The 56,934-nt window shown below is 64.4% G+C and carries 52 protein-coding genes and 2 tRNA genes (2 of these 54 only partly in view); 37 read left to right on the forward strand and 17 right to left on the reverse strand.

What is annotated here, in order from left to right; genetic code table 11:
- From ZAL01S_RS03165 to secA, 4 genes are all read left to right on the forward strand, one after another.
- Positions 1–949 carry the 3' portion of an LpqB family beta-propeller domain-containing protein gene (locus ZAL01S_RS03165; protein ID WP_066079627.1) on the forward strand. 752 nt of this gene lie to the left of the window's left edge, so 949 of the gene's 1,701 nt are visible here — the last part of the coding sequence; the start codon falls outside the window, past its left edge; its stop codon occupies positions 947–949.
- A gap of 98 nt (positions 950–1,047) precedes the next feature.
- On the forward strand, positions 1,048–1,797 hold the full coding sequence (locus ZAL01S_RS03170; protein WP_066079629.1) for a ComF family protein: 750 nt from the start codon (positions 1,048–1,050) through the stop codon (positions 1,795–1,797).
- Positions 1,798–1,975: 178 nt separating this feature from the next.
- Positions 1,976–2,632, forward strand: coding sequence for a ribosome hibernation-promoting factor, HPF/YfiA family (gene hpf, locus ZAL01S_RS03175; protein WP_066079631.1), 657 nt, complete (start codon positions 1,976–1,978; stop codon positions 2,630–2,632).
- A gap of 241 nt (positions 2,633–2,873) precedes the next feature.
- Positions 2,874–5,825, forward strand: a complete 2,952-nt coding sequence (gene secA, locus ZAL01S_RS03180) for a preprotein translocase subunit SecA (RefSeq protein WP_066079634.1) — start codon at positions 2,874–2,876, stop codon at positions 5,823–5,825.
- 77 nt (positions 5,826–5,902) lie between these two features.
- Here the strand turns inward: secA and ZAL01S_RS03185 are convergent, their stop codons facing one another.
- Positions 5,903–6,313: an Rv3235 family protein gene (locus ZAL01S_RS03185; protein ID WP_066079635.1), complete on the reverse strand. Its 411-nt coding sequence runs from the start codon at positions 6,311–6,313 to the stop codon at positions 5,903–5,905.
- A gap of 145 nt (positions 6,314–6,458) precedes the next feature.
- Between ZAL01S_RS03185 and ZAL01S_RS03190 the strand changes: the two genes are divergently transcribed.
- The gene (locus ZAL01S_RS03190; protein ID WP_159421559.1) at positions 6,459–7,061 is read left to right on the forward strand and encodes a hypothetical protein; all 603 of its coding nucleotides are present in this window, start codon (positions 6,459–6,461) and stop codon (positions 7,059–7,061) included.
- Between the two features lie 23 nt (positions 7,062–7,084).
- On the opposite strand, the gene ZAL01S_RS03195 is transcribed toward ZAL01S_RS03190, so the two are convergent.
- Complete coding sequence (locus ZAL01S_RS03195; RefSeq protein ID WP_244875313.1) at positions 7,085–7,375, reverse strand: helix-turn-helix domain-containing protein; 291 nt, start codon at positions 7,373–7,375, stop codon at positions 7,085–7,087.
- 115 nt (positions 7,376–7,490) lie between these two features.
- Here ZAL01S_RS03195 and ZAL01S_RS03200 point away from each other — a divergent pair, with 115 nt between their 5' ends.
- Genes ZAL01S_RS03200 through ZAL01S_RS03210 form a run of 3 tightly spaced genes read left to right on the forward strand, consistent with a single transcriptional unit; the run spans position 7,491 to position 11,071 of the window.
- Positions 7,491–8,129 (forward strand): SAF domain-containing protein, encoded by a 639-nt coding sequence (locus tag ZAL01S_RS03200; protein ID WP_066079640.1) that lies wholly within the window; start codon positions 7,491–7,493, stop codon positions 8,127–8,129.
- Entirely contained in the window at positions 8,129–9,535 is a 1,407-nt protein-coding gene (locus ZAL01S_RS03205) for a P-loop NTPase family protein (protein ID WP_066079643.1), read from the forward strand. The genes ZAL01S_RS03200 and ZAL01S_RS03205 overlap by 1 nt, the downstream gene beginning before the upstream one ends.
- Before the next feature lie 9 nt (positions 9,536–9,544).
- Positions 9,545–11,071 (forward strand): sensor histidine kinase, encoded by a 1,527-nt coding sequence (locus tag ZAL01S_RS03210; RefSeq protein WP_066079646.1) that lies wholly within the window; start codon positions 9,545–9,547, stop codon positions 11,069–11,071.
- Between the two features lie 105 nt (positions 11,072–11,176).
- On the opposite strand, the gene ZAL01S_RS03215 is transcribed toward ZAL01S_RS03210, so the two are convergent.
- Positions 11,177–11,425: a WhiB family transcriptional regulator gene (locus ZAL01S_RS03215; protein WP_066079649.1), complete on the reverse strand. Its 249-nt coding sequence runs from the start codon at positions 11,423–11,425 to the stop codon at positions 11,177–11,179.
- 197 nt (positions 11,426–11,622) lie between these two features.
- Between ZAL01S_RS03215 and ZAL01S_RS03220 the strand changes: the two genes are divergently transcribed.
- Positions 11,623–12,066 (forward strand): hypothetical protein, encoded by a 444-nt coding sequence (locus ZAL01S_RS03220; protein WP_066079652.1) that lies wholly within the window; start codon positions 11,623–11,625, stop codon positions 12,064–12,066.
- Positions 12,067–12,072: 6 nt separating this feature from the next.
- Here ZAL01S_RS03220 and ZAL01S_RS03225 read toward each other — a convergent pair whose 3' ends face one another.
- Both ZAL01S_RS03225 and bcp read right to left on the reverse strand, forming a co-directional pair.
- On the reverse strand, positions 12,073–13,392 hold the full coding sequence (locus ZAL01S_RS03225; protein ID WP_159421560.1) for an acyltransferase family protein: 1,320 nt from the start codon (positions 13,390–13,392) through the stop codon (positions 12,073–12,075).
- Positions 13,393–13,403: 11 nt separating this feature from the next.
- Positions 13,404–13,880 carry a thioredoxin-dependent thiol peroxidase gene (gene bcp, locus ZAL01S_RS03230; protein ID WP_066079658.1) on the reverse strand — a complete coding sequence of 159 codons (477 nt, stop codon included), beginning with the start codon at positions 13,878–13,880 and terminating at the stop codon, positions 13,404–13,406.
- 136 nt (positions 13,881–14,016) lie between these two features.
- Here bcp and ZAL01S_RS03235 point away from each other — a divergent pair.
- From ZAL01S_RS03235 to ZAL01S_RS03255, 5 genes are all read left to right on the forward strand, one after another.
- Positions 14,017–14,089: transfer RNA gene (locus tag ZAL01S_RS03235), tRNA-Lys, on the forward strand.
- Between the two features lie 166 nt (positions 14,090–14,255).
- Complete coding sequence (locus ZAL01S_RS03240; protein WP_066079662.1) at positions 14,256–15,671, forward strand: alanine/glycine:cation symporter family protein; 1,416 nt, start codon at positions 14,256–14,258, stop codon at positions 15,669–15,671.
- A gap of 61 nt (positions 15,672–15,732) precedes the next feature.
- Positions 15,733–16,056 carry a hypothetical protein gene (locus tag ZAL01S_RS03245; RefSeq protein WP_066079665.1) on the forward strand — a complete coding sequence of 108 codons (324 nt, stop codon included), beginning with the start codon at positions 15,733–15,735 and terminating at the stop codon, positions 16,054–16,056.
- Positions 16,057–16,160: 104 nt separating this feature from the next.
- Positions 16,161–16,451 carry a TetR/AcrR family transcriptional regulator gene (locus ZAL01S_RS03250; RefSeq protein ID WP_066079669.1) on the forward strand — a complete coding sequence of 97 codons (291 nt, stop codon included), beginning with the start codon at positions 16,161–16,163 and terminating at the stop codon, positions 16,449–16,451.
- 30 nt (positions 16,452–16,481) lie between these two features.
- Entirely contained in the window at positions 16,482–17,783 is a 1,302-nt protein-coding gene (locus ZAL01S_RS03255; protein WP_066079672.1) for a D-arabinono-1,4-lactone oxidase, read from the forward strand.
- 45 nt (positions 17,784–17,828) lie between these two features.
- Here the strand turns inward: ZAL01S_RS03255 and ZAL01S_RS03260 are convergent, their stop codons facing one another.
- Entirely contained in the window at positions 17,829–19,133 is a 1,305-nt protein-coding gene (locus ZAL01S_RS03260; RefSeq protein ID WP_244875314.1) for an MFS transporter, read from the reverse strand.
- A 210-nt stretch (positions 19,134–19,343) separates the two neighbouring features.
- On the opposite strand from ZAL01S_RS03260, the gene ZAL01S_RS03265 reads away from it, so the two are divergent.
- Both ZAL01S_RS03265 and ZAL01S_RS03270 read left to right on the forward strand, forming a co-directional pair.
- Complete coding sequence (locus ZAL01S_RS03265; protein ID WP_066079675.1) at positions 19,344–20,177, forward strand: DsbA family protein; 834 nt, start codon at positions 19,344–19,346, stop codon at positions 20,175–20,177.
- 21 nt (positions 20,178–20,198) lie between these two features.
- A complete protein-coding gene (locus ZAL01S_RS03270; protein WP_066079678.1) occupies positions 20,199–20,933 on the forward strand; it encodes a vitamin K epoxide reductase family protein in 735 nt (244 codons plus the stop codon).
- A gap of 57 nt (positions 20,934–20,990) precedes the next feature.
- Here the strand turns inward: ZAL01S_RS03270 and ZAL01S_RS03275 are convergent, their stop codons facing one another.
- Complete coding sequence (locus ZAL01S_RS03275; RefSeq protein WP_066079680.1) at positions 20,991–21,677, reverse strand: hypothetical protein; 687 nt, start codon at positions 21,675–21,677, stop codon at positions 20,991–20,993.
- A gap of 157 nt (positions 21,678–21,834) precedes the next feature.
- The gene (locus ZAL01S_RS10235) at positions 21,835–22,071 is read right to left on the reverse strand and encodes a hypothetical protein (RefSeq protein ID WP_159421561.1); all 237 of its coding nucleotides are present in this window, start codon (positions 22,069–22,071) and stop codon (positions 21,835–21,837) included.
- Between the two features lie 121 nt (positions 22,072–22,192).
- Here ZAL01S_RS10235 and ZAL01S_RS03280 point away from each other — a divergent pair, with 121 nt between their 5' ends.
- The 3 genes from ZAL01S_RS03280 to ZAL01S_RS03290 are packed head-to-tail and all read left to right on the forward strand — an operon-like array spanning position 22,193 to position 27,962.
- Positions 22,193–22,771: a TetR/AcrR family transcriptional regulator gene (locus tag ZAL01S_RS03280; RefSeq protein ID WP_066079683.1), complete on the forward strand. Its 579-nt coding sequence runs from the start codon at positions 22,193–22,195 to the stop codon at positions 22,769–22,771.
- A gap of 2 nt (positions 22,772–22,773) precedes the next feature.
- Positions 22,774–25,677, forward strand: coding sequence for an MMPL family transporter (locus tag ZAL01S_RS03285; RefSeq protein WP_066079686.1), 2,904 nt, complete (start codon positions 22,774–22,776; stop codon positions 25,675–25,677).
- Positions 25,674–27,962 (forward strand): YhgE/Pip domain-containing protein, encoded by a 2,289-nt coding sequence (locus ZAL01S_RS03290; RefSeq protein WP_066079689.1) that lies wholly within the window; start codon positions 25,674–25,676, stop codon positions 27,960–27,962. The genes ZAL01S_RS03285 and ZAL01S_RS03290 overlap by 4 nt, the downstream gene beginning before the upstream one ends.
- On the opposite strand, the gene ZAL01S_RS03295 is transcribed toward ZAL01S_RS03290, so the two are convergent.
- Both ZAL01S_RS03295 and ZAL01S_RS03300 read right to left on the reverse strand, forming a co-directional pair.
- Entirely contained in the window at positions 27,963–28,763 is an 801-nt protein-coding gene (locus ZAL01S_RS03295) for a sugar phosphate isomerase/epimerase family protein (RefSeq protein ID WP_066079692.1), read from the reverse strand.
- 107 nt (positions 28,764–28,870) lie between these two features.
- Positions 28,871–29,845, reverse strand: a complete 975-nt coding sequence (locus ZAL01S_RS03300) for a magnesium transporter CorA family protein (protein ID WP_159421562.1) — start codon at positions 29,843–29,845, stop codon at positions 28,871–28,873.
- A gap of 111 nt (positions 29,846–29,956) precedes the next feature.
- On the opposite strand from ZAL01S_RS03300, the gene ilvD reads away from it, so the two are divergent.
- The 4 genes from ilvD to ilvC all read left to right on the forward strand — a co-directional run bounded on the left by ilvD (position 29,957) and on the right by ilvC (position 35,115).
- Entirely contained in the window at positions 29,957–31,687 is a 1,731-nt protein-coding gene (ilvD, locus tag ZAL01S_RS03305) for a dihydroxy-acid dehydratase (RefSeq protein WP_066079698.1), read from the forward strand.
- 78 nt (positions 31,688–31,765) lie between these two features.
- Complete coding sequence (locus ZAL01S_RS03310; protein WP_066079701.1) at positions 31,766–33,535, forward strand: acetolactate synthase large subunit; 1,770 nt, start codon at positions 31,766–31,768, stop codon at positions 33,533–33,535.
- A 2-nt stretch (positions 33,536–33,537) separates the two neighbouring features.
- A complete protein-coding gene (gene ilvN / locus ZAL01S_RS03315; protein ID WP_066079704.1) occupies positions 33,538–34,044 on the forward strand; it encodes an acetolactate synthase small subunit in 507 nt (168 codons plus the stop codon).
- Positions 34,045–34,089: 45 nt separating this feature from the next.
- Positions 34,090–35,115, forward strand: a complete 1,026-nt coding sequence (ilvC, locus tag ZAL01S_RS03320) for a ketol-acid reductoisomerase (protein ID WP_066079707.1) — start codon at positions 34,090–34,092, stop codon at positions 35,113–35,115.
- Between the two features lie 58 nt (positions 35,116–35,173).
- Here ilvC and ZAL01S_RS03325 read toward each other — a convergent pair whose 3' ends face one another.
- The 4 genes from ZAL01S_RS03325 to ZAL01S_RS03340 all read right to left on the reverse strand — a co-directional run bounded on the left by ZAL01S_RS03325 (position 35,174) and on the right by ZAL01S_RS03340 (position 38,734).
- Entirely contained in the window at positions 35,174–35,917 is a 744-nt protein-coding gene (locus ZAL01S_RS03325; RefSeq protein ID WP_066079709.1) for an amino acid ABC transporter ATP-binding protein, read from the reverse strand.
- A complete protein-coding gene (locus tag ZAL01S_RS03330) occupies positions 35,914–37,032 on the reverse strand; it encodes an amino acid ABC transporter permease (RefSeq protein WP_066079712.1) in 1,119 nt (372 codons plus the stop codon). Before ZAL01S_RS03330 ends, ZAL01S_RS03325 begins: the two co-directional genes overlap by 4 nt.
- Positions 37,032–37,895: an ABC transporter substrate-binding protein gene (locus ZAL01S_RS03335; protein WP_066079715.1), complete on the reverse strand. Its 864-nt coding sequence runs from the start codon at positions 37,893–37,895 to the stop codon at positions 37,032–37,034. The genes ZAL01S_RS03330 and ZAL01S_RS03335 overlap by 1 nt, the downstream gene beginning before the upstream one ends.
- 62 nt (positions 37,896–37,957) lie before the next feature.
- On the reverse strand, positions 37,958–38,734 hold the full coding sequence (locus ZAL01S_RS03340) for a gamma-glutamyl-gamma-aminobutyrate hydrolase family protein (protein WP_083523016.1): 777 nt from the start codon (positions 38,732–38,734) through the stop codon (positions 37,958–37,960).
- Positions 38,735–38,818: 84 nt separating this feature from the next.
- Between ZAL01S_RS03340 and ZAL01S_RS03345 the strand changes: the two genes are divergently transcribed.
- The 8 genes from ZAL01S_RS03345 (at position 38,819) to ZAL01S_RS10250 (ending at position 47,374) form a co-directional block, all read left to right on the forward strand.
- On the forward strand, positions 38,819–39,535 hold the full coding sequence (locus ZAL01S_RS03345) for a FadR/GntR family transcriptional regulator (protein WP_066079721.1): 717 nt from the start codon (positions 38,819–38,821) through the stop codon (positions 39,533–39,535).
- A 144-nt stretch (positions 39,536–39,679) separates the two neighbouring features.
- Entirely contained in the window at positions 39,680–41,512 is a 1,833-nt protein-coding gene (locus ZAL01S_RS03350; RefSeq protein WP_066079724.1) for an ABC transporter ATP-binding protein, read from the forward strand.
- 18 nt (positions 41,513–41,530) lie between these two features.
- Positions 41,531–42,100 (forward strand): peptidase dimerization domain-containing protein, encoded by a 570-nt coding sequence (locus tag ZAL01S_RS10750; RefSeq protein ID WP_083523018.1) that lies wholly within the window; start codon positions 41,531–41,533, stop codon positions 42,098–42,100.
- 92 nt (positions 42,101–42,192) lie between these two features.
- On the forward strand, positions 42,193–43,263 hold the full coding sequence (locus tag ZAL01S_RS03355; RefSeq protein WP_066079727.1) for a 3-isopropylmalate dehydrogenase: 1,071 nt from the start codon (positions 42,193–42,195) through the stop codon (positions 43,261–43,263).
- Between the two features lie 43 nt (positions 43,264–43,306).
- A complete protein-coding gene (locus ZAL01S_RS03360; protein ID WP_066079730.1) occupies positions 43,307–44,395 on the forward strand; it encodes a branched-chain amino acid aminotransferase in 1,089 nt (362 codons plus the stop codon).
- A 262-nt stretch (positions 44,396–44,657) separates the two neighbouring features.
- Positions 44,658–45,182, forward strand: coding sequence for a hypothetical protein (locus tag ZAL01S_RS10240; protein WP_159421563.1), 525 nt, complete (start codon positions 44,658–44,660; stop codon positions 45,180–45,182).
- Positions 45,175–46,107, forward strand: a complete 933-nt coding sequence (locus tag ZAL01S_RS10245; RefSeq protein ID WP_159421564.1) for a hypothetical protein — start codon at positions 45,175–45,177, stop codon at positions 46,105–46,107. The genes ZAL01S_RS10240 and ZAL01S_RS10245 overlap by 8 nt, the downstream gene beginning before the upstream one ends.
- A gap of 52 nt (positions 46,108–46,159) precedes the next feature.
- Positions 46,160–47,374, forward strand: coding sequence for a hypothetical protein (locus tag ZAL01S_RS10250; protein WP_159421565.1), 1,215 nt, complete (start codon positions 46,160–46,162; stop codon positions 47,372–47,374).
- 175 nt (positions 47,375–47,549) lie between these two features.
- Here the strand turns inward: ZAL01S_RS10250 and ZAL01S_RS03375 are convergent, their stop codons facing one another.
- On the reverse strand, positions 47,550–49,010 hold the full coding sequence (locus ZAL01S_RS03375) for a PucR family transcriptional regulator (RefSeq protein WP_066079738.1): 1,461 nt from the start codon (positions 49,008–49,010) through the stop codon (positions 47,550–47,552).
- Between the two features lie 49 nt (positions 49,011–49,059).
- Positions 49,060–49,773 (reverse strand): TetR/AcrR family transcriptional regulator, encoded by a 714-nt coding sequence (locus ZAL01S_RS03380; RefSeq protein WP_066079742.1) that lies wholly within the window; start codon positions 49,771–49,773, stop codon positions 49,060–49,062.
- A 364-nt stretch (positions 49,774–50,137) separates the two neighbouring features.
- Between ZAL01S_RS03380 and ZAL01S_RS03385 the strand changes: the two genes are divergently transcribed.
- Together ZAL01S_RS03385 and ZAL01S_RS03390 are read left to right on the forward strand one after the other, a co-directional pair.
- Positions 50,138–51,829 carry an APC family permease gene (locus ZAL01S_RS03385; protein WP_083523019.1) on the forward strand — a complete coding sequence of 564 codons (1,692 nt, stop codon included), beginning with the start codon at positions 50,138–50,140 and terminating at the stop codon, positions 51,827–51,829.
- Positions 51,830–51,898: 69 nt separating this feature from the next.
- Positions 51,899–52,675: a fumarylacetoacetate hydrolase family protein gene (locus ZAL01S_RS03390; RefSeq protein ID WP_066079895.1), complete on the forward strand. Its 777-nt coding sequence runs from the start codon at positions 51,899–51,901 to the stop codon at positions 52,673–52,675.
- 29 nt (positions 52,676–52,704) lie between these two features.
- Here the strand turns inward: ZAL01S_RS03390 and ZAL01S_RS10755 are convergent, their stop codons facing one another.
- Positions 52,705–53,469, reverse strand: coding sequence for an endonuclease domain-containing protein (locus tag ZAL01S_RS10755; RefSeq protein ID WP_083523020.1), 765 nt, complete (start codon positions 53,467–53,469; stop codon positions 52,705–52,707).
- A gap of 379 nt (positions 53,470–53,848) precedes the next feature.
- Here ZAL01S_RS10755 and gltX point away from each other — a divergent pair, with 379 nt between their 5' ends.
- The 4 genes from gltX to ZAL01S_RS03420 form a co-directional block, all read left to right on the forward strand.
- Positions 53,849–55,384 carry a glutamate--tRNA ligase gene (gltX, locus tag ZAL01S_RS03405; protein ID WP_066079752.1) on the forward strand — a complete coding sequence of 512 codons (1,536 nt, stop codon included), beginning with the start codon at positions 53,849–53,851 and terminating at the stop codon, positions 55,382–55,384.
- A 3-nt stretch (positions 55,385–55,387) separates the two neighbouring features.
- On the forward strand, positions 55,388–56,479 hold the full coding sequence (locus ZAL01S_RS03410) for an NAD(P)/FAD-dependent oxidoreductase (protein ID WP_066079755.1): 1,092 nt from the start codon (positions 55,388–55,390) through the stop codon (positions 56,477–56,479).
- Positions 56,480–56,504: 25 nt separating this feature from the next.
- Positions 56,505–56,576 (forward strand) — tRNA-Gln (locus ZAL01S_RS03415).
- Between the two features lie 95 nt (positions 56,577–56,671).
- Positions 56,672–56,934: the 5' portion of a DMT family transporter gene (locus ZAL01S_RS03420; protein ID WP_306301588.1), read on the forward strand. The gene runs 223 nt beyond the window's last position; 263 of the gene's 486 nt are visible here — the first part of the coding sequence; its start codon is at positions 56,672–56,674; its stop codon lies beyond the right edge, outside the window.

A 56,934-nucleotide genomic window follows, 5' to 3' on the forward strand; every position in this document is an offset into this window, starting at 1 on the left:
TATTTCCGGTGCGAGCGGTGACGAGTTCTCGCTCATGCAATTGCAGCTCGAGGAATCCCTCGCCGATTTCTCGAACATTGAGACGGTGTCGATGCTCGTGAACGGCGCGCGTATTGACGTGAGCCTGCCCGCTGAAGGCACGGTCGTGGCGCACTCGCAGGTGAGCACGCAGCCGCTCGTCATGCGTGGCGGCTCCCTCGGCTACCTTGCCGGCGACACGGTCACCCCGATTGTTGGTACGGAGGGGTTGCAAAGGACGCTGCCCAATCTCCACGCGACGGCTGGTTCGGTGAGTGGCCGTGTGGCGGTGGCCGCGTTCCTCACACAAGATCAGGGTGTCGTTGCGGTGCCCTTCGCTGGCGGCGCACCGGTCCCGATCGACGACCGAGAGGACCTCTTGCCGCCGACAGTGAGCCAATGGGGCTTCGTCTGGACGATGGCACCCGAAGACCACGTCGTCCGCGTCGCTGACCCGGTCTACGGCTTCGGCACGGACGTCCCGCTACCACCTGAACTCCAAGGCAAGGTGAAGTCGCTCAGTCTTTCCCGCTCCGGCGCCATGATGGCGTTCGCAGTCGAGATCAACGGCAAGGCGGCGATCGCGACGATGGCGGTGAAGCGAGACCCGTCCACCGGTCGCCCGCTCTCGCTCGGAACGCCGCAGATTGATGTCGTGGACGCCTCCCGCGCCATCGACCTCACCTGGGTGGACCAGACGACGATCGGACTGCTGGCTTCGGCTGAGAAGGGCGGCACGCAGGTGTTCGTACGCCAGCTCGGCGGGACGACGACCGAATACGGTGGCGTCGACGGTGGCGTCGCGATCGAGGGCTCGAATACGCGACAGGGCCTTCGCATTTGTAATGGCAAGGGCGACGTCTTCGTGCCCCGCGCCTCACAGTGGCAGGCTTCGGGAGCGCGGGTCGACTTCCTCGTTGCCCAGAATTAGGCGACCACGTCTCGACGTACGGCCTGTGGACAGAGTGTCGTTCACAGGATCCGTCACCCCAACGTGCAGGGGAGTGGGCCGCCGGGCACACTTGGCGCATGACCACTCGGGCTCGCCGTGATGCTCGCTTCGCCGCCGCGTCCCGTGCTCTCCGCGAGAGTGCTGCGCTGGTGGCGCCAGTGTGGTGCGCCGGATGTGGCGCCTTCGGCGGCAGCTTGTGCGGACCGTGCCGCGGCCTCCTGCGCGACGCGATCCGCCCTCGCACTGAGTTGCTGACCCTGGCAGACGGTCGGCTGCTGCCGCTCGTCACCGCGTGCGCCTACGAGGGCATCGTCCCGGTCCTCGTGAACGCGTTCAAGGAGGAAGGGCGTCTCGACGTCGCGCGCTGGTTGGCTGGGTTGGCACGCGTTGCTGCTGGGGAGCTGTCACTGCCAGCGTCGGCACCGGACGGTGTTGCGCGGCGTGCGTTGGAACTTGTGCCCTTGCCCTCCCGTGCCCAAGCGGTTCGGCGGCGCGGCTACCGGCATGGGGACCTCCTGTGCCGGGAGGCATTCGGGGTGCGTGTGGATCCGCATGCGCTGCGCGTCACGCGGGCGCTCGAGGACCAAGCGGGGCTGTCACGGGCGGCGCGCGCGGCAAACGTGCATGGTGCGATGCGGGCGAGCCCGCGTCTCGCCGATCGCGGTCTGATCCTCGTGGACGACGTCGTGACCACAGGTGCAAGCCTCCGGGAGGCGATTCGTGCCGTGTGTGAAGTGGATGCCATCCCGCTCGCGGCCATCGCGATTGCCCGCTCTGAACGCTCGGCAACGAGCCGTGAAGAATGCCGTTTCGAGGGAGCGAGATGACCGTTTCTGAACGCGTGAAGGAGACGACTGAGGCATACCACCAGCCCAATGCCGCTCACGGCGAACAACCCTGTACATACGGGCAACGGCCAGGTAAACGCAGCGTTATGAGCGGTAGAATGAAGTCAAGATTTCCGGAACAGTGAAGTATCCGGAAGGACCTAGCGAGGAGGGTGTCATGGACATCACGATCACCGGCCGCAACACCGATATCCCCGAGCGTTTCCGGGAATACGCGGGAGAAAAAACCGAAGCTAAGGTCACCCAGCTTGCCGATCGTGCACAGGCAGTTGAAATCAAGCTCAAGCGTCGCACGGACCGCCAGGGAAATCTGCTCGATCAGGGCAAGGTGGAGATCACCCTCATCGGCCCCGGCCCCGTGATTCGCGCCGAGGCAGAAGCGGGCGACAAGTACGCCGCGTTCGACCTCGCCATCGACAAGCTCGTTGAGCGCCTGCGCCGCGCAAAGGACAAGCGCAAGGTCCACCGCGGAATGCACCGCCCGACGGCCCTCCACGAGGCTGCCGCTGAAGGATTCGCACACGCAGCCGTTGAGCCGGTTGCTCCCGAAGTGCTCACCGGCAGCATCCCCGTGGTGCAGCAGGATGAGTTCGACGAGCACGACGGCGGCGCAGCTGACTACAACCCCGTCGTCATCCGCGAAAAGGTCTTCGCCCCGAAGCGCCTCACCGCAAGTGAAGCGGTCGACCACATGGAGCTCCTCGGCCACGACTTCTTCCTCTTCCTCGAGACGGAAAGCGGCCGCCCGTCGGTCGTCTACCGCCGCAAGGGCTGGGACTACGGTGTCATCGCGCTCGATGAGAAGGCCGAGTAGTCCGCTGAACGCAGCATCCAATGCTTGGTCGGGTGCCTGAACCGGCCAACGCCTGAGCCCCGCACTTCGGTGCGGGGCTCTCGCTGTTCGCTGACGGCTTGAGGTTAGCGGCGTCAGCGGCCCGATTTTCATGCAGCACTCAACGCAGCCACCCCGCAGCCGCGTACGATGAGGAGCGCTGCGCCTTCGACCAGGCGCCCCGACGCGTCACGCTCGGGTCCACAATCAACAGGAGCGCACCGTGCCCAACATTCTCGAGAAGATTCTCCGCATGGGAGAGGGACGAACCCTGAAGAAGCTGGAAAAGCTCGCGGCGGATATCGAGAAGCTCTCTGACGCGTACGCCGAGTTCTCGGACGAAGAGCTCAAGAACCTCACGGCCGAGTTCCGTGAGCGCTACGACAACGGCAAGGGCGAGTCGCTTGACGCGCTCCTTCCGGAAGCCTTCGGTGCTGTGCGCGAGGCCGCGAGTCGTACGCTCGGCCTTCGCCACTACCCGGTGCAGCTTATGGGTGGTGCCGCGCTCCACCTCGGCAACATTGCCGAAATGAAGACCGGTGAAGGTAAGACCCTCGTCGCGACCCTCCCGGCCTACCTCAACGCGATCGCCAGCAAGGGCGTTCACGTTGTCACCGTGAACGACTTCCTTGCGACCTACCAGTCCGATCTCATGGGCCGCGTGTTCCGCGCCCTCGGCATGACCACCGGTTGCATCCAGGCTGGCATGACCCCGGCCCAGCGCCGCGAGCAGTACGCCGCCGACATCACCTACGGCACGAACAACGAGTTCGGCTTCGACTACCTCCGCGACAATATGGCCCTCAACAAGGAGGACTGCGTGCAGCGCGGTCACTTCTTCGCCATCGTCGACGAGGTCGACTCTATCCTCATCGATGAGGCACGCACCCCGCTCATCATTTCGGGTCCGGCCTCGGGCGATGTCAACCGCTGGTATCAGGAGTTCGCGCAGCTCGCGAAGCGTCTCAAGGAAGGCGTGGACTACGAGGTCGACGAGCAGAAGCGCACCGTCGGCGTGCTCGAGCCGGGTATTGACAAGGTTGAGGACGCCCTCGGCATCGACAATCTCTACGAGTCGGCGAACACCCCGCTCATCTCATTCCTCAACAACGCCATCAAGGCGAAGGCCCTCTTCAAGCGCGACAAGGAATACGTCGTGCAGCAGGGCGAGGTAAACATCGTTGACGAGCACACGGGCCGCATCCTTAAGGGCCGCCGCTACAACGAGGGTCTTCACCAGGCCATCGAGGCGAAGGAAGGGGTGGAGATCAAGGCCGAGAACCAGACGATGGCGACGGTCACGCTCCAGAACTACTTCCTCCTCTACGACAAGCTCTCGGGTATGACCGGTACGGCCGACACCGAGGCGAACGAGTTCATGTCGACGTACAAGCTCGGCGTCGTCGTCATCCCGCCGAACAAGACGATGCAGCGCATCGACCAGCCGGACCTCGTGTACAAGAACGAGCGCGTGAAGTTCGACCAGGTCGTCGAAGACATCGTCGAGCGTCACGAAGAGGGGCAGCCGGTACTCGTGGGTACGACGAGCGTCGAGAAGTCCGAGTACCTCTCGAAGCTGCTCGTCAAGCGCGGCATCCCGCACGAGGTGCTCAACGCGAAGAACCACTCGCGTGAAGCTGCGATCGTCGCGCAGGCCGGTCGCAAGGGCGCCGTCACGGTGGCGACGAACATGGCCGGTCGTGGTACCGACATCATGCTCGGTGGTAACGCCGAGTTCCTCGCCGTTGAAGAGATGGCTGCGATGGGTCTTGATCCGAACGAGCAGCCGGAGGAGTACGAGGCCAAGTGGGATGAGGTCTTCGAGCGCATCACCGAGCAGGTGAAGGCCGAGGCCGAAGAGGTCGTTGAGCTTGGTGGCCTCTACGTGCTCGGTACCGAGCGCCACGAGTCGCGCCGCATCGACAACCAGCTCCGCGGTCGTTCCGGCCGTCAGGGCGACCCGGGAGAGTCACGCTTCTACCTGTCGATGACCGACGACCTCATGCGCCTGTTCAACACGGGAGCGATGCGTGCGTTCACGGGCGATGGCACCCCGGATGACCTCGCGCTCGAGTCGCGTCTCGTGTCGAAGGCGATCGCCTCGGCGCAGGCTCAGGTCGAAGGCCGCAACCAGGACATCCGCAAGAACGTCCTCAAGTACGACAACGTGCTCAACGAGCAGCGCACCGCCATCTACGGCGACCGCCGCCGCATCCTCGAGGGCGACGACATCGCCGAGAAGGTGCGCAACTTCGTCACCGACACGGTCGGTGACATCATCGACACGCACACCGCTGCTGGCACGGGCGACGACTGGGACTACGAGGCACTCTTCGCCGACCTTGGCCGCCTCTACCCGATGTCGATCACGGCCGAGGAACTCATCGAAGAGGCTGGCGGCAAGTCGAAGGTGACGCGCTCCTTCCTCGAAGAGGAGGTCCTCTCGGATGCGCGCCTCGCCTACGAGCAGCGCGAGTCGACGATCGGTGAAGAGGCCATGCGCGAGCTCGAGCGTCGCGTCGTCCTCTCGGTCATCGACCGCAAGTGGCGTGATCACCTCTACGAGATGGACAACCTCAAGGACGGTATTTCGCTGCGCGCGATGGCACAGCGTGACCCGCTCGTCGAGTACCAGCGCGAAGGCTTCGCGATGTTCCAGCAGATGGTTGGCGGCATCCGTGAAGAGGCCGTCGGCTACCTCTACAACCTCGAGGTCAAGGTTGAGAAGGAAGCCACCGACGAGGGCGAAGAGCACGTGCACGTCGTGGCGAAGGGCCTCGAAGCACAACAGCCCGCGAAGGGTCTCAGCTACTCGGCTGCGAGCGATCAGGGTGAGGTCGAGGTGCGTGACGAGTCGGGCCGCGTGAACGCCCAGGCCACGGCCAAGGCCAAGCACAAGGAGCAGGAGCTCGGTACGGCGAGCGCCCTCGAAGAGGCGAAGCTTGCCTCCGGTAAGGCGGCCGAGAGCGAGGTCGTGCAGGCGTCTGCGTCGAAGCCTTCGGCACGCGCCAAGAAGAAGTCGAAGCCGGCGTCGCGCTCGGGCAACCCGGCGAAGGTCGCGGCTGCTGAAGCTGCCGCCGAGCGCGCGCAGGACGGCGCTGCTGACGCTGAACCGCAGCAGGGTGCCGCTTTCGGTCTTGGCGGCAACCGTGCCGCTCGCCGTAAGAAGCGCTAACGATCACCTCCTGACACACGTGTGGGGCCCGAAGCAACTGCTTCGGGCCCCACACGTGTGTGCTGGCGTGGTGAGCGCTAGAGCACGTGGAAGCTTGTCGCGCGCCAGCGATCCGACTGCCATTCGAGTCGCAGCGCGACCGCGCGGACGCGCGTTCCCATGTCCAAGAGCACGACGCACTCGGCGATGCCGGGCGTGAGTTGCTGCACACGCGTGCCGAGGTGACGCACGTTCGGGCGACGGATGACGAGGCGACGAGCACGACGCGCACGCGACTCGTACTGGGTACGGGCGAGCAGGTGCCGGTAGACCTCGTCGCTGAGCCAGCGGGCAAGGTTGTCAATGTCGCGGACACCGGCAAGCACTTCAATGATGCTGCGGCCAAGATTGCCCGCGAGTGGTTCTGGATTCGGCAGCGTTGCGGCGCGCTCGGTGGCAGCAATCGACGCTGCAGCATGGCGCGATGCCATCGCGGCGATGCGAGTCATGTTCTCGTTCCCCCAAGGTTTGTGCAGACACCCCCGCGTCTGCTCACGAGCAATTTATGGGGCATCCAGGTAAACCACTGGAAACACGGCGGGGAGCTTGTGGATAACTCGATGTGGCACCTTGGCGCGGGTTAGCGTGGTGCCCGTGGGATGGGATGAGCTCTTCGACGATCTTGGTGCGCAGCTTGAGCGCGGCCTCGAAGACGAGGCTGAGCTGCAGCGCATCGAAGAAGAGCGCCTGCGCCTGAGCCGGCTCACGGTAAAAGACCGGATCCGAGCACTCGCTGAAGATCCCGAGGCGCGCGTTGGCCTCGTCATCGAACTCGACGGCAATCACGCGCAGACCATCCGACCCACCGCCTTCGGCCGAGACTGGATTGCGGGGGAGTTCCTCAGCGAGATGGGCCGCGCGAGCGAGGTCATCGTGCCGCTCGCGGGGATCAGCGCGCTCACGCTCACGCGCGGGCAGCTCGAAGCATCCCTTGCCACACTCGAACTGAGCCGAGCAGGGGAACTCGCGGATCGGCTCGGCCTCGCGTTTGTGCTGCGGGATCTTGCCCGCAAGCGCCGCACGGTGCAGCTGTGGACCGCGCTTGGCAGCTACAACGGGACGATTGATCGCGTTGCGAAGGACCACCTTGACCTCGCCGTGCACCTGGCGAGCTCGCCCCGTCGTGAGCGTTCCGTGCAGGGATACCGGATCGTGCCGTTCGAGCAGCTTCGCTTGATCCGGGTGCTGCCGGCGTAACGCAGGCGGCTGTGCATGTTCGGCTAGAAGATGCTCTTGCCAGCCCAGCGCCCTACGCCGATCTCGGGGACGTCCGAGAATTCAGCCTCCTGGAACGCGGCGTGACGGCGCTGCGCCTCGTACTGGTCGTCGATGAACGCCATGAGCACCTCGGTGTCGACCCGCCACGCGCCGTTCGCGCCGATGCGGATGGCATGCAGCTCTCCGGAGTGCACGACGGCCATGACCTCGTCGACCGAACACTTCATGATTTCGGCCACGTCGGCGATCGTGAGGAACTGCGGCATGCCAGCGCCGTGACCGAGTGAAGACATGCCTCGATTATGGGCACCTTTTCCGAGGAATGCGCACGCCTGTGGATAACTTTCTGCACGTGTTCGATTCATAGGCCAGAATCATCGCGTTCACGGGGAGTGGGAAAGAGGAACCATGTTTGAGGACGTGACGAAACCTGCCTCGCGCGGGTTCATGCGGGCGCTGTCGGCACGCACCATGATTGGGCTTGTGCTTGTGGCGCTGTCGGTCGTGGGTGTGCTCGCGGTGCTGCACTTCGGGCATCAGAGCATCCGGGTATATCGGGCGACGGCGCCGCTCACGGCCGGTGAAGCGGTCGATGCGTCCATGCTCGAGGCGGTCGAGGTGCAGCTTGGCCAGGTGAGCGGCAGCTATCTGCGCGAGGGCGAGCTGCCGAGCGAGGGTGCGGTCGCGACGCGCACGATCGGTGCGGGTGAACTCGTCCCGCGCGAGGCGCTCGGTGCGCCCGACACTGATCGGGCGACCGTCATCGTCTCGGTAGAAGGAAGCCTTCCCGCCGCAGCCGTCGCGGGTGCCACGGTCGAACTTTGGGCGAGCCCGAAGGCGACAACGGGCAAGAAGGATGTCTCGCCGCGTGTGCTCGTCGAGGATGCGACCGTGATCCGTGTCACGCAGGACGAGTCGATGATCGCGGGCCTCGGCAAGCAAGAGGTTGAGCTTCGGGTGCCGCGTGCAACGGTCGCGGCAGTGCTCGAAGCACAGGGGCAGGACGCGCGCCTTTCGCTCGTGCCGCTCTACACGGGGGTCAACTAATGGCCGACATTCTCCTGGCGGTCGAGTTCGACATTGAAGCGGGCCTCATCGAGGGGATCATCGCTGAAGGGCACACCGTTGTGGACCGCGTCGCCGGGTCGAGCGGCGTGATTGACGCCTGCGAGCGGCTGCGGCCAGACGTGTGCGTCATGTCCGCGGCGCCTGACACCCTCACCCGCGAGAGCCTCGCCTGCTGCGAACGGGCGGGCGTCCGACCGGTTGGTGTCGTGAGCCACGAGCTTGACCTCAAAAACGCGCGGGCACTCGGACTCCTCGAAACCGTCGATGCGAATGCGACGTGGGCGGAGGCGGAAGCGGCCCTGCGCGGCACGGCATCCAGTCACGCATCCTGGACGCTGCAGGGCGTCGCATCCAGCAACACCCCGGATTCGACGGCTCATCCCAAGCTTGAGGAGCGCCCCGCCGCAGCCGAGCCGCAGCCTGAGGGTCGTCGAGCGCGCCGAGCTCGCGAGCAGGGCCGCGGCCTCCGATTCGGTGCTCGCGGATCGAAGGCCCGAGCGGTTGAGGTCGAGGAGCCTTCGCCCACACCGTCGGCGGGAGGCCGCGTCGTCCCGGTCTGGGGTCCGCACGGTTCGCCGGGGCGCACGACGGTCGCCATCGCGCTCGCGGCGGAGGCGGCGCAGCGGGGTGAACGAGTCATCCTCATTGATGCTGACTCGTATGGGGGAGCGGTCGCCCCCGCGCTCGGCATCGTGGATGAAGCTCCCGGCTTTGCTGCAGCCTGCCGACTCGCTGCCTCGCGCTCGCTCACCCCGGCAGAGCTTGACCGCGTCGCGGCGCACTACGGCACTGGGCCTGGATCGTTCCGCGTCCTCACCGGCATCCCGAACCCCTCGCGCTGGCCCGAACTTTCGCGCGAACGCGTGCTCGCGACCGTGAAGCTCTGCCGAGAACTTGCCGACCTTGTTGTCATCGACCTTGGCTTCTCGCTCGAATCGGATGATGAGATTGCGAGCGACCTCATGGCACCGCGTCGAAACGCGTCCGCCTTTGCGTGCCTCGAGTTGGCGAGCGCTGTCGTTGCGGTGACGGGTGCGGATGCCGTGAGCCTGCAGCGCTTCTTGCGAGCCCGGCTCGATCTGCGCGAGCTCGTTGGTGCCTGCCCCATCGAGGTGGTTGCGAACGGTGTGCGCACCGGGGCGCAGGGCTTTGGTCAGGCGAGTCAGATCGAAGAAGTGCTCACGAGATTTGGTGGGATCGAGCGTGCGCTCCTCGTGCCGTTCGACGCCGCAGCAGCCGACCGAGCGATCGCCGCGCAAGCCCCGGTCACGGTCGCGAGCCCCCGCTCGGGTATGGCGAAGGCGCTTCGACAGCTGCCGGATCGCCTTGGCATCCCAAGCCCGGTAGGGCGAAGCGGTCGCCGAAGTGTGGCGCTTCGCTCCTAGACTGAAGCGGTGAGCACTCCGACGACGCCTGCCGAGATTCGAGACCACCTCGAGCCCGGAGATCGCGCGTGGCTGGATGCACTCAGCCGCGACCTGCAGCTGCTTGCTGACCTCGACTGCGCCGACCTCGTCCTCTGGATGCCCGACCGGGACGGCAAGCTCATGGCGATCGCGCAGACGCGCCCCTCGAGCGCCCCGACGCTCTTCTACCGCGACCTGCTCGGCCAGCACCTGCGCGACCAGTGGCGCGTGGAAGTTGAGACGGCGCTCGAGCGCGGCGAGACCGTGCACTCCCGTCAGCCCGACTGGTTCGACGAGCTGCCGGCGCAGCTCGCCGTCACACCCGTGAACCGGCGCGTGGTCGAGGCGAACGGTGAAAGTGAGCGCGTGGCGGTTGCCGTCATCACGCGGCACACGAACCTCGCCGGAAGCCGCGGCCGCACCCGCCAGGAGGTGACCTTTCGCGAGTGCGCGGAGGACCTCTTCGACATGATCGTGGCCGGCGACTTCCCAGACCTTGAGGCTCCCTCGGTTGAGCGTCGCGGTGCGCCCCGCGCCTCGGACGGCCTCATTCGACTTGACCCGGAAGGCATCGTCACCTTTGCGAGCGCGAACGCGCTGAGCGCCATGAACAAGCTCGGCTTCGGTGGCGAACTCGAGGGGGAGTCGCTCGTCGAAGTCGTCTCGATGCTCGTGCAAGACCGCGTCACTGTGGACGAAGCGACACCGCTCGTCGTGACGGGACGTGCACCCTGGACAACCGACATTGAGGTTGGGGACACCACAGTCACGATGCGCGCCCTGCCACTGAGCGATGAGGGCGTCCGCATCGGTGCCGTGGTCATCTGCCGCGACACCTCGGATGTACGCCACCAGGAGCAGGAACTCCTCACGAAGGATGCGACGATCCGCGAGATCCACCACCGTGTGAAGAACAATCTGCAGACGGTCGCGGCGCTGCTTCGTATCCAGGCCCGCCGTTCGCGCTCTGATGAAGCTCGCGAGTCGCTCACACAGGCGATGCGCCGCGTCGCCTCCATCGCTGTCGTGCACGACACCCTTGCTGGTGGCTTCAGCCAGATGGTCGCTTTCGATGAGGTGTTTAACCGTGTGCTGAGGCTCATCGCTGAAGTCTCGAGCTCGCACAACACGCACGTTCGCCCGCGAGTCGAAGGCGAATTCGGCACGCTGCCGAGCGAATACGCGACCCCGCTTGCACTAGCCCTCACCGAACTTGTTACCAATGCGGTCGAGCACGGCCTCGAAGGTCAGGACGGTGAAGTCGTGGTCGAGGTGAAGCGCGGCAGCGAAGGCCTCGACGTGGAAGTGCGCGACACCGGGTGCGGCTTTGCTCCCGGGCGCATCGGATCAGGCCTTGGCACCCAGATCATCCGCACGCTCGTGGAGGGTGAACTCGGCGGCACGATCGAGTGGCACTCCGAAATCGGCGAGGGCACCCGCGTCGAACTGTCCATTCCTCGCCGTTGGAACGCCGACCTCGAAGCGGCCGAAGTGCAGCACAAGGCCTTCGACTAGCTCTCCGGTGTCCAGCCTTCAGCTGGATGGCGGCAAACGTTGCCTGGATACGATTCGCCCCGGCACGCGGGGTGGCGGGCCGGGGCGAGGGATGCTGCGCGTCGACTATGACGCGCGGCGAGCGCGGGCAGCGCGGCGCTTGAGGGCACGACGCTCGTCTTCCGACAGGCCGCCCCAGACTCCGGAGTCCTGGTTCGTGTCGAGCGCGTACTGAAGGCAGGTTTCGGTGACGCGGCAGGAAGCGCACACTGACTTGGCAGCGTCGATCTGCTCGACGGCCGGACCCGTGTTACCCACGGGGAAGAACAGCTCAGGGTCTGCATTGAGGCAGGCCGCGCTATCGCGCCAATCCATTTCTCGCTCCTTCTCGCGTGGATTCCACGCAGTGGAGCCCCTGGTGAGGCTCAGCTCAACTCGGCGAATTCCCAGCTAATCGCATCGTGACGGCCTACATTTCAATGAGGGTTCGTCTGTCGCGAGTTATCTCTACTTGGAGAAAAATAGTGCCACAGGCACGCTCACATGACAAGAGTTTTCTACGAGAGGATGCGATGGACCCGCGGCGAACGTCCCCTTCAGACGGCAACATCCGCGAGATCATGCGGACGCCGATGATGGTTCCGGCGGGCACGCTCGGCTTGCTTGCCACCGTGCTCCTCGTCGAAACGATCATCATGGGTGCCGTCGTGGGCTTCTACCTCGTCGAGCTGTTCTCGGTGCCGAGCGCAAACCTCATGAGTTCGATCGCGCTGTTCGTCCTGCTCGTCATTGGCCTCGTCCTCCTTGCCATCACGACGCGCGCCGCCTTCCGTCGTTCGTCGTGGGTGCGCGGTGCTGCGATCACCTGGCAGGTGCTCCTGCTTGCTGCCGCCTACCTCTTCGCGACCGGCAATATTGTGAGCTGGCTTGGCTGGGTCGTCGGGGTCCTCTGCATCCTCGGCATCGTGTTTGCCGTGCTGCCGTCCACGGCGCGCACCCTCGACCACGGCGACTAGCCGCGATCACGGCGTGCTGGCGGCATCGCCGCTGGTGCGCGTGAACGGCGACGCGGCGGTGAACGCAAGGCCCCCGCTGAGGAGCCACGTCACGGCTCCTGCGAGCATCCCGAGTCCGATCGCCGCGCGGCCGAGCGGGAGATAGCCGCCGAGGAGCACGACCGCGACACCGGCTGCGCCCATGATGCCAGCGACGACTGCCTCTGCCGGGTGCATGTGCCCGCGCCGGGCGGTCTTCGAGAGATCCACGCCACGCGTAGGGATGCAACAGATGACGACGAGCAGCACGATGAGGCTCGCGAGCCACAGCCAGCGAGTGCTCCACCATTCGCCGCTGCCAGGCTCCGGGAACGGCAGACCGAGCACGAGCTGAGCTGCGATGAGCACGAGCATTGCAAAGGTGTGCCAGAGATAGAGCCGCATACCGCGCATGCCGAGCACTGCGATGACCGCGAGCATCGACGGGCGCTGCATGAGCTTTCGAAGGGCAGGCTGCGCGAGGGCAAAGGTGCTCCACTGCGCGAGCGTGAGGCCCAGGATCATGAGTGTCGGCGGGTTGAGGTTGTCGAGCATGTCGTTCGAGTACCCGCCGAAGTGCCAGAGCGCGAGCATGCCCGTGTAGCTCCCCGCTGCGACGAGCCCGAGCCGCACAGGACCAAGCCGCTGTGTCGTCCCGTCGCCGAGGGTCGCACCGAGTTGCTGCGCCACGAGCCACACGGCGAGCCAATTCAACGGTGCAAGCCAGGGGAGCCCCAGTCGAACCGCCGCATCCACGACGGCGGTGACGCCGACGAGTGTGACGAGCACGCCTGCAGGGGAACGGTCGTAGAGGCGCGTCATGAGCGGGATGCAGAACGAGCAAGCCGCATAGATCGGGATGAACCACAGTGGCTCCGCGAGACGAACCCCGACCGTGCGCAAGAGCTCCGCATCCATGCCGCCTGCCGTGAGGGCTGCCGTGCACGCGAAGATCGCGGCGATCGCGAGTGCGGTTGGCAGGAGCAGCCGGAGTGCGCGGGACCGGATGTAGTCGCCCCATCCCTCTCCCCGCTCGCGCATGCGCCGCCAACTCAGCGTGTTCGCGAAGCCGCCCGCGATGAAGAAGGTGGGCATGATCATGAAGGCCCACGTGCCCCAGGCGAGCACCTCGTTGTCGGCGAGTGCGTTGCTTGCCCGGAGAGGATCACCACCGACACCCATCTGGAGGGCGTGCAGGAGGACGACAAACGGCAGGCACAGGGCCCGCGCGAGGTCGACGGAGAGATCGCGTCCGGCGGGCATTCGCTCGCTGGGCGAGGTGGGCGCAGGCGATGCGGCGGCGCTCACGGCAGCGTGCGCTAGTCGAGCTCGAGCAGCTTGAGGATGCGGGCGACGTGGCCGGTTGCGCGCACGTTGTAGAGAGCGTGCTCGAGGATGCCATCCGCGTTGATGATGAAGGTCGAACGGATCGGGCCGACGGCGATGCGGCCGTACTTGTTGCGCTCACCGTAGGCGCCGTAGGCGGTCTGGACAGTGTGGTCCTCGTCCGAGAGGAGCGTGAACCCGAGGCGCTCGGCGTCGTCGAAGTCGGCGTTCTTGCCCGGTGCATCGCTCGAGAGGCCGACGAGCTCATAGCCCGCCTCCATGAGGCGCTCGCGGGCATCGCGGAAGTCGCAGGATTCGGTGGTGCAACCCGGCGTCATGGCCTGCGGGTAGGTGTAGAGGATGACGGGGCGACCGCGGAAGGATTCGAGGGAGACGGGCGTGCCGTGCTGGTTGGGGAGCGTAAAGCTCGGGGCGGGCGTGCCAGCTTCGAGGCGGATTGGCGTCGTCATGCGGTGCTCCTTCGGATCGAAATGGTGTCTCTATTGTGCCGTGCATCCGCGACACGCCGAGAAGCGCAACCTTGGTGCAGGACTTGCACTTGTTCACGGATTGGCGTTAAGCTTCATCGGTCGCGACAAGCGATATGCACCTCTAGCTCAATTGGCAGAGCAGCTGACTCTTAATCAGCGGGTTCTCGGTTCGAGTCCGAGGGGGTGTACGAGAGAAACCCCGTTTCCTCTTACCGAGGAAACGGGGTTTCGTCGTTGCTGCGCAGCGTTTGCATCGTGAGCATCCCGAGGAGACCGTCGCCTCCACTCTGCCTGACCAGGCCAGTTGGCCCAGGCGTGACAGGGGCTCAGCCTCGCTCGGGCTACCATTTTCCAATGGAGACCATCGCTGCTGCCCTGAAAGCCATTGACGATTTCGTCTGGGGTCCCTGGCTGCTCATCCCGCTCCTGCTGGGAACTGGTCTCCTCCTCTCGATCCGACTTCGCGCCGTTCAGCTGCGCAAGCTCGGCCCAGCGCTTCGCCTTGGACTCCTCCAACGCTCCGATGACACCGATTCCGGTGACATCTCGCAGTACCAGGCCCTGACGACGGCTCTCGCCGCGACCGTCGGCGTTGGCAACATCGTCGGTGTCGCGACCGCCATTGCGGTGGGTGGCCCGGGGGCGCTGTTCTGGATGTGGATGACGGGCCTGGTCGGCATGGCCTCCAAGTACGCCGAAGCCTTCCTCGGTGTGCGTTTCCGCACGCGCGACGCCGCCGGCAAGATGTCGGGCGGCCCCCAGTACTACCTCAAGCGAGGCATCGGCGGACGCTTCGGCACCTTCCTCTCGCTCTGGTTTGCGATCTTCGCCGTGCTTGCGAGCTTCGGCATCGGCAACATGACCCAGGCGAACGCAGTCTCCGCGCAGCTGCACGACACCTTCAACGTCGACCCCATCATCACGGGCATCGTGCTCATGGTGCTCACCGGGCTCGTCCTCCTCGGCGGTATCTCGGCCATCGGCAAGGTGACCGCTGGATTTGTGCCGATCATGATCGGTCTCTACATCGTTGCGGGCACCGTCGTCCTCATGCTCAACGGCCCTGCCCTCCCGGGCGCCATCGCCGCGATCTTCACGCAGGCCTTCACCGGCAGCGCGGCCGCGGGCGGCTTCATCGGCTCGACCTTCCTCATCATGCTGCAAATGGGCGTGGCACGAGGCATCTTCTCGAACGAATCCGGCATGGGGTCCGCCGCGATTGCAGCGGCTGCCGCACAGACGAGCCACCCTGTCCGCCAGGGTCTCGTGTCGATGACGCAGACCTTCATTGACACGCTCATTGTCGTGACCTTCACCGGCCTCATCGTCATTTCTTCGGGCGTGTGGACCGGCGGCAAGGATGCGGCCGACACGATGACCGCCGACGCGTTCCGGGAGGTGCTGCCGGGCGAATTCGGCGGCTGGATTGTTGCCATCTCGATCGTGTTCTTTGCGTTCTCGACCGTACTCGGATGGGCCTACTACGGCGAACGATGTGTGGAGCGCCTTGGCGGCGTGAAGTGGGGCTACGTCTACCGCCTCATCTTCACCCTCGTGGTGTTCGTCGGCGCCACGGTGCCGCTAGAGATCGTGTGGACCTTCGCCGACATCATGAACGGGCTCATGGCGCTCCCGAATCTCATTGGTCTCATCCTGCTTTCAGGGCTGATCACTCGTGAAACCAAGCACTACCTCGACCACGACCCGAAGCTCACCGCATCGAACCGCGAGATCGACGTGTTCATGCAGGGACACGAGCGACACGAGTAGTTCACCGTCGGTGCTGAATCGATGTATACGTGGTGGATGCCGTGGCGCGTACACTCAAACCATGGACCTCGAGATGCGTGATGCCCGCGACGTAGAAACCGCACCCATCGTGGCGCTCGGACTCGTCGGCGGATACCTGGTGGCTCGCGAAACCGGAATCCGTCCGCTCGGTGGTGTGCTGCTCGGCGCCGCCGGACTCTTCGCTGGCCGCAGCTGGCTCGCCAAGCGCGGCCCCGCGACCGCTGCTGGCCTCGGTGCTGGGTACCTCGCCGCCTTCGGTCTCTCGCACCCGCTCGCCAAGAAGATTGGTGCTTGGCCTTCGGTTGCCGCTGTGACGGGTGCTTCGGCGCTCGCGGCCTACCTGCTTGCCGACAAGCCTCACTAGCACTCGCCGCGGTCTCGGCTCGCCGTTCACGCTGACATCCACGCGTGATGGCGCGGATGCCAACCGCCTCCGCCAGCCCAGACGCCCTGCAGGAAAGCACGACGATGACCCGACTCCCCGTCGAAGAGCGGCGAAAAGCGCTCCTTGACGCGAGTATTCGCGTCATCGAGCGGGACGGCTACACGGAGACCACGACGCGAACAATCGCTGCCGAAGCGAACATGCCGCTCGCATCACTCCACTACGTGTTCGCTTCGCGCCAGGAACTCATTGCGGCAACGCTCAAGCTCATGTCGACGCAGATCGTCAACGGGCGGAACTCCACGCGATCCTTGACGACATCGCCCCAAGACATCCTCGAAGGACGAATCACTGATCTTGACCAGCTAATCTGAATCGTCCCGACCCATAAGGAGCGATGCGCGATGAAGTCTCGACGTTCGGCCTGGCGAAACTGGAGCAAGACGGTCGAGGCGGACCCGAGCCGCATCGAGCGCCCCGCTGACGTTAAGGCTACGCAGGCCATCATCCGCGACGCGCTCGCGCACGGAAGCCGTGTGCGCCCCGTCGGCAACGGCTTCTCCGCATCCGGCATCGCGGTCTCGCCCGAGATTGCCGTCGACGTGACCGCGCTTCGCGGTCTCGTCCGTGTTGACGCGGAAGCGGGACTTGCGACCTTCCTCCCGGGCACCACGCTCGGTGAAGCTATGGCGGCGCTCGAAGACGTGGGGCTCGCCTTCGAGAGCTCGACGCGCAATGTTGACGTCACCCTCGGTGGCATTATCGCGACCGGCGGCCACGGATGGGGACACGGCTATGGCCCGATCTCCTCGTTCCTCACCGAGATGAAGCTCGTCACCGGCACCGGCGAACTCATCACCGTGAGCGCACGCAAGAACGCTGAACTCTGGTCAGCAGCCCGCATCAACCTCGGCGCGCTCGGCATCATGACCGAACTCACCTTCCGTGTCGTGCCCGCCTACACGGCGAAGGTCACCGAGCGGCTCGAAAACTTCCTCGCCTTCACCGACAAGCTTGAAGAGCGGATGGCAGGCGCCCACCACGTGCAGGCGTCGTGGCGCCCCCATACCGGACGCATCGCGGTGACCCGAGCCATGCACGTGCCGCACCAGGCGTCTGGTGCGATTCGCCCGGGCAAGGTCACGGCATCCGGTCAGGACTTCCGCTCGCAGCTGCGCATCGGCGTCGGCCGCGTCGTTCCGGCACTTGTGCCCACCCTCAACCGGCTCGCGAACGTCTTCAACACCTCGCGCATGCTCGAGGGTGAGCCGCAGGCAGCGCTCGCATCCCGTCCCGAAGTGCCGGTCAGCACGCTCGAATACTCCGTCCCGATCGCGGCAACGGGCGCTGTGCTCCGCGAACTCGACCGAGCCATTGAGCGTCAGCGCCTTGCTGTGCCGAGCGAAGTGCTCGTGACGACCACAGCCCCGGACGATGCATACCTCGCGCAGAGCTACGGACGAGAAGTCGGCAACATCTCGGTTCGCATGCCGAGCTCGATGAACTCGGGCGCCTACTTTGCCTGTGCCGAAGAGATCTTCATCGACTACGAGGGCCTGCCACACTGGGCGGGTGCGCACACGCTGCGCGCAGAAGAAATCGCCTACGTGTTGCCTCGCTTTGGCGACTTCCTCTCGGTGCGCCACCGCCTTGACCCGAACCTCATGTTCACGAACCCGTACTTGGAGCGGGTCCTCGGCGAGTAGGCAAGCGCGCTGCGTCCACGGCCGCAGCGCGCTTTCGGTCGGGAGCTAGTTTTGCTCTTCGGTACGCGGGTCGGGAATGTCGCTGATCGTGATGATGCCCGTCGCCGGTGCTGAGGGACTCCACATTCGCGCCGCGTCACGCCAGGCAAAAATGCCGGCCTTGCGCAGGATGAGGAAGGCGAGGATCGCGGCAATCACGCCTGAGAGACCGCCGAGTGCAACCGTGGCCCGCGGCCCGAGTGCCGACACAGCGAGGCCGAGGAGCGGAGCACCAAGCGGCGTGCCGCCCAGGAAGATCGCCATGTAGAGCGACATGACGCGTCCGCGCATGGTCGGCTCGACCGATCCCTGCACGAGCGCGTTCGCCGTCGTCATCGCGGTGAGCGCAAAGAATCCGACCGCGACATTAGCGATCGCGTACGTCCAAAAGTCGGGTGCGGCAGCCGACACGAGCATCGCGACGCCAAAGAGCAGGCACGAGATGAGAAGCACCCGCATCCGGGCGCGTTCGCGCCGGGCCGACATGAGCGCACCTGAGAGGGAACCAATGGCGAGGATCGAGTTGAGGAGACCGAAGCCATCGGCGTTGTGATGGAACTCTGTCGTTGCCATCGTCGCGAGGAAGACGGGGAAGTTGAAGCCAAAGGTGCCGAGCAGGAACACCGCCACGAGCACCGCGATGATGTCGGGTCGCTTCGAGACGTAGGCGATGCCCTCTCGAATCTGCCCGCGACCGCGGCCGGCCGGGGGAGCAGGGAGGAGTTCGCTGCGGCGCATCATGAGGAGCGCCACGATCTGCAGAGCAAAGGTTGCCGCGTTGACGAGGATGACCGGACCCGCGCCAATCACGACCGTGAGGACACCGGCAACGGCCGGCCCGACCAGGCGTGCACCGTTGAAGGACGTCGAGTTGAGTGCGATCGCATTGGAGAGAAGTTCTGTATCGACGATCTCGGAGACGAAGGCCTGACGAGCGGGCGCATCAAGCGCCGCGACAATGCCGAGGCCGAGCGCGAAGGCATACACGTGCCAGAGCTCGGCGAGATCCGCGGTCACGAGGATGCCGAGTCCGAGGGCGAGGAGCCCCAACGCCAGCTGCGTCCAAATGAGGAGCTTGCGCTTGGACATCCGGTCGGCAAACACCCCGGCCATAGGTGCAAGCACGAGCTGTGGGCCAAACTGGAGCGAAATCACCACTCCGAGAGCCGTTGCGTCGTGGTTCGTGAGGTCGGTGAGCACGATCCAGCTCTGTGCGGTGCGCTGCATCCACGTGCCGATGTTCGACGCGAGGGACCCGAGGAACCAGATGAGGTAGTTCCGTTCTCGGAGGGAGCGGAACACTGTCGACACGCTGTATCCTCCCTGAGTTCGAGGGACCATGCTACTCGTGCCCTCCTGACAAGCGCCGGTGGATGCGGTCGGGATGGCGCGCCTGGGCCGTCATTTCTGCAGAGAACCCTCGAAAGCGTGAACACGCGGGACGTAAGATCGTTGCACTGCGTCTCCGCACTGAAACTGGTTGCAGAGACAACAATCCCCACCACTGATGGAGAACACCCCATGGCGACTAAGGATCGCGAGCACATTCGTCGTCTTCGCGAAGAGGCGAACGAAATCCGCCGCAAGCAAGAAGCTGAGGCCAAGCGCAAGCGCCTCGTGACGACGATTGGCCTGAGCACCCTCGCGGTCGCCGTTGTCGCTCTCATTGTCGTCATGGTCGTCTTCGGCCCGAAGTGGTTTGGCCCGAAGGCTGCCACCGTCGCGGGCTCGGGCAACGTTGCCGTCATGGGGAGCGACGGCAAGCAGACCGAGGTTCCGATCTCGATGAGTGAGGATGGTGTCGCCATCATGGTCGGCAAGCCCGAAGCTCCGGTCACGCTCGACTATTGGTTCGACTTCTCGTGCCCCCACTGCATCGACTACCACACCGTCATGGACCCGACGATGAAGGACCTCATTGTCTCGGGCCAGGCCAAGATCAACTACCGCCCCGTCAACATCGTTGCACCGTACGGTAAGGAAGCCGCAGCCGCACTGCTGGCAGTGATGGCGCACCAGCCGGAGCTCTTCTACTCGGTGATGGACGGCCTGCTCGACATCCCTGCCCAGGAGCAGATGAACTGGACGGCGAACGATTACGCACAGCACCTCTCGGGCCTTGGCGTCACGAACGCCGACATCATCACCGAGACGGCCAACGGCACCTACCGTTCGAAGGTTGAGTCGAACACGCAGGTTGCTCGTGACGCCAAGCTCAAGGGCACCCCGAGCCTCGCCGTGAATGGCCAGATGCAGGAACAGCTCCCGGATGCTGCCGGTCTCATCGCCCTCGTCGGTGCCAACGGCGGCGACGTCTCGGCTGTTCCGACGCCTGCCGCAGCTCCGGCTGCCTAGCCTCGGAAAGCTGTCAACGACGTGACCACGTCCCCCAGTAGCTCAGCGCCCGAAACGCCTGACGTCGACGGGGCTGAGGTCGATCAGGGTCACTTCGCCGACCAGGCGGAGCTCGCCGAGCTCGAAGCTGAAATTGCTGCCGCCAAGGCAGGCAAGCGCATCCCCGTGATCTTCACGCGCCAGTCGCGCTTCGCCTGGATGCTCCTCATCTCGGGCATCATCGGCATCATCGCAACCGGCATCCTCACCGTGGAGTCCTTCCATAAGTTCGAGAACCCGGCCGAGTCGCTCGTGTGCGACATCAACCCGTTCATCACCTGTGGCCCCGCCATGCTTTCGGACGCTGGCCGAGTGTTCGGCTTCCCGAACCTCATCTTCGGTTTCCCCGCCTTCGCGGTCTGTGTCACGACGGCGATGGCCATCTGGGCTGGCGCGCGCATGCGCCGCTGGTACTGGATCGGGATGCAGTGCGGCGTCATCTTCGCTGCCGCGCTCATCACCTACCTGCAGTGGTACTCCGTCGAAGAGCTTCAGCGTCTGTGCCTCTGGTGCATGATCATCTGGTTCGCGACGATTCCGCTCGTGGTTGCCGTGACGTTCTTTAACAGCATCCAGGGCTACTACGGGTCGAAGATCGCGGCCCGAGCAGAACGGCTCTCTCGTTGGTGGGGTGCCTTCGTGGCTCTCTGGGACATCCTGCTCATCGTCTACATCGTGGTGGGGCTCCGCGAAGTCATTGCTTTGACCTTCGCGTAGCGAACGCGGAAGCGGCCCGGCATCCATCTGGATGTCGGGCCGCTGCTGTGCGTGGAGCTAGGCGCGGCGGCGGGCCTGCTCGGCGGCGCTGTTCGGGGTAAGGGCCTCGAGGAGTTCGGCGTCGCTTGGCGCGGGCTTCAGAAACGCATCGAGCGCTCGTTCGCGCTCCTCGTCGTCGTCAGCTGTGAGCTGGCGGGGAGCGCGGGGCGAACGCAGCTCGCGGCGGCGGGCGTTCGGGGATGCCTCAAGCTCGGCGGTCTCGGCGATCGTGTTCTGGATGCGGCGGACGAGATCAGCGACCATCGTCTCTGCGAACATGGCGTCGTCGCCCGGCTCGCGGTTCGGGCGCCATTCGAGGCGGTAGCGGCCGCGGGCACCGAAGAGGTCGGTGAGGAGCATCGCGAGCTGTTCGCGGGTGGCCTCACTGAGCGCTGCGTCTGGGTCGAGCAGGCGCGGAGCCCCCGTCGTGTCGTCTTCGATGACACCGAGGATGTTCGGGTGCTCGCCAAGCGGCATCGACGGAGTCGAACTCGGCGCGGCGAGGACGATTTCGCCCGGGGTTGGGGCGATCTCGTGGAGGTCACGCTCGTCCTGCTCCGACTGACCGGGAACGTGGGCGTTCACTGGCTCACTCTGTTCCGGGGCGGAGTGGTCGACGGGGGTTTTTGGGGTGGGGGCGGCGAGGGGCTCGCTCGGGCCGTTCAATTTATCGGCCTGTGCGCGCTTGCGGAACCATCCGAACACGGCATCCCCTTTCTCCGCGCGTGGAATTTCCTCGCGACACGTCCAGTGTGAAGCCCTGGTTGAGGCGGTTTTCCGAGACACGCCGTGCGGGCCAACGGGGGTGTCTCAGCTTGTGACTGGTGTTGCTTGCGTGACGAACGCGAGCTGTTGTCGAGCGTTACTTACGCGACGAGCGCGAGCTGTTGTCAAGGCCGTAACCGCGTTCGATTTCCTTCTCGCGCTCTTCATCGCGCTCGTCAAGCACAGCGGCAACGGCGATCGCGACGGACAGTGCCCACGAGATCCACATGAGGATGGTCTTCCAGCGGCGGCGCTGGGTTTTGGTCTGGCGAAGCGTCGTGAAGAAGCTCATGACCGAGGAGATCATGGCCCCGCTGGTGATGAATTTGCGCATGGCCTGATGCTACCGACGGCATCTGAAACAACCCCTGGAGTCGCTCGGACAGCTTGTAGCTTCCCCTGAAATTTGACCGAACGGTAAGTGCCTGACCAAGTGGTCAGCTAGCCTGGTTGCTATGGCTCTTGAACGCAGTGACTCGGTCGCGGAACTTCGCCGCATCGCCCTCGAAACGCTCGTCCGACTTGGGGTGAAGGGGATGACGGTGCAGGCCGTCGCCGATGCTGCCGGATGCACGAAATCGAACGTGCTCTACCACTTCGGGAGCAAGTCTGGCCTCGTCGTTGCGGCGCTCGAGCCTGCCCTTGAACGCTTGGCGGGCGTCGCTGATCTTGTGGCCGCTGGGGCCGCCGATGAGTCGCCGAAGGCGAAGAGCCTTCGGGCCGTCGAACTGCTCGTGGACACGATCGTTGGACACCGGCTTGAGGCCTACGTCGTCCTCAATAGCCTTGCAGAGCTCCCCTCCGAAGTCCTCGCCTCGCTTCACCAGAGCAGCGAACAGCTCGCGCTCGTGCTCAACGAATGGCGGCAGGACCCACGCTCCACGCTGCGCACACACATCGTGCTCGGCGGTGTCGCTTTTGCCTTGGCCGGACCATTCAGCTCGACGAGTCTCGCGGATGACCAGCTCAGCGAGGAGGAGCTGCTCGTCATGCTGCGTCCGCTCGTGCTCGAGCTGCTCGGCGGGGGAGCGTAGTCGTGGGCCTCACCTTGGCGCGCGTCGGCCGTTGGGCCGCTGGCCATGCTTGGCGGGTGCTCATCGCCTGGATCCTGCTGCTGGGTGCGCTGCTCGGTGGCGGCGTGGCCGCGGGCGGCCAGCTCCGGGAGGCGTTCGAGATTCCCGGGACGCAATCGCAGGAGGCGCTCGACCGGCTCGCCTCGGTGTTCCCACAAGTGGCTGGGGGGTCGGCGCAAGTCGTCGTCGTTCCGCCTGAGGGCCAATCGGTAGCCTCAGGGCCGGTGCGGGACGAGCTGGAGGCGCTGAGCGAAGAGCTTGGCGCGGTGCCAGGTGTGGCGCAGGCGGTCTCGCCCTTCAACAAATACGCCACGGACGGTGTCTCGCTCGACGGCCAGGCCGCGATCATCGCCCTCCAATTCGACGTCCCGACGCCAGAAATCCCGGACGCCACGCTCGAGGCCGTGAAAGCGACCGCCCCCGCCATGGAGGCGAAGGGATATCGCATCGAGTTCGGTGGCCAGCCTTTCCAGGAGCTCGAGTACGGCATCACCATCACCGAGGCGCTCGGTGTGCTCGTTGCTGGCGCTGTCCTCGTCATCACGCTCGGCTCCGTGCTTGCAGCGGGTATGCCGCTTGTGACGGCCATCACCGGTGTCGGCGTGACAATGGGCGGCATCCTCCTCGCCGCCCGGTTCGCCGACATTTCGCAGGCCACCCCCATGCTTGCCGTCATGATCGGCCTCGCCGTCGGCATCGACTACTCGCTCTTCCTCGTCTCACGGCACCGCACAGAGCTGGCCCGAGGCGCACGCGTTGCGGACGCTGCGGCGACCGCGACGGGCACAGCCGGCGGTGCCGTCGTCTTCGCTGGGCTCACCGTCATGGTCGCCCTCCTCGGGCTCATCATCGTCGGCATCCCCTTCCTCTCGGTCATGGGGATCGCCTCGGCCATCGCCGTGCTCGCAGCAATGGCGGTTGCCGTGACGCTGCTGCCCGCGCTGTTCGGGCTTGCCGGAGAGCGGCTGCGACCACGGACGCGTGCCACGAAGCGTGCCCGCGAACCCCACCGCATGGCCCGCGCCTGGGTGAACGGCGTCACCGCGCATCCCATCCTTGCCGTGCTCGGAGTCGTCCTTGTGCTCGGCACGATCGCCATCCCGGCCGCGAGCCTCCACCTCGCCCTGCCGAGTGCGGCGAGCCAGCCGCAGGGGACGACCGCGCGCGACGCGAACGACCTCCTTGCCGAGCACTGGGGCCCTGGCCAAAACGGCCCACTGCTCGTCATGCTCGACATCACCCAGGCGAGCAATGACACCCTTATGCAGGACCTCGACCACGTGCGTGATCTCGTCCGAGGCATTGATGGTGTGCGCTCCACGGGCGACGCACTCCCAAACCCCACGGTCGATTCCGCGATCCTGCAAGTGAACCCGACGACGGCACCGGACGACCCGCGCACCCTCGAGACGGTGCAACGCATCCGCGCGCTCGGGGACACTGTCGCCCAGGACACCGGGATGACGCTGTCGGTGACCGGCGCCACCGCCGTCGCCATCGACGTCTCCGACCGACTCAATCAGGCGCTCATCCCGTTCGCCCTCGTCGTGGTCGGCATCTCCTTCGTGCTGCTCATGATGGTGTTCCGCTCGATCCTCGTCCCGCTCAAGGCGGCGCTGAGTTTCCTCCTCTCGGTGCTCGCCGCCTTCGGTGCCACGGTCGCGATCTTCCAATGGGGATGGTGTGCGGATCTCCTCGGCATCGTGCCCGGCCCCATCATCAGCTTCATGCCGATCCTCTTGCTCGCGATCGTGTTCGGTCTCGCGATGGACTACGAGGTCTTCCTCGTCTCGGGGATGCGCGAAGCAGCCGTCGCGGGGAAGACGCCACGAGAGGCGGTCCAGCACGGATTCGTGCACGGCTCGCGTGTGGTGACAGCTGCGGCACTCATCATGATCTTCGTGTTCGGCGCCTTCGTGCCGGAGGGCGCCGGCGTCATCAAGACCATCGCGCTCGGCCTCGCCGTCGGGGTCGCCGCGGATGCCTTCCTCGTGCGCATGACGCTCGTCCCGGCACTTATGGTGCTCTTTGGCCGCTTCGCCTGGCGCATCCCTCGCCGCCTTGCGAAGTTCCTCCCTGAGCTCGACATTGAAGGCACGGGGCTGCTCCGCCAGCACGCGGCCGAGGCGTGGCACGCAGACCAGATTGAGGGGATCCACATCGAAGGTGTGAAGATTGGCGGCGTCAGCTACGACGGCAGTGTTCCGCGTGGCGGGATTCTCCTCGTTCCTGCCGAACAGGATGACGCCACGCGGTTCCTCGACGTCCTCCGCGGCACGCGCAGTATCGAACACGGGCGACTCGCCATTCACTCGCTTGCTGGGCCCGCGGCACAGCACCACCTGCGTGAACACGTTGCGCTCATTACGAACGCCGTGCCTCACGAACGAGTGGTCTCGACAAGCGTCGGTAACCTCCTTGCCCTCCACGCGGAACTCGGCACGGGGCGTGCGACAGCGCTCGGTCGGGACGAACTCGCCGCCGCGGTCAGCCGCCTCGAACGGCTACTCGTGAGCTTTGGCCACGAGGTGCCGACGCCTCTCATCGAGCAGACCATGGTGAGTCTCGACCCGCTCACACAAGCACTCGTCAACGCGGTGGCCGCGCTCGCGGAAGGTGCCGAGGTGCTCGCCATTGACCTCGGTCAGCTCATTGCGCCGCGCGCCGGAAACCGTGACGCTGACATCCTCATTGACGCGCTCGGGATGCTCGCCCCCGCTGGCGTGAGCCTGGTCATCGTCGCGCGAGATGCCCTACTCGGCGAGCTTGCACAGGGGCCTCGGCACGGCAGAGCGGTCGCGCGGCTGGTACGCCGCTCATCCCAGTCCCGAACCACCACCATGTATCACGAGGAGTTCGCATCATGACGAACACGACCGCACGCACGATGCCGCGAGTGCTGCGTCACCGTCGCGACGTCCTCATTGCCGTGCTCATGCCGCTCCTCATCGCGGGCGCCTGGCTTCTCGGCCATGCCGGTGTCGAGGACCGGACCATGGCGATTCCGGCGCTCATCGTGAACAGCGACGAGATGGTCGAACAGACCCTTCCCGACGGCAGGACCACCCCGGTGGTTGCGGGCCGCCTCGTCGTGAGCCGACTCACGGATCCCGAGCAGCCGACGGGCTTCGACTGGCGGCTTGCGAACGAGGACGAGGCTGCGAAGGCGCTCGAGGACGGGAGCGCCTATGTCGTGCTCCGCATCCCGAAGGACTTCTCGGCCTCCGTCGCGAGCTTTGGCGGCGGTAACCCGGTGCAAGCGCGCGTGAGCATCACAACCTCGCAGCAGCACGACTGGGCAGCGGGAGCAGCAACTCAAGCCCTCCACGGCGCGATCACGGCGCAATTTGGGACGATGCTCAGCGAGCAGATCATCGGCGGCATCGTCGACGGTATGGATGACACGGGCGCCGCCCTCCAGCAGGCCGCCGACGGGGCACGCAAGCTTGAAACTGGCGCGAATCAGCTCGGGAACGGGCTCGACAAGCTCGCTTCGGGGCAATCGCAGCTCGCTGACGGTGCCGACGCTGCCGCGACCGGCACCGATCAGTACGTCGACGGCGTCGAACGGTACGTCGCCGGGGCGGACTCGCTCGCGAGCGGGACGCGGGAGTACACCGACGGCGTTGGTGAATACGCAAATGGCGTGCGGGAGTACGCGAGCGGCGTGCAGCAATTCGTCTCACCCGTCGCCGACCTCGGCGACACCTACGGCGACAGCATCGACGAGTTGGGCCAGGCGGATGCGCTCGCGACAGAAGCCGATCAGCTGTTGCAGGACGCGATCACGGCGTACCGCACAAGCCGCGACACGATGGGTGACGACCCTGCCGCCACAATCGAGGCGTTCTGTCAGAGCCTGCCGTCGCAGAGCGAACAAGACCGCTGCCGCACCTCCCTTGCTGGAATCGACGTTGACTGGCAGCAAGCGGATGACGCCGTCGACGCCCTCGAGACGAAGCGTCAACGCATCTCGGACACGCTGCGCGCCGCGGGCGGCCTCAACGGTATCGCCGACAAGATCACCCAGTTCACAGACGGCGCGAGCCAACTTCGAGATGCAAGCGGGCGGCTCATTGACGGCTCCACGACGCTCGCCTCCGGTGGTGACGCCCTCGCCGATGGTGCTGAAACCTTCGCCGACGGCGGGGATGCGCTCGTGAGCGGCGGCCGCGACCTCAGTGTGGGCATCACCCAACTCGCAGACGGGCAACGGCAAGCCTCGGACGGTGCCACGCAACTCGCAGACGGCGCCGACAAGCTCGCTGAAGGTGCGGGGTCGCTCGCGGATGGCCTGCAGAGCGGTGCGGATCGGGCGAAGAACGCGATCAAGGACCCGGAGCGCTTCGCGAGCCTCGTCGCGCATCCCGTCGCCAGTACTGTCACGGCTCAGCACGACCCCGGCTTCCCGGCCGTGATCGCGGCAACCGTCATCCCCGGGACCCTCTGGCTCAGCGTGCTCGTCGCGGGCCTCATCCGCCGCATCCTGCCCGGCGAAGAACTCCGCTCGACGGCATCCCGTGGACGCATTGTGCGGCGTGCCCTCCTGCGACTCGGCGGGCCTGGTGCCATCGCTGGCGGCGTGCTCGTGACGGTCGCGCACCTCGTCATGGGCTGGCCGCCGATCATGATTCCGGCAAGCATTCTGGTGTCGTTCGCAGTGCTCGCGACTGCCAGCGCGCTCGCGCTCGCCAGCATCGCCCTCTGGGGTCGTCGCATTGGTGCGATCGCCACGATCGGACTCATTAGCGCGCAATTGCTCGTGACCCGCGGCTTCATGCCGCTTGAGCTGAAACTCCCGCTCGCGGCGACGCTCGAACCGTTCGCGCCCATCGCGCTCGCCGCGAAGACACTGCAGGCGATGGCAGCTGGTGGGGCGCTCGCGAGCTGGGGGCCGAGCCTCGTTGGCGTCCTCGTGTGGGCCCTGCTCTCAGCCGCTGCCGCCATGTGGGCCTTGCAGCTTCGCCAGGGCCGTTCGACGGTCGGTGACGGGGACACGAGCCCCAGGGTCGGCATTGGTACTGGCGGGGCGTCGCCGGATGCTGAGCCTGGCTTCGACGATGAGAGCTGGCGGCCTTCGACGCCGTCCGAGAGCTCCGAGCACGCCAACCGGCGCGTGAGTGAGCTCTATGAGGAGCTCGGCGCGCGATAGCTAGTGTGCGGCGAGGCCGAGGTGCTCGCGGGCAAACTCGACCGTTTCCAGCAGCATCCCGAGCCGTTCCGCCTCACTCTTTGCGCGGTGGGTCTTCACCTCGGCAACGACCAAGCCGTCCCACGCTCCCTCACGCAGCCACTCGAGGGTCTCGGCAACCGGCTGGCCGCCGTGGCCGGGCAAGAGGTGCTCGTCGAACATCTTGCCGCTCTCGTCCGGGCCCTGGCCGTCGCACAGGTGGACGTGGCGGAGCCGTGGGCCGGCACGCTTGGCCATCTCGAGCGCGCTCTGACCTGAGAGTGCCGCGTGGGAAAAATCGAGGCAGATCGCGTCGCAGTCCATCTCGGTGGGGTCGGTGCCCGGCAGATACGCCTTCAACGGTTGGCCCTGCACCGTCCACGGGAACATGTTCTCGACGGCCATCGTGATGCCTGTGTCGTGGTGGATCTCGCGGACGGTGTCAAGAAAGCGCTCCGCGTAGCCTTTCTGCCAGCGGAACGGCGGGTGGACGACGACGGTTTCGGCACCGAGGTCCGCGGCAAGCTCCGCAGTCCGACGAAGCTTCACAGCCTGGTCGCGGCCCCAGACGAATTGGCTCACGAGGAGCACTGGGGCGTGGATCGAGAGAACGGGGATGTCGTACTTCGTGGCGAGTGCCTCGAGCTGCGCGGCATCTCGGCTCACGGCATCGGTCGAGACCATTGTCTCGACGCCGTCAAAGCCCGCCTCCGCGGCGAGACGGAAACATGTCTCGATGGACTTTGGGAAGACGGAGGAGTTGGAGAGGCCAATACGGATCACGCCTCTGACGGTACCGCGCCAGGTGATCCACCGCAGCTAGTGGTCTCGATACACCGTCTTCGGCGGCACTCGACCACCTCAACTGCGAGATCTCGACCACCTCGTCGCTAGAGCCAGTCTTGTTTCTTGAAGGTGAGCCACAGGGCGAGGGAACTCACGACGATGAGCCCGACCGACATCCATGCTCCCCACTGCGTGCCGAAGCCGAAGAACTCGAGGTTCTGGCCGAAGAACCCGGTGATCGCGGTCGGCACCGCGATGATGGCAGCCCACGAGGTGACCTGCTTCATGATGAGGTTCATCCGGTTGCCCTGCAGCGCCACATTTGTCTCAAGCACGTTCGAGATCTGATCGCGCAGGGATTCCGTCCAGTCAGCGGCGTGCAGGGTGTGGTCGTAGACGTCTGCGAAGTACGGCTGCAGCTCAGGCGGCACGAGTTGGGTGTCGCGGCGAACGAGCGTCGTCACCACCTCGCGCAGCGGGATGGTCGCGTGCCGCATCCGGGCGATCGAGCGCCGGAACCCGAACGCGCGACGCTGGAGGTCGATCATGTCGCCGTCTTCTTCAAAGAGCTCGCGCGAGAGCTCTTCGGTGATGTCGTCGAGGCGGTCGAGCGTTGCAATGTGGTCGTCGACGAGCACATCGAGGAGCGCCCAGAGGATGAACGCCACACCATGTTCGGCGAGGTCGTCGTTGTCGGCGACGCGCTTTTCTACCCGCTCGATGGGGAACTCATCGTCTCGAACCGTGACGATGAGTCGCGGCATGATGAAGGCGGTGAGGCGGGAGAGCGCCACTTCGCCTTCGCGTTCGTCGACGTTCGACTCCGTCACGGTGAGGAGCATGTGCGAGTTGTAGCGCATGATCTTTGGCCGCTCGTGCTCCGAGAAGGCATCCTCAACAGCGAGCTCGTGGAGATCGAGCTTGCGGGCGAGCTTTTCGATCATCGCGGCATCTTCGTGTGTGAGATCAAGCCATCCCCAACAGTTGCTGTTCGGGTCGCGCACGAGGGAGGAAAGCTCGGTCGTGCCCATGGTGGTGCGCTCGAGGTGGCCGTCTCGAAAGATGCGTCGCGTTTGCATGCGATAACCGTACGACCCACCGGTGACATTCGGAGGTGACGCGGCGGCGCGCACCGTGAGGCTGTCCCGCTGCACAGCCAGTTGCTCAGCATCACTCACTAGCATGTGGTCATGGAGCCCTACGACAGCGCAACATCCGGTCCCGACCTGAAGCCACGAAGCCGTGACGTCACCGACGGCATCGAGAAGGCTGCATCGCGAGGCATGCTTCGTGCCGTTGGCATGGGCGATGACGACTGGGCCAAGCCACAGATTGGCGTTGCGAGCTCCTGGAACGAAGTCACGCCCTGCAACCTCTCGCTCGATCGTCTCGCGCAGGGATGCAAGGAGGGCGTCCACGCCGCCGGCGGTTACCCCCTCCAGTTCGGCACGATCTCCGTCTCGGACGGTATCTCGATGGGCCACGAGGGGATGCACTTCTCGCTCGTTTCGCGTGAAATGATCGCCGACTCGGTCGAGACCGTCGTCATGGCGGAGCGCCTCGACGGCACCGTGCTCCTCGCAGGCTGCGACAAGTCGCTCCCCGGCATGCTTATGGCGGCAGCACGCCTCGGGCTCTCGAGCGTGTTCCTCTTTGCGGGTTCGATCGCCCCCGGCTATGTTCGCCTCTCGGATGGAACGACCCGCGATGACGTCACCGTCATTGACGCCTTTGAAGCTGTCGGTGCCTGCAAAGCCGGGCTCATGAGCGAAGAAGACTTGAAGCGCATCGAAGAAGCCATCTGCCCGGGCGAAGGCGCCTGCGGTGGCTTCTACACGGCCAACACGATGGCCTCGGTCGCCGAAGCGCTCGGCATGTCCGTGCCCGGCTCGGCAGCACCGCCCTCGGCAGACCGTCGCCGCGACTACTACGCCCACAAGTCGGGTGAGGCCGTCGTGAACATGCTTCGCCACGGCATCACCACCCGCGATATCCTCACCAAGGAAGCCTTCGAGAACGCTATCGCGGTGGTCATGGCGATGGGTGGCTCGACGAACGCCGTCCTCCACCTGCTCGCGATTGCCCGTGAAGCCGATGTTGACCTCACGCTCGACGGTTTCAACCGCATCGCCGACCGAGTGCCGCACCTCGCCGACATGAAGCCCTTCGGGAAGTACGTCATGAAGGACGTCGACCGCGTCGGCGGCATCCCCGTCATCATGAACGCGCTGCTTGAAGCGGGCCTCATCCACGGCGAGGCAATGACCGTCACCGGCAAGACGGTGCGCGAAAACCTCGAAGAGTTGAAGCTCCGTCGAGGCATCGACCCGCTCGACGGCGACGTCATCCACACACTCGACAACCCCATCCATGAGAAGGGCGGCATCGCGATCCTCCACGGCTCACTCGCCCCCGAGGGTGCGGTCGTGAAGAGCGCTGGCTTCGACCTCGAAGTGTTCGAGGGCCCGGCGCGCGTGTTCGAGCGCGAACGTGCCGCGATGGATGCCCTCACGAACGGGGAAATTCAGCACGGCGACGTCATCGTCATCCGCTACGAGGGCCCCAAGGGCGGACCTGGCATGCGCGAAATGCTCGCGATCACCGGCGCGCTCAAGGGTGCGGGCCTCGGCAAAGACGTACTACTCTTGACGGACGGACGATTCTCAGGCGGCACAACCGGCCTGTGTATCGGCCACGTGGCACCCGAGGCCGTGGACGGCGGCCCGATTGCCTTTGTCCGTGATGGCGACCCCATTCGCGTTGACATTCAGGCCCGCACGATTGACCTGCTCGTGGACGAGTCTGAACTTGCCGCCCGCCGCGAAGGCTGGGAGCCCCTGCCTCCCCGCTACGAACGCGGTGTTCTCGCGAAGTACGCGAAGCTCGTGAAGTCCGCCTCACACGGCGCGATCACTGGCTAGCCGCTGCATCCCGTGTCCTATCCAACCCCGCACCCGGGCCCGCACAATGACGACGGGACCGAGGAAGAAACGACACACATGACGACCAAGGCAACCCCAGAACGCATGACCGGTGCCCAGGCAGTCGTGCGCTCCCTCGAAGAGCTCGGTGTGACCGACGTGTTCGGGCTTCCCGGCGGCGCCATTCTGCCCGTGTACGACCCGCTCCTTGACGCGGCGAAGATTCGCCACATCCTTGTGCGTCATGAGCAAGGTGCCGGGCACGCGGCCGAAGGCTACGCATCCGCAACCGGCAAGGTGGGCGTGTGCATTGCCACGAGTGGCCCGGGCGCGACGAACCTCGTGACCGCGATCGCCGATGCCTACATGGACTCAGTGCCAATGGTCGCCATCACCGGCCAGGTGTTCTCCTCGCTGCTCGGCACGGACGCCTTCCAGGAGGCCGACATTGTGGGCATCACGATGCCGATCACGAAACACTCCTTCATGGTGCGGGATGCCGCTGAAATTCCGCGCTGCATCGCCTCTGCCTACGAGATCGCCTCGACAGGTCGTCCTGGCCCCGTGCTCGTGGACATCACGAAGGACGCCCAGCAGGCGGAGATGGACTTCACGTGGCCGCCGCCGATTGAGCTGCCCGGCTATCGCCCGGTCATGCGAGCAAACTCGAAGCAGATCCAGGCCGCTGCGGAGCTCATGCGCACCGCCTCGAAGCCCGTCTTCTACCTCGGTGGCGGCGTCATCCGCGCGAACGCCGCTGAAGTAGTCCGCACGCTCGTCGAGCGCACCGGTGCCCCCGCGGTGACGACGCTCATGGCGCGCGGCGCCTTTCCTGACGGCCATCCGCAGCAGCTCGGGATGCCCGGCATGCACGGTACGGTTCCGGCTGTGCTCGCCCTCCAGGAAGCCGACCTCATCATCGCGATTGGCGCTCGTTTCGACGACCGCGTGACGGGTCGTTCGGAACTCTTCGCCCCCAACGCTCAGGTCGTGCACGTCGACATCGATCCGGCCGAGATCGGCAAGATCCGCGAGGCGACGGTCCCGATCGTGGGCGACGCGAAGCTCGCCGCGAACGACCTCCTGGAAGAGATCGACCGCAGCTGGCACGGCGAGACTCCCGAGATCTCCGAATGGTGGAGCTGGCTGAACGGTCTCCGCACGGAATACCCGCGCGGTTACACACCCGCAAGCGATGGCCTCCTCACCCCGCAGCACGTCATCGAGCGCATCTCGGCGCTCAGCGGCCCCGAAGCGATCTACGCTGCAGGCGTCGGCCAGCACCAGATGTGGTGCGCGCAGTTCATCGACTTTGAGCGCCCGAACTCGTGGCTCAACTCGGGCGGCGCCGGCACGATGGGCTACGCCGTCCCCGCCGCAATGGGCGCCAAGGTTGGCGAGCCCGACCGCGTCGTGTGGGCCATCGACGGCGACGGCTGCTTCCAGATGACGAACCAGGAGCTCGCAACCTGCGTCATCAACAACATTCCGATCAAGGTCGGCATCATCAACAACTCGTCGCTTGGCATGGTGCGCCAGTGGCAGACCCTCTTCTACGACTGTCGATACTCGAACACCGAGCTCAACACGGGCCACGAGACGACGATGGTGCCTGACTTCGTGAAGCTCGCTGACGCCTATGGTGCGGTTGGCATGCGCGTCACGAAGGAAGACGAAGTGGATGCCGCCATCATGAAGGCCCTCGAGATCAACGACCGCCCCGTCATCCTCGACTTCATCGTGAGTCGGGATGCGATGGTGTGGCCGATGGTGCCGCAGGGCGTCTCGAACAGTTACGTGCAGTACGCCCGCGATCACGCGCCGGCGTGGATGGATGAGGGAGAGTAACCATGTCGACCCACGTTCTCTCGCTCCTCGTCCTCGACAAGCCGGGCCTGCTCACGCGCGTTGCGGGGCTGTTTGCTCGCCGCGGCTTCAACATTGAGTCGCTCGCGGTCGGGGCATCCGAAACCCCCGGCATCAGCCGTATGACGCTCGTTGTTGATGTCGATGATGTGCCGCTCGAGCAGGTCACGAAGCAGCTCAACAAGCTCATCCACGTGCTCAAGATTGTCGAGCTGGATGCTGCGAACTCGGTCCACCGTGAGCACATGCTCATCAAGGTGCGCGCTGACAGCTCCACTCGCTCGGAGATCATCGAGCTCGCAAACCTCTTCCGTGCTCGCATCGTCGACACGAACCCGGACTCGCTCGTCATCGAGACCACCGGAGACTCGGGAAAGGTTCGAGCGCTGCTGCGTAACCTCGAGCCATACGGAATCAAGGAACTCGTCCAATCGGGCCTGCTCGGCATCGGCCGCGGCCCGAAGTCCGTGACCGAACGCCTCCACCGCTAACCACCACCGCCACACGACCACACCGCACGACCGAAGGAGCACCACGTGACCGACATCGTCTATGACAACGACGCCGACCTCTCGAACATCCAGGGCAAGAAGGTTGCCGTCATCGGCTACGGCTCGCAGGGCCACGCCCACGCCCAGAACCTCCGCGACTCGGGCGTCGAGGTCGTTATCGGCCTCAAGGAGGGCTCGAAGTCGAAGGCCAAGGCCGAGGAGGCAGGCTTCGAGGTGAAGAGCTCGGCCGAGGCAACCGAGTGGGCGGATGTCATCGTCATCCTCGCCCCCGACCAGGCCCAGCGCGACCTCTACCAGCACGACGTCGCCCCGAACCTCGGCGCTGGCAAGACCCTCGTCTTCAGCCATGGCTTCAACATCCGCTTCGGCCTCATCGAAGCACCGGCGGGCGTGGACGTCGTGCTCGTTGCCCCGAAGGGCCCGGGCCACACGGTTCGCCGCGAGTACGAGGCTGGCCGCGGTGTGCCCGTGATCGTCGCCGTTGAGGTGGACGAGTCGGGCAAGGCTTGGGACCTCGCCTGGTCGTACGCGAAGGCCATCGGTGGTCTCCGTGCCGGCGGTATCAAGACGACCTTTACCGAGGAGACCGAGACCGACCTCTTCGGTGAGCAGGCGGTGCTCTGCGGTGGCACCTCGCAGCTCGTACAGTATGGTTTCGAGACCCTCGTCGAGGCTGGCTACCAGCCCGAGATCGCCTACTTCGAGGTGCTCCACGAGCTCAAGCTCATCGTCGACCTCATGTGGGAGGGCGGCATTGCGAAGCAGCGCTGGTCGATCTCCGACACGGCTGAGTTCGGTGATTACGTTTCGGGTCCGCGCGTTATCGACCCGCACGTGAAGGAGAACATGAAGGCAGTCCTCGCCGACATCCAGTCGGGCGCCTTCGCGAAGCGCTTCATCGATGACCAGGATGCTGGTGCGCCCGAGTTCCAGGAACTCCGCAAGAAGGGCGAATCGCACCCGATCGAGAAGACCGGCCACGAGCTGCGCAAGCTCTTCGCCTGGTCGAAGTCGGAGGACGACTACACCGACGGTCAGGTCGCTCGCTAAGACGCGACAGCACGAGGAAGCCCCCGCGAATCATCGCGGGGGCTTCCTCGTGTATGGGCTAGAGTCGCCCGGCCTCGATGACCTGCTTGAGGAATTCGCGCGTGCGCTCCTCAACCGGGTTCTCGAAGATCTGGCTCGGCGGGCCCGCCTCGAGAATGCGGCCCTGCTCAAGGAACACGATCTTGTCGGACACTTCGCGCGCGAAGCTCATCTCGTGCGTGGCGAGGAGCATCGTCATCCCATCTTGTGCGAGCTCGCGCACGATGTTGAGCACTTCCGCGACGAGCTCCGGGTCGAGCGCCGAGGTGATCTCATCGAGCAGGAGCACCTCCGGCTTCATTGCGAGCGCGCGGACGATCGCCACACGCTGCTGCTGGCCGCCCGAGAGCTGATCGGGGTAGTAGTCGGCGCGGTGCCCGAGGTTGACACGATTCAGCAGCTCGCGAGCCTGATCAACGGCATCCGCCTTGGACACTCCGAGCAGCTTCATCGGGCCAATGGCAATGTTTTGCTGGACCGTCATGTGCGGGAAGAGATTGAACGACTGGAACACCATGCCGACCTTTTGGCGCAGCTGATCCACATTCACGCCAGGCCCTGAGACGACATCCCCGTCAACAATGATCTTGCCCTCTTGAATTGGCTCGAGCGCATTCACGCAGCGAAGGAGGGTCGACTTTCCGGAGCCTGAAGCACCAATGAGGCACACGACCTCGTGCTTGTTCACTTCAAAGTCGATACCGCGCAGCACTTCGTGGTCGCCGTAGCGCTTATGGACGTTGTCGAAGGTGATGAACTTCATCGCGAACCTCCCTTGCGCTGTGCGCTGCGGTCAAGCCACCAGTCCACAAGTCGCGTCTGCGGAATCGTGACGAGCACGAACATGATCGCGACGACGGTGACGGCGGAGAGATTGAAATTGGTGGACGAGATGTATTTCGCCTGATTGAACGCATCCATTGCGCCAATCACATTCACGAGTGCCGTGTCCTTTTGCAGACCGATAAACATCGTGAGCAGCGGCGGAATCACATTCTTGATCGACTGCGGCAGGATCATGTATCGCATCGTTTGCGAGAACGAGAACCCGAGCGAACGGGCAGCCGAGAACTGCGATGGGTGAATCGATTCAATACCGGAACGGTAGGTCTCTGCCACGTACGCGCTGTACGTGAGCGAGAGCGCGATGATCGCAAACCAGGCGGGGGAGAGGTCCTTGAGGACCGGGATGCCAGCGAGCGGCAGGCCGAACCCGATGAGGTAGATGACGATGATCGCGGGCACCGCACGCATGATGTCGATGTAGGCGATGGCAAGCCAACGGATCGGGGCACCCGCGCGGCCAGGCAGCATGCGGCAAATCGCGAGGGCGAGACCGAACACGAGCACGATCGCTTCGGCAATGAGCGCGATGAGGATGTTGAGCGAGAACGCCTTGCCAACGGAGGCGACGCTCTTGCCCATGACCTCCCAGTTGAGGAAGGTCTTCTGCACGCTCGCGTCATTGCCGACGATGAGGAGCACGAAGCCGATCACGAGGACGAGCGCACCCGTGATGCCGAGGGCAGTGAGGGCGTGCTCGCGGGCCTTCGTCATCGTCGCACGCGCGACGAGCACGTGCCCAGAGCGCACTTCGCGCTTTGCCTGAGCGACCTCGCGCAGTGAGGTCACCGACATGATGAAGGGGATGGCGGCACCCACGACACCGAGCGCGAGGAACACCCAGCCGAGGGTTGCCGCGAGCGATCCTGCCGGAGCGGCCGCGATGGCGCCCGAGGTCATGACGCCGACCGCAGCGAGCACGAGCGTCGCGACCACGAGTGCGCCGATGCCGAGCTTCCATGCGGGCTTCGGTTCACTCAGGCGCAGCTCGCGATGCGTTTCGAGTGCTTGCGTGGTGAGATGCGTTGTCGTCATTACGGCTGCTCCCACGTCGGGATGGTGTTCGGGTCAACACCGAACAGCGGCTGCAGGTAGCTCGCCGAGAGCTTGTCGAAGGTGCCATCCGACTTCATCTCTTCGATGGCCTTGTTGACGCCGTCGACGTTCGTGCTGCCCTTCGGGAGGGTGATGCCGTAGCCCTGGTCGACCTGGTACTGCGCGATGACCTTGAGCTCGCCATTCGACGCCGAGGTGTTCGTGAGTGCGAGGGTCGTGTCGGTGATGACCGCGTCAATCTGGCCGGCCTTGAGCGCCGTGAACATCTCGGTCTCCGACTGGAACAGCTGCGGGCCACCGGCGGGCTTGAGCGTGTCGGTCACGAACTGGGAACCCATATTGCCCTGGAGGACGCCGACGCGCTTCTCGGCAATGTTTTCGGCGGTGACGTCCGCACCATCCTTGACCGCGACGCCGAGGTTTGACTGGAAGTAGGGCTCCGAGAAGTCAAAGACTTCCTTGCGCTCGTCGGTGATCGTGGTGCTCGCGAGCGAGATGTCGTAGTCCTGCTTGCTCGCGGAGATGTACTGATCCCATGACTGGTTCTGGATCGTGAGGGACTTCAGGCCTGCACGGTGGGCGATGTTCGCCACCATGCAGTATTCGAAACCGCTGTTCACAGCCTCGGGGGAGTCGCCGTTCCACCAGCCGTTGCTCGGGAGCACGGTCGTGACGGTGAGGGTGTCCGGGGTTTGCGGCTGCAGCTGGATGCTGCCGGGCTGGCCGGTGAGTTCACACTCGCCGAAGCCTTCGCTCGTGCCGTTAAGGGCATCGCAGCCGGTGAGCGAGGTCACCCCGAGCGCGAGCATCCCGACTGCAGCAAGGGTACGGATGGTCTTCATTGTTGCTCCTTGGTCGCCGTTGACGTTGGAAGGGAAGAAAGGGAGAAAGAGTCTGTGTGTCGCTAGTTCGCGCGGGCCGTACGGGCCCGGCGGGCAGCATCCACGAACGCGCTCGCGAGGAGCATCATGTGCTCGCGGTTCGCACCCGGGTCCTCCGGATGCCACTGGACTGCCGCGGTGAAGTCGTCCGTCGGCACTTCGATCGCCTCGACGATGCCGTCATTTGAACGGCCGGTCACGACGACGCCGTCGGCCGGCTCGGCGATGGCCTGATGGTGGGCCGAACGAATTGCGATGTCGTGGTCGAGGTAGATGGTGCTCACCGCGCTGTCGTGTTCGAGTACGACGGTGTGGTCGGTCATCTGGTCGGAGACGGGGTGGTCGTTGTGGACGCGGCCGTCGCCGAGATCGGGCTCCAGCGTGCCGCCGAGCGCGACGTTCATGACCTGAAGGCCCCGGCAGATGCCGAAGAGCGGGCGCTGCTTTGCGCGGGCTGCGTGCACGAGGCTGATCTCGAACTCATCGGCCGCGAGGTTGCAGCCCTTGCTGAGCTCGTGTGCGCGCTCATCGCCCTGGTAGAGCTCGGGGGAGACGTCGGCTCCGCCGAGCATCATGACAGCATCCACTCGCTCGACGAGTTCCTCCACATCCTGTGGGGGACGTGCCGCATCCACGTAGAGCACCTGGACGTCGGGGGCGATGAGGGTGAGTGCCTGGCCCGCGCTCGTTGCGAGCGTGTGCAGCTCGTTCGAGTACTTCTCGTCGACCGTGGGGGCGTCCATGGCGTACGAGAGTAGGACGCGAAGTGGCCGCGGGTGGCTGGGGGATGGTTGGCTCATAGTGACTCCTAGTGTTGCGCCGTTGCAGCATCTGAGGACGAACGTTCGAGGATTACTCTAAACACTAGATGATAGAAGTTGCCAGTGGTCTACAACACGTTTTCACCGATTGGCGGCCGAGCGAGCACGGAGCTCATCGTCCAGCGGCTCGTGGGCGCTGTTGCCGCGGGCCAGCTCCGGCCCGGTGACCGCCTGCCGCCCGAACAAGAACTTGCGCAGGCTTTCGAAGTTGCGCCGATGACCCTCCGCAAGGGACTCGAAGTATTGCGTGATCTCGGTGTCGTCGAATCTCGCCGCGGCCGTGCCGGGGGAACCTTCATCGGCGATGAAGCGCCACTTCGCATCCAAGAGTATGCCGAGAGTTTTTCGCTCACGAAGCGCTGGCTCGAAGACCTCACCGACTACCGCATTGCGATCAGTGCCCAGGCGTGCGCGCTCGCGGCCGAGCGTGCCAGTGATGACGCGCTCGCCGCGATCGTTGCGCTCTCGGAGCGCTATGACGGCTCGAACGAGGGGCGCCAGGCGCTCCGCGCGATCGACGTCGAATTGCACTCGCAGATTGCGCTGCACTCCGGCTCGGAGCGGCTCTACGAGGCGGAGCTTGAAATTCAGCAAGATCTCTCGCGCGTGCTCGCTTCGCTCCCTGACATCCCACTCATGCACCGAAGCGAAGGTGGCGAGCACGACCAGCTCGTTGCTGCGCTTGCCGCACGCGACGCTGCCGCAGCGCGCGAAGCGATGATCGCGCACGCCGAGGAGTCGCTCACCTGGTGCCTCGCGCTTCTCGCGCGCGGTGAGTGATTTCACGGGCAACATTTGGGGGTCCAAGCCTGAGTCAGGCTTGGACCCCCAAATGTTGCCCTCAGCGTCAGCGCGGAATGCGGCGAGGTCCGGAACCGTTACGGTGAAGTGGCCCCCGACACCGCCTCCAGGATCGAGTCCCGCATGCGTACGCTCCTTCGCATCCTCCGTTTCACGCGCGAACTCGCGCCGTACTACCTCGGCATCGTCGTGTGCTCGATCCTCGTTGCGCTCGCGGCGCTCGCCTCGCCGTTCCTCATCGGGCGCGCGACCGACGTCGTCGTCGGCGCCGTTGCGGGGGAGCGCACCCCGAGCGAGGCCATCACGCTCGTGCTGTGGCTCGCAGGTGGACTGTTCCTTGCGGAACTGCTCTCGACGGCGATTTCGAGTTTCGGCGGGTATCTCGGCGATGTGGCGAGCGCCCGGATGCGTGCCATCCTCTCGGTGCGCTACTTTGAGCAGCTGCTGGGCCTGCCGCAGCGCTACTTCGATGAGGAGCTCACCGGCACGATCGTGAACCGGCTGAACCGCTCCATCATCGAGACGACGAACTTCCTCAAGTCGTTTGCGAACACGTTCTTCACGATGCTCCTTACGACCTTCGCGGTGCTCATCATCACTGCGTTCTACGCGTGGCCGCTGGCGGTGCTCCTCGGCATCATGTTCCCGCTCTACGTGTGGCTTACGACCCTCACGAGCAAGCACTGGCAGGAGGTTGAGGGGCGAAAGAATGAGCACATTGATCAGGCCTCGGGTCGCTTCAGTGAAGTGGTCGCGCAGATCCCGGTCGTGAAGAGCTTCGTGCAGGAGTTCCGCGAGCTGCGCATCTTCCGCGGCCACTTTGCCGACACGGTCTCGCTCACGAAGCGGCAGTCGACGCGCTGGCACCTCATGGACGCCATCCGCCGGGGCGTGCTTGCACTCGTCCTCTTTGCCATGATGGCGATCATCCTCGTGAAGACCGCGGCGGGGGAGTTCTCGGTCGGCGACATGGTGCTGCTCATCCAGCTCATTGCGATGGCTCGCCAGCCGGTCACCATGATGAGCTTCATCATCGACTCGGGGCAGCATGCGGTGGCTGGGTCGAAGGACTATTTCTCGGTCATGGACCTTGCGCCCGAGCGTCCCCTTGCCGAGCTCGCCGCACGTACGGGCGTGGAGCAGGATGCAACGCCTGTGCGCTCGCACGAGCTTCACCCGGACACCCCGGCCGTCGAGTTCCGAAACCTCGCCTTCGCCTACGAGGAGGGGGAAGGGAGCGTCCTGCAGGACGTTTCGCTCTCCATTCGCCAGGGCGAGCGGGTCGCGTTCATCGGCGAATCGGGTGCTGGCAAGACGACGCTCGTGAGCCTCCTGCTGGGGCTGTACCCGCTGTCTGCTGGTGAGGTCTTCGTGGAGGGGATGCTTGCTTCGCAGCTCGAGGTCGCGAAGCTTCGCGAACGCATCGCGGTCGTATTCCAGGATGCTTCGCTTTTCTCCGGGACGATCCGCGAGAACATCTCGTACGCGCGCCCCAATGCGAGTAACGAGGAGATCGTGGTGGCCGCCCGCCGCGCGAATGCCGAGCAGTTCATCGAAAAGTTCCCCGAGGGATACGACTCGCTCATTGGTGAGCGCGGGCTCAAGCTCTCGGGCGGACAGCGCCAGCGCATCGCGATTGCGCGCGCCATCTTGAAGGACGCCCCGATCCTCGTGCTCGACGAAGCTACGAGCGCCCTCGACACGAAGTCGGAGCGTCTCGTGCAGGCGGGCCTCGACGAGCTCATGCGTGGCCGCACGAGCCTCATCATCGCCCACCGCCTCTCGACGATCGCGAGCGTCGACCGCATCGTGACGCTCCGAAACGGGCGGATCGACGAGGTTGGCTCGCCCGCAGAACTTGCCGCCTCGGGCGGACTCTACGCGGAGCTTCTCGCACTCCAAAACGAGGGCACGGCCGAAGCGAAGAAGCGGCTGCAGGCGTACGACCTGAGCTAGGAAGCCGCAGGCGCGGGCATGGCACACTCGAAGGCATGCGCATTCGCCAGAGTGCGGATCACTGGCCCGGACGTGCACGGGGCAAGACCACACCAGGGGAATAACGCCGCCGAGACCGCCGCGGACATCACGGCCGCGGTGCGCGGTGTCCGCGCCAATCCGCTCGTGCCACATTCCGCGAAGGCGACCTGGATTCGAGCTGGAACCGGTCTTCTCAATGTCATCCCCGGAAGTTGTGAGCTAGGTATTGACGTCCGAGCAGCCGAGACGGCACTGCTGAGCGAGCTGCAGGATGACATCGAACGCCGCTGCCGGAGCATCGCGGACGCCGCTGGCACGAACGTGGACATGACGTGGAAGGACGTTGTGCCGGCCGCGCTGGTCGGCCCCGTGCGGAAGCCTTCCTGGAGCAGGCCATTGTCGAGATGCAGGGCACTGACGTGCTCGTGCCGTCAGGCCCGACGCCAGGCTCGGACGACTTCCACTGCTACACCGTTCACCGACCGGAGCTCGAGGCGGCTCGCTCGGCGCGGCACTCCTCGTCGTGGGTGGCACGGACGCCGCTGGTCACGCGATCTCGAGTTGTGATCGCGCCCAGTGCGTTCGTGCCGCCGCGCGGGGAAGCACCCAGGCGGTGCAGCCTAGAATTGAGCGTCACAGCACGCGGAAAGGGCCGCCCTATGACACACACGCTCAACCTCGCAGTCATCGCCGGAGATGGAATCGGGCCGGAGGTGACGGCCGAAGCGCGTAAGGTGCTTCGCGCAGCGCTCGCCCTCGATCAGGTTGAGCTTGTCGAACACGAGTACCCCTTCGGAGCCGGTCACTACCTCGAGACCGGCCGCATCCTCGACGACGAAGACCTCGAATCGCTCCGTCAGCACGACGCGATCCTCCTCGGTGCGATCGGCGGCGACCCGTCCGACCCTCGCCTCGCGGGCGGCCTTGTCGAACGCGGGATGCTCCTCAAGCTCCGCTTCGCCTTCGACCACTACGTGAACCTCCGCCCGGCGACGCTCTATCCGAGCGCGGAAAGCCCGCTCGCGAAGCCCGGCAATATCGACTTCCTCGTCGTCCGTGAAGGGACGGAAGGGCCCTACGTCGGCAACGGCGGCTCCATCCGCACCGGCACGCCCCTCGAGATCGCGAACGAGACGAGCGTCAACACGGCCTTCGGCGTCGAGCGACTCGTCCGCTTCGCCTTCGAGCAGGCTGAGGCCCGCCCACGCAAGCGCCTCACGCTCGTCCACAAGAAGAACGTCCTCGTGCACGCCGGCAACATGTGGCAGCGGATCGTGAACGAGGTCGCGAAGGACTTCCCCGAGATCACCGTCGACTACCTGCACGTTGACGCGGCCACGATCTTCTTCGTGAAGGACCCGAGCCGCTTCGACGTCATCGTCACCGATAACCTCTTCGGAGACATCCTCACGGACCTTGCCGCTGCCATCACGGGCGGCATTGGTCTCGCCGCATCCGGGAACATCAACCCAGAAGGCACCTTCCCGAGCATGTTCGAACCCGTACACGGCTCGGCACCCGATATCGCCGGTCAGCAGAAGGCAGACCCGACCGCCGCGATCCTTTCGGCAGCACTCCTCGCCGGATCGCTCGGCCACACGGCCGCCGCCGCACGCATTGAAGCTGCCTGCCGCGCCGACCTCGCAGCCCGTGGCAGCGGCATCGAACGCACCACCGCCGAGACCGGCGACGCGATCGTGGCGCTCCTTGACGCTGAGCCTGCCGCCTAGGCGCGCACCAACACGCATCCCCACGCATCTCAGGAAAGAAGCAATGACCGCTCCTGCATTCCGCATTGAACAGAACCCCACGCCGATCTCCGCAGAAGAGTGCGCCGCAGTGCTCGAGAACCCCGGCTTCGGCAAGCGCTTCACCGACCACATGGCGCTCATCGACTGGACGCTTGAGGAAGGCTGGCACGACGCCCGCATCGTCCCGTACGGCCCCTTCCAGATGGACCCCGCCTCCTCGATCTTCCACTACGGCCAGGAGGTCTTCGAAGGGCTCAAGGCCTACCGTCACGCGGATGGCAGCATCCACACTTTCCGTCCGGAACGCAACGCTGCCCGCCTTCGCCAGTCCGCGAAGCGCCTCGCGCTGCCCGAACTGCCGGATGAGCTCTTCATCGGTGCCATTGAAGAACTCGTGAAGATTGACGCCGAGTGGGTGCCCGCGCACGGCGAAGGGATGTCGCTGTACCTGCGCCCCTTCATCATCGCGAACGAGAGCTTCCTCGGCGTCCGCGCCGCCCACCGCGCCACTTTCTGCGTCATCGCGTGCCCGGCCGGTTCGTACTTCGCTGACCCGACGCGCCCTGTGAGTATCTGGCTTTCGCAGCAGTTCTCGCGCGCGGGTCGTGGCGGCACGGGCTTCGCGAAGTGTGGCGGCAACTACGCGGCGTCGCTTCTCCCGACGACGGAGGCCTACGCCCAAGGGTGTGAACAGGTGCTCTTCCTCGACTCGTGCGAGAACCGCTACCTCGAAGAGCTCGGCGGCATGAACATCCTCCTCGTGAAGAAGGACGGCACGATCCTCACGCCGGACTCCGACTCCATCCTTCCGGGCATCACCCGCGACACGCTCCTCGAGCTCGCCGAGCAGGACGGCCACCGTGTGGAGCGTCGCCGCATCGCCCTCGATGAGTGGCGGGATGGCGTTGCCTCGGGCGAGATCGTCGAAGCCTTCGCCTGCGGCACCGCGGCCGTCGTCTCACCGATCGGCGTCCTCAAGGCACCGAACTTCACGCTCGAGAACCCGCCGGTGACTGCCGAATCGGTGTCCATGAAGCTGCGTGCCAAGCTCACCGGCATACAGAACGGCGACGTGGCCGACACGAACGGCTGGCTCCACCGCCTCGTCTAGCTGGTGATTCGTTGCGGCTTTGTGTATTCACACCTATCGCTCAGGAGTGGGGCTTGGCGGATGCCTGACATTGAGCTACGTTGTTCTCCGAACAATGGAGTTCGAGGAGGTTAGTTATGGAGAAGCTGATCGAAGAAATTCGTCGCGAGCACCTCGACGCGCTTCGTGCCGTCGACTTGGATTGCTGCTCAAACATGACTGCGGTCTAATCTAACGCTTGGCCGGAGCTTGTCTCCGGCCAAGCTTTGACAAAGGGGTCAAGGTGATTTCAGACCAGTATGTTCGACACATTCGTTCCCGAATCGCGGGGCAATCTATTGAGCAGATCGACCTTGAAATAGTTGAGGTGCTCAAGTTCCTAGCAATCGTTTCCGCGTCAACTGGGCGTCGCTTCCCATTGACGCAAGAAGCTGATCAAGTGTGGCATGAGTTGATCCTGCAAACGGGACTTTATGCTCGTCTGTGTCGAGAATTGCCCGGCGGGCATTTTCTTCATCATGAGTCCATTACTCCAGTTGAGTATCATGATCGCGTCGGTGATGATACTTTTGTGCGTGAGTGGGTCCAATGGGTTCCTGACTATGTTCAGAATTTTGGGCCATTCGTCGGTGAAGCTGCTCGGGCGTGGAATGTGGTCGTATTTCTCCAGAATGAAATGGGGCTCTCCCTTCAGGAAATCAACGATTTGGGCCAGAGTGAGGCTCCGTCTTGTCGTGTCCCTGGGAAGGTGGGTCAGCAGCTGAATCTACTTGAAGCGCGGCTACGAGCAACTCGAAAGCATGGTTGAGTCCATTCGTTATCGGTTGCCGCCGGATGGGGTCAGTTTCGCCCTCCCGGATGACAGGCTCCCTTCTTGGTTTAAAGCCGAAGTCTGCCAAGCCGTACTTGATTCGCCTTGGAACGGGTATATTGCTGACGGACAGTTTGAATTTGAGTCGTTCGCATCTCTAGATGGCGCGTCAGTAAAAGATAACGTAGTCGTGCTGACGCGTGGGGCAGATGAAGCGATACTGCTCCTGGCCGCAGCGGTTAAGCGAGTCGTTGTCCCTCTTGGGTGTTATCCGGGTTATGATCGTTTGAAGCTACGGGGCCTCGGTGTTGATGTTCGCTACTATGACCCCTCTGGATTTCCACGTGGCCTTGGGGAGCCGGATACGAGGGTTTTCGTTTGCTATCCAGGTAACCCTGTCGATCCCGCGTGGTTTGATGCTGTCTGTTCGCGATCGATGGATCTCAGTGGTCTAGTTGTAGATGCCACCTATTTTTGCCCCTTCTCTGAGGAATTCGAGAACCTGGCGTCTCGTGTAGTGGCATCGGGCGGCTTGGTGATTTTTTCGCTGTCCAAGACGCTTGGTGTAGCTGCTGCCAGGCTGGGAGGGATAGTTGGCCCAATCGGACAGGTTCCGCCGTCTTTGGATGTCTCGAGGATTGACGTTTTTCAAGCTGCTCTATGGAGAGTGTTCAATACGCCGTCTGGTCGTGGGGTTGCCAGAACTATCTTGGAATCACTCCGTTGTTGCAAGAATGATCTCGAGGCTCGTGTAAAAAGCTTGGGCTATTCCGTTCGGCCTAGTCTTGCCGAGTCGTTCTTACTCGTTGAAGAGCCCTCGTGGTCCCTTATTTCGGGTCTCGCTGCGAAACGATATCCCGAGTTTGGCTTGCTTCGTGTTGATGTGTGTCAAACGAATCTTGACTTCTTGGAAGCTGTCTAAGCGCATGAAGAGTGTTTTGGGTCAGCCAGCTGTTTTTGCTAAGAATCGGATTATGTTTCTTAAGAAGGGGGGCATGCTTGGTCTCGCTGCCATCCTGCCAGGCGGACAGGCGTTAGCGATGGTGGCCCTTGCGGGACTCTTGCATGGCGCATCGAGCGGTTCTCGAGTTGGCCTGGTGTTGCAGCTTGCCGGTCTCTCGACGGTTGCATTTGTTGGAGTAACCATACTCGTGGTGAATCGATGTGGGGCGAAAACATCGGAATGGCGCGTGCGACTCCACGAACTGCGCTTGCTTGCTCGGTGCGCTTCCCTCATTTCGGCAACTGTATATGCAGGCTTTGTGGCGTTTCTTGCCTCGCTCGAGGAATTGGCTGGGGCTGGATTGGTTTTTGCAATAGCCTCGGGCGTAGCGGTGAGTTGCATTCCTCTCTTGTCCTGGCAGGCGGGTGTCATGCAGGTGCTCGACTTGGAGCGCTTGAATCTCGTATGGGGGGTACTTATCGCAATCGCTCCTGTAGTGGCTCTGATATTTTTGCGGGGTTGCGCCGCATCAGTTGCTCTCGGGGTTGCTGGATCTGTGTGGAGTCTCGTTGTTGTTGCCTCAGTGTTACATCGTGAATACGCCGCGTCGAGAGCCGGTGCGACAATTGGCCGAGTGCCCCCTGGCGTAGCTGGCCTCAGGGGTGTTGTCCGAGACTTGATCTCAAGTCTGCTTGGCGCGTCCGACGGCCTCATGATGATGGTTGTGTTCACGGTTCTTCTGACGTTGGCGCATATTGCGGGTGATTCTGAGGCGTTGGGGGTTGCATTCGCCATTAATGTTGCCCGCATATTTGTGCTGCCGCTCAAACAGTTTGGCATGGTAGGTGGGCGTCTTGTGCTGCAAGGCGCGGGGGCGGTCTCCTCCTACGTTGGTCTCATGTGTGCTGTTTTGAGCATCATTGCGATTGCCCTCGTCGCATGCGCGATGTTGGATATTCATCTATCGGGTGTGTCGCCGGAACTCTTTCTGTTGCTTGCCTTGCAAATGACTATCGAGCCATTCGGCGCCTTTCTCTCAACGATGCGAAAGGTGATTGAAGGGCCGTCGGCGACGGTCGCTGGCCTTGCGGTATGTCTTGTTCTTGTTGTCGCTGCGTCGTGTTGCTTGCTTTATTTCGGCTTGTTCACGGCCGTGAACGTGTGGCTTGTGTGGGTCGCTGGCCGAATCGTATTTGCCGTGAGTACATGCGTCGGACTGCGAAGCCGGGAACTGACAGCAACGTAGCTGGTGGAGCGTGAACTCAAGTCGCTGAGAAACCTGTGCAGGGAGGTGAACTGGGCACGCACGGATAGCCCTCTGCGAAGCGCATAGTCCGGTGCTCTGCCGTAACGAGGTATGCAGCATCGGGATCGCATGACAACTTGCGCGAAGCCCGTGGCCGGAACCCTCTCCTCGGCGGCTACCCGCGGCCGCCGAGGCGACGGGCAGCTCGCGCGAGCCAGAGCTGCACGGCATCGCCGGTGACGCGCGGGTCAAGGCCCGTGAGCTGCGTGATCTGGTCGAGGCGGTAGCGGACCGTGTTGCGGTGCGTGCCGAGAATCGCGGCCACCGTGGCGACGGCGCCCGACTCTGCGAGGTAGGCGTCGAGTGTGTCGACGAGGGCCGAACCGTGGTCGCGGTCGGCGCGCTCAATCGGGCCGAGGATCTCTGCCGCGAGCTCCTCAACCGGCACGTCCTCGCTCGCGAGAATGAGCGAAGCGATCGACAAGCGTGATGCCTCGGCAACGGATGCCTCCTGCTCGAGGTGGCTGAGCGCATCCCGCGCCTCGTAGTAACTCCAGCGAAGCGCCTGCGACACGGGGTAGGCATCGCCGATACCCACGCGCACCTGCAGGCCGGCCGCACGGGCGAGACCCACAATTGAATCGGCGGCGGCGCGAGCATCCTGCTTGCCCGGGACGAGCACGACGAGCTCCTCGTCGATCATGGCCGCCACGGCGTGCTCGAGCGACTTCGGCAGCGGCATCGAACCGAGGCCGCGGCCACGGCGGGCATCGGCCGCGACAACGAGCGCGCGGTAGCGGCCACCAGCCACGCCGAGCGCACCAAGACGGACCTCGGCCTCCTCGGCCGGAACACGACCGCGGACGATATCCGCGAAACTCTGGCCGGCTTGCTCGCGGTCGCCCTGAATCCGGCGCGACTCCTCAGTGAGCTGCAGACTCACAAGTGAGCGCGCATAGTTGAGGACCCGTTCGTGGCGGCGGGGACGCGAAACGTGGAGCGTTGCAAGCATGTTCGTGCCTGCGCTCACGGCGAGGGTGTCCCATCCCTCAATGTCTTCTTCGGGATCGTGGTTCGGGCCCTCGCCCGCCTCGACGTCACCCGCGAGCACCTCACCGTAGCGGCTCACTGCAACACGAGCGTTCGTGATGTGGGCGAGCTGCGCGACAAGCCCGTCGAGGCCGCCGTTCGTGAGCATGGCCTGCACAAGTTGCTGGTGCAGACGGTGCATCGTCTCAATCGCTGCAACCTGTTCCGAGGCATGTGCCTGCGAAATGAATCGAACGATGCGACTGAATGGCACCTCGTAGGGCAAGAGCACGATCGGGAGACCGCTCTTGCGCGCCTCATCGACGAGCGCCTCGGGCATCTCATCATGCTCGAAACCGAGACTGAAACACAGGCCACGGGAGTCAGCCGCCACGAGGGCGCGAACAAAGCTGCGCTGCACCTTCGGGGTCTGCAAGCGCATGCCGGTCGTCAGGACGAGCTGGCCGCCAGTGAGGAACGGCCCCGGCTCCGGAACCTCCGTGGTCGTTGCCCACTCAATCGGCTCTCGCAGTCGCTCACCCTCACCGCAAATGAGCTCGAGACGAAACTCGGAGGTATTGAGGAGTGAACGAATTGAAGCGGGCATAGCTCCAGTCTAATGCCGGTTGTGCGGCCGCACAGCATCCTGCAGTGGGCTACTCATCCTCGGTGCTTGAACTTGTGTGACACAGACCCGCGGGCCACGGCACACCCATCCGCTTCGTGAAACCTTCGAGCAGTGCGTCGAGCCCGGTATGGAAGGCGATCTCAGCCGCCGAGCGATCCGGCTCCGCCTCAAGCTGGGCACGGTTCGCCGCCGTAAAAACTGGGGCGTCAGCATCCGCCTCAAGCTCAAAGATGTTCGCGGGGGCGAGCGCGTCATACGCCGAACCAAAGACGAAGGATTCGAGTGCCACGATCGTCGGCACGATCGACTCCTTCGGCCAGCCATAGGAACTGAGCGCCGTCGCGACACGTTCGTACATCACCGTCGTCGCCCGTGCGCCGTTGATGGGCATGAGTGCGATGAGTGCGATGAGGTCCGGCTGGGCCGCCATGATGTTGCGGTAGCTCACTGCCCAACGGCGCAGCGCCACCGGCCACGGATCCTCATCGAAACCGGCGAGATCCAGCTGGCCCATGATGCGGTCCTGCACCTCGCGGAGGATTTCATCCTTTGAGGACACGTGGTTGTAGAGCGCCGCCGGGGTCACCTCAAGCGCGCCTGCCAGGCGTGACATGGTGAGCGAGTCAAGCCCTTCATCCGTGACGATCTCAAGTGCCCGATCAACGATGAGGCGCATCGACAGGATGCGCTTGGAAGGCCGTCCGACACGGCGGCGCGGGGTCGTCTCCGGGGACTCGTGCAACGGTAGGACCACTCCTGTCGCTCATTAGTGTCATGTTCAATCCAGGGGAGCGTAACCCTTGAATGAACGAAGTCCTCTCGATAGCGTAAATGAACCCTGTTTACCGGCGGCTGAGGCCGCCTCGCGAACCTGCGTATTGGCGACGCGTCCGTCGCCGAAGGAGTGCAATCCATGCAAACCCTCGAGATGCGAATGGCCTCATTCGCACGCTCATCCGCAGGGGGTGCCAAGCTGCGCAGCGAAGCTTCGAGTCGGAGTATGCTGCACTCGCTCTGCAGTTTCTGCGTCGGCGGGCGCCTTCCTGGCGTCCGCCGTCGTCTGCCCGCAGCAAACCCCACACACGAGGACATTGGAGTCCCAGACCATGCCTGAAGTCATCCCTGTACCACCGTCGCCACCGACCGGAGCCATCCCGACCGTCAACGCGTCGGGCCTTTCCAATAAGGGCCTCTCCATCGGCAAGGTGGGCTCGATCGCCGGTGCCATCATCGGTATCTCGTGCATCGCGCCGGCGTACACCTTGACGTCTGGCCTTGGTCCGACCATCTCTGAGGTCGGCTACCAGGTGCCTGCGATTCTCCTGCTGGGCTTCTTCCCGATGCTCCTCGTCGTGTTCGGCTACCGTGAGCTCAACAACGCGATGCCCGACTCCGGTACGAGCTTTGCCTGGGCGACGCGCGCCTTTGGCCCGTGGGTCGGCTGGATGACCGGTTGGGGCCTCATCACGGCGACGATTCTCGTGCTCTCCAACCTCGCGGCCGTCGCCGTCGACTTCCTCTTCATCCTGCTCGCGCAGGTCTTCCACAACCCGGACCTCGCGGACCTCACCCGTAACCTCTGGATCAACATCCCGATCACGGCGCTCTTCCTCGCCGTGGCAGCCTGGATTTCGTACCGAGGTGTTGAAGAGACGAAGATCTTCCAGTACGTCCTCGTCGGCTTCCAGGCCATCGCCCTCACCTGGTACATCGTCGCAGCCTTCGTGGGTGTTTCGAATGGCACCGCCTTCGACCCGACGCCCGTCTCGCCCGAATGGTTCAACCCCTTCGCCGTGGGTGACCTCTCGGTCGTCATCGCTGGTGTGTCGCTCTCGATCTTCCTCTTCTGGGGCTGGGACGCCGTCATCACCATGAACGAAGAGGCCAAGGACCCGGAGAAGACCCCGGGCCGCGCTGCCCTCCTCACGATCCTCTCAATCATGGCCGTCTACCTGCTCGTCACGGTCGCCACGCTCTCGTACGCGGGTATCTCGACGGACGGTGAGTTCTCGGCCGGTAACCCCGAGAACCAAGAGTCGATCTTCGCCGTCCTCTCGGGCCCGATCATGGGGCCGGTCGCGATCCTCATGTCGATCGCAATCCTCTCCTCCTCGGCCGCCTCGCTGCAGTCGACGATGATCTCGCCCTCGCGTACGATCCTCGCGATGGGTCACTACGGCGCCCTCCCGAAGCCCTTCGGCCGCGTTCACCCGGTCCGTAAGACCCCGGCTGTCGCCACCCTGGCGTCGGCGCTCGCCGCAATCGGCTTTTACGTCGTGACGCGTCTGCTCTCCGAGAACGCGCTCTGGGACACGATTACCGCGCTAGGCCTTATGGTCTGCTTCTACTACGGTCTCACCGGTCTCGCCTGCGTGTGGTACTTCCGCAAGACCGCCTTCAAGTCGACCCGCACGATCTTCTTCCAGTTCATCTTCCCGCTCATGGGTGGTCTCGGCCTCGTCGCCATGTTCGGCAAGACGCTCATCGACTCGATGAGCCCCTCGTACGGTTCGGGTTCGGCGCTGTTCGCGACGAGCTACGACGCGAACGGTGTCGCCCAGGACGGCATCGGCCTCGTGTTCATCCTCGGTATGGGCGTGCTCCTTCTTGGCGTCGTGCTCATGCTCATCACCGCATGGCGCAACCCCTCGTTCTTCCGCGGAGAGAAGATCAGCATGGGTACCTCGGCCGACACCGGCCAGATCGAGGTCCTCTCTGAGTTCGCCCTCCTCATGGAGGAAGAAGAGCGTCAGCAGAAGCTCCGCGAGGAAGCTGCTGCCGCCGAAGACGTGAAGTAGCTCCTTCCAACTCAAAGGTCCGGGTCAGCGCTGTGCTGGCCCGGACCTTTTGTGCGTACACTCGGCCGCGTGAAGATTGCGCGTTTTGACCACCAGGGCCAGCTCGGATACGGGATCCTCGACGAAGAAACGAACGAGCTGGTGAAGCTCTACGGCGACCCGCTCTATGTCGGGTTCGAGACGACCGAAGAACGAATCTCCGTGGACGAGGTGCAGATTCTCGCACCGTTCATTCCCCGCTCGAAGGTCATCGCCTTTGGCCGCAACTATGCCGCCCACGCAGCAGAACACGGCACCACGGTGCCTGAGGACCCGATGATGTTCCTCAAGCCCAACACGTCCGTGATCGGCCCGGATGCGCCGATCATTCTGCCGCCGCAGTCGGAGCAGGTTGAGCACGAGGTGGAGCTTGCGGTCGTCATCGGCCACATTGCCCGAAACGTCCCCGCTGAGGACGCCTCGAAGGTGATCTTCGGGTACACGGTGAGCAATGACGTGACCGCCCGCGACCTGCAGCGCAGCGACGGCCAGTGGTCGCGTGCGAAGGGCTTTGACTCGTTCTGCCCGACCGGTCCGTTCATTGAGACGGACTTCGACCCGTCGGAGGGTGCGGTGCTCTGCCGTGTAAACGGAGAGCTGCGCCAGGAAGGCGACCTCAACCTCATGGAGCGCGGTGTCGGTGAGCTCATCGAGTACGCCTCGAGCGTGTTCACGCTGCTGCCCGGCGACATCCTGCTGACCGGCACGCCCGCCGGCGTCGGTCCGCTCAACCACGGCGACGTCGTCGAGTGCGAGATCGAGGGCCTGGGCGTCCTCCGCAACCCCGTCATCGGCTCGAAGAAGTAGGCCCGCCGTCAAAATGCACGCTCAGTGAGCTATGTGCCCGTATTTGGACTCGTGGTTTGCTGAGCGTGCATATTTGCCAATTCGGCGGCACATGCTCGCCACGAACTCTCAATTTCTGATGGCACTCGTCCCTGCACAGGGTCGATGTCCCACACCCTATTGCGGCTGGACCAACGGTGTTCCCCTCGGGCGAGGAGACAACGGATGAGCGACTTCACCTCGTTCGGTCGATGGAGGATGTCGTCATAGGTGAATCGCACACACTTGAACCCCAGCCGTTCCAGCGCGAGGTCACGAGCACGGTCCTTGCGGACGAAGTCGCCGCTATGGAACGCGAGCCCATCTGCCTCGACGACGAGTCGGTCGCCAATGAGAAAGTCGACCCGACCAACTCCCCGAATCGCAACTTGCGTTGTGAACTTGACGCGCATGCTCCGAAGAATGAGCCGCAGTGCAGATTCAATGCCCGATTCGGCACATGGCGATACCGCAGCCGCTAGCTTGAGGCCACGACGCCCTGCCCGCGACAGTGCACTTGAGACCTCATGAGGAGTGAGGAGTCCCGCCCGCAAGATGCTGTCGACGATAGGTACTGCGGTGACTTGTGGGACGCACTGGGCGAGGCAACTCACCGCGAGGCGGGGGTCGTCGATCGGGACATGCGTCGGGACACGACCGGAGAGAACATGAGGCACGCATCGCGCACGTTGGTCTCGAGCCTGCGCGAGGCGTACATGGACGGAACCGGGTACGCCATGCGGTTGCCAAACTGAGGGCAGCCGCAACGCATCCATGCAGGTGAGTGCCCCGCCAGCTTTGACAGCAGCTACGACACGTTCATCGGCATCAGGCGTTGCGTACCATCCATTTCGCACCCGGCGGAACCCATATCGCACCTCAAGAGTTCGAAATCTCTCGCTGGCACCAAGCTCGACGAGGCGGCGACGTGCGATTACGCCCCGGCCGCGTTGCAGCTCCAGTTCCAGCTTGATCACGCCACCATGACAGCGCACCCGTGACAGCGAAATGCGGTTATCCACAGTGCTCGTGTCAAAAATGCACTCCTGGTGAGCTATCCCCTCCTATATCGGGGGATAAGTCACTGTGAGTGCAATTTTGAACCGGGGCGGGTGAAGCAGCGGGGCTGACTGCGCGGCGTAAAATGGGGCCACAATGTCTGAGACGCTCAATGCCCCCGTAACCACCGCCACCGGCGCGGACATCCGTGTTCGCTTCTGCCCCTCGCCGACGGGCACGCCCCACGTCGGCATGGTCCGCACCGCCCTGTTCAACTGGGCCTACGCGAAGCACGTTGGCGGCACCTTCGTCTTCCGTATCGAGGACACCGACGCGGAACGTGACTCTGAGGAAAGCTACGAGATGATCCTCGAGGCGCTCCGCTGGCTGGGCCTCGAATGGGATGAAGGCATTGGCGTGAGCGGCCCGCACGAGCCGTACCGTCAGTCGCAGCGCGACGAGATCTACCAGGACGTCATCGAGAAGCTCAAGGCAGCCGGCTACCTCTACGAGTCCTTCGCGACTGCTGAGGAGATCGAGGCCCGTAACATCGCGAACGGCCGCGACCCCCGCCAGGGCTACGACAACTTTGAGCGAGACCTCACCGAGGAGCAGCGCGAGGCGTTCAAGGCTGAGGGCCGCCAGCCCTCGCTGCGCCTGCGCGTTCCGGACGTCGACCTCTCCTTCGACGACCTCGTGCGTGGCGAGATCACCTTCAAGGCTGGTTCCTTCCCCGACTTCGTCCTCGTGCGTCCGAACGGCAAGCCGCTCTACACGCTTGTGAACCCGGTCGACGACGCGCTCATGGGTATCACCCACGTGCTCCGGGGTGAAGACCTCCTGTCCTCGACGCCCCGCCAGATCGCGCTCTACCAGGCGCTCGTGGCCGTTGGCGTCGCCGACTTCGTGCCGCGCTTTGGTCACCTTCCCTACGTCATGGGCGAAGGGAACAAGAAGCTCTCGAAGCGTGACCCTGAGTCGAACCTCTTCCACCACCGCGACCGCGGCTTCCTGCCCGAGGGCTTGCTCAACTACCTCTCGCTCCTCGGCTGGTCGATCTCGGCCGACCGCGACGTGTTCACGATGGACGAAATGACGGCCGCCTTCGACGTGTATGACGTGAACCCGAACCCGGCCCGCTTCGACCTCAAGAAGGCAGAAGCGATCAACGGCGAGCACATGCGCAAGCTCACGCCGGAAGACTTCACGCAGCGGATGGTCCCGTACCTCGTTCGCGAGAGCGTCTTTGGCTCGGATGCTGCTGAGCCGAGTGCTGAGCAGCTGGAGCTCCTCGCGAAGGCAACTCCGCTCGTTCAGGAGCGCATGACGCTCCTCGGTGAGGCGCCTGGCATGGTCGGCTTCCTCTTCCGCCCGACCTCGGAGATTATCGTCGAGGATGACGCTCGCAAGACGCTCAAGGCGGACGCACCCGAGGTGCTCGACGCCTCCATCGCCGCCCTTGAGGTGCTCACGGACGAGCAGTGGTCGACCGAGCCGATCGAAGCGGTGCTTCGTGCGGCACTCATCGAGGAGCGTGGTCTCAAGCCGCGCGTCGCCTTCGGTTCGCTGCGTGTGGCCCTCTCGGGTCGCCGCGTCTCGCCGCCGCTGTTCGAGTCGATGGAGCTGCTCGGACGCAAGGTGACGCTCGAGCGCCTTGCGCAGCTGAAGGCGCAGCTGACTGCGGGGGAGTAGCGCATGGGTCCGGAGGTAGAGCATGGCGACTATGACGTCGTGGTTGTCGGCGGCGGCCCCGCTGGTTTGCAGGCGGCCATGCTGCTTGCGCGCATGCAGCGGCCGACGCTCGTCATCGACTCGAATCGTCCGCGCCATGCCGCGACGCTCGCCGCGCACGCCTTCTTGACGCGCGACTACATCCCGCCGTTCGAGCTGCGTCAGGCGGGTCGCGACTCGGTCACGCACTATGAGCACGGCGAGGTCGCTTTTGGTGAGGTGACGTCGATCGAGGTGCTGCCGGAGGACGGTGACGATGCCCGCGCGGGTTACCGCTTCCGTGTGCAGTCGCGTTCCGTGCGCGGCTCTGCGCCGAAGGATGTGCGGGCGAAGTCCGTGCTCCTCACTGCTGGCATCTCCGAGCGTCTGCCGGAGGTCGAGAACCTCCGCGCTTTCTACGGGACGTCCATCCACTCCTGCCTTGCCTGCGACGCCTGGGACCACCGCGGCAAGCGTATTGCGCTTTTCGGGTACTCCGGGGCGCCGCGTCTTGATGAGCGGGCGGTGCTGCTCACGCAGTGGAGCGACGACGTCATCCTCTTCGCTGACACGGATTCGGTGGACGAGGAAACGGCCGAGACGTTGCGGAACCGCGGCATCACGGTTGATCGTCGTCACGTGGTCGCGGCGGTGGGGGACCAGACGGGCTTGACTGGCCTCACGATCGAATGCTCGGAGGGCGAACGCTCCGTCGTCCCGGTCGACGCAGCCTTCGTGCGTCCTCACTACGAGGTCAAGCTTGGCTTCGCGGAGACGCTGGGCATTGCGGTGACCGCCGAGGGCTTCGTCCGTGTGGATGACGAGGGCCGCACTTCGGTGCCCGGCGTCTACGCGGCCGGCGAGGTGACACCTCCGGGCCCGCAGATGCTCATCATGGCGGCAGGCATGGGAGCGCACACGGCAGTGACTGTAAACCGCGATCTGCTCGGCCTTGGCCCGGATTTGCGTCGCCAGCGCGGTGCAGATGCGCGCGCTGATGCCGAACGCGGCTCGGTCGACGAGCAGCGAAGACACACCGGCGAGTCGGATTTGCGCAGGCGAGGTGAATTGCCCTAGGCTATCCGCTGGTGTTCTTCACCATTGGGGTATGGTGTAATTGGCAACACGGCTGATTCTGGTTCAGTTGTTCTTGGTTCGAGTCCAGGTACCCCAGCGCGAAAGCTCCGGTCGCTGACCGGGGCTTTTTTCGTTGCTCCGGCGCGGTTCGTTGCCTTCCAAGTGGCCCGCTTCGGCTTGCTCGGCTGTGGCGTGATCGCATCCGCTAAACTAATCGGCGTTCATTTTGACGGCTACCGCCAGCGTCGGCGGAAGGGGTTCCACGACATGCGTCGCGCCATCCTGCTCATTGCTGCCATCCTCACGGAAGTGGGTGGCTCACTCGCCCTCAAGGGCGGACTCGAATTTCCGTGGCTGTACGCACTGACAGTGCTCGGCTACGTTGCATCCTTCATCCTGCTCGCCATGGTGTTGAAGGCCGGGCTTCCGCTCGGCGTCACCTACGGCATTTGGGG

Source organism: [Zimmermannella] alba NBRC 15616 (genome assembly GCF_001570905.1).
Lineage (GTDB): Bacteria > Actinomycetota > Actinomycetes > Actinomycetales > Microbacteriaceae > Pseudoclavibacter > Pseudoclavibacter albus.

Bases quoted from the DNA above. Each gene is read 5' to 3' on its own strand.
- ZAL01S_RS03170 (WP_066079629.1), top strand. From the start codon at position 1,048: ATGACCACTCGGGCTCGCCGTGATGCTCGCTTCGCCGCCGCGTCCCGT.
- hpf (WP_066079631.1), top strand. From the start codon at position 1,976: ATGGACATCACGATCACCGGCCGCAACACCGATATCCCCGAGCGTTTC.
- ZAL01S_RS03185 (WP_066079635.1), bottom strand. From the start codon at position 6,313: ATGACTCGCATCGCCGCGATGGCATCGCGCCATGCTGCAGCGTCGATT.
- ZAL01S_RS03195 (WP_244875313.1), bottom strand. From the start codon at position 7,375: ATGTCTTCACTCGGTCACGGCGCTGGCATGCCGCAGTTCCTCACGATC.
- ZAL01S_RS03200 (WP_066079640.1), top strand. From the start codon at position 7,491: ATGTTTGAGGACGTGACGAAACCTGCCTCGCGCGGGTTCATGCGGGCG.
- ZAL01S_RS03205 (WP_066079643.1), top strand. From the start codon at position 8,129: ATGGCCGACATTCTCCTGGCGGTCGAGTTCGACATTGAAGCGGGCCTC.
- ZAL01S_RS03215 (WP_066079649.1), bottom strand. From the start codon at position 11,425: ATGGATTGGCGCGATAGCGCGGCCTGCCTCAATGCAGACCCTGAGCTG.
- ZAL01S_RS03220 (WP_066079652.1), top strand. From the start codon at position 11,623: ATGGACCCGCGGCGAACGTCCCCTTCAGACGGCAACATCCGCGAGATC.
- bcp (WP_066079658.1), bottom strand. From the start codon at position 13,880: ATGACGACGCCAATCCGCCTCGAAGCTGGCACGCCCGCCCCGAGCTTT.
- ZAL01S_RS03240 (WP_066079662.1), top strand. From the start codon at position 14,256: ATGGAGACCATCGCTGCTGCCCTGAAAGCCATTGACGATTTCGTCTGG.
- ZAL01S_RS03245 (WP_066079665.1), top strand. From the start codon at position 15,733: ATGGACCTCGAGATGCGTGATGCCCGCGACGTAGAAACCGCACCCATC.
- ZAL01S_RS03250 (WP_066079669.1), top strand. From the start codon at position 16,161: ATGACCCGACTCCCCGTCGAAGAGCGGCGAAAAGCGCTCCTTGACGCG.
- ZAL01S_RS03255 (WP_066079672.1), top strand. From the start codon at position 16,482: ATGAAGTCTCGACGTTCGGCCTGGCGAAACTGGAGCAAGACGGTCGAG.
- ZAL01S_RS03265 (WP_066079675.1), top strand. From the start codon at position 19,344: ATGGCGACTAAGGATCGCGAGCACATTCGTCGTCTTCGCGAAGAGGCG.
- ZAL01S_RS10235 (WP_159421561.1), bottom strand. From the start codon at position 22,071: ATGCGCAAATTCATCACCAGCGGGGCCATGATCTCCTCGGTCATGAGC.
- ZAL01S_RS03280 (WP_066079683.1), top strand. From the start codon at position 22,193: ATGGCTCTTGAACGCAGTGACTCGGTCGCGGAACTTCGCCGCATCGCC.
- ZAL01S_RS03290 (WP_066079689.1), top strand. From the start codon at position 25,674: ATGACGAACACGACCGCACGCACGATGCCGCGAGTGCTGCGTCACCGT.
- ZAL01S_RS03300 (WP_159421562.1), bottom strand. From the start codon at position 29,845: ATGCAAACGCGACGCATCTTTCGAGACGGCCACCTCGAGCGCACCACC.
- ilvD (WP_066079698.1), top strand. From the start codon at position 29,957: ATGGAGCCCTACGACAGCGCAACATCCGGTCCCGACCTGAAGCCACGA.
- ZAL01S_RS03310 (WP_066079701.1), top strand. From the start codon at position 31,766: ATGACGACCAAGGCAACCCCAGAACGCATGACCGGTGCCCAGGCAGTC.
- ilvN (WP_066079704.1), top strand. From the start codon at position 33,538: ATGTCGACCCACGTTCTCTCGCTCCTCGTCCTCGACAAGCCGGGCCTG.
- ZAL01S_RS03325 (WP_066079709.1), bottom strand. From the start codon at position 35,917: ATGAAGTTCATCACCTTCGACAACGTCCATAAGCGCTACGGCGACCAC.
- ZAL01S_RS03330 (WP_066079712.1), bottom strand. From the start codon at position 37,032: ATGACGACAACGCATCTCACCACGCAAGCACTCGAAACGCATCGCGAG.
- ZAL01S_RS03335 (WP_066079715.1), bottom strand. From the start codon at position 37,895: ATGAAGACCATCCGTACCCTTGCTGCAGTCGGGATGCTCGCGCTCGGG.
- ZAL01S_RS03340 (WP_083523016.1), bottom strand. From the start codon at position 38,734: ATGAGCCAACCATCCCCCAGCCACCCGCGGCCACTTCGCGTCCTACTC.
- ZAL01S_RS03350 (WP_066079724.1), top strand. From the start codon at position 39,680: ATGCGTACGCTCCTTCGCATCCTCCGTTTCACGCGCGAACTCGCGCCG.
- ZAL01S_RS10750 (WP_083523018.1), top strand. From the start codon at position 41,531: ATGGCACACTCGAAGGCATGCGCATTCGCCAGAGTGCGGATCACTGGC.
- ZAL01S_RS03355 (WP_066079727.1), top strand. From the start codon at position 42,193: ATGACACACACGCTCAACCTCGCAGTCATCGCCGGAGATGGAATCGGG.
- ZAL01S_RS03360 (WP_066079730.1), top strand. From the start codon at position 43,307: ATGACCGCTCCTGCATTCCGCATTGAACAGAACCCCACGCCGATCTCC.
- ZAL01S_RS10245 (WP_159421564.1), top strand. From the start codon at position 45,175: ATGGTTGAGTCCATTCGTTATCGGTTGCCGCCGGATGGGGTCAGTTTC.
- ZAL01S_RS10250 (WP_159421565.1), top strand. From the start codon at position 46,160: ATGTTTCTTAAGAAGGGGGGCATGCTTGGTCTCGCTGCCATCCTGCCA.
- ZAL01S_RS03375 (WP_066079738.1), bottom strand. From the start codon at position 49,010: ATGCCCGCTTCAATTCGTTCACTCCTCAATACCTCCGAGTTTCGTCTC.
- ZAL01S_RS03385 (WP_083523019.1), top strand. From the start codon at position 50,138: ATGCCTGAAGTCATCCCTGTACCACCGTCGCCACCGACCGGAGCCATC.
- ZAL01S_RS10755 (WP_083523020.1), bottom strand. From the start codon at position 53,469: ATGGATGCGTTGCGGCTGCCCTCAGTTTGGCAACCGCATGGCGTACCC.
- gltX (WP_066079752.1), top strand. From the start codon at position 53,849: ATGTCTGAGACGCTCAATGCCCCCGTAACCACCGCCACCGGCGCGGAC.
- ZAL01S_RS03410 (WP_066079755.1), top strand. From the start codon at position 55,388: ATGGGTCCGGAGGTAGAGCATGGCGACTATGACGTCGTGGTTGTCGGC.